Source organism: Chryseobacterium defluvii (genome assembly GCF_003634775.1).
Taxonomy (GTDB): domain Bacteria; phylum Bacteroidota; class Bacteroidia; order Flavobacteriales; family Weeksellaceae; genus Chryseobacterium; species Chryseobacterium defluvii.
Map to the genome: position 1 here is coordinate 1,384,115 of NZ_RBXB01000001.1, position 57,671 is coordinate 1,441,785.

At 36.2% G+C, this 57,671-nt stretch carries 55 protein-coding genes, 1 other RNA gene and 1 pseudogene (2 of these 57 running past the window's edge); 48 read left to right on the forward strand and 9 right to left on the reverse strand.

Annotation, left to right across the window (positions count from 1 at the left end; all coding sequences use genetic code 11):
* The 16 genes and pseudogenes from BCF58_RS06475 to BCF58_RS06550 form a co-directional block, all read left to right on the forward strand.
* Window positions 1–74, forward strand: the end of a protein-coding gene (locus BCF58_RS06475; RefSeq protein ID WP_121460939.1) for a T9SS-dependent choice-of-anchor J family protein. It extends 1,471 nt beyond the left edge of the window; 74 of the gene's 1,545 nt are visible here — the last part of the coding sequence; the start codon falls outside the window, past its left edge; the stop codon is at window positions 72–74.
* Window positions 75–155: 81 nt separating this feature from the next.
* Window positions 156–860: an SDR family oxidoreductase gene (locus BCF58_RS06480; protein ID WP_121460940.1), complete on the forward strand. Its 705-nt coding sequence runs from the start codon at window positions 156–158 to the stop codon at window positions 858–860.
* Between the two features lie 263 nt (window positions 861–1,123).
* Window positions 1,124–2,143, forward strand: a complete 1,020-nt coding sequence (locus BCF58_RS06485) for a T9SS type A sorting domain-containing protein (RefSeq protein ID WP_170148977.1) — start codon at window positions 1,124–1,126, stop codon at window positions 2,141–2,143.
* A 204-nt stretch (window positions 2,144–2,347) separates the two neighbouring features.
* Window positions 2,348–3,094, forward strand: a complete 747-nt coding sequence (locus BCF58_RS06490) for an electron transfer flavoprotein subunit beta/FixA family protein (RefSeq protein ID WP_121460942.1) — start codon at window positions 2,348–2,350, stop codon at window positions 3,092–3,094.
* Between the two features lie 40 nt (window positions 3,095–3,134).
* On the forward strand, window positions 3,135–4,082 hold the full coding sequence (locus tag BCF58_RS06495; RefSeq protein WP_121460943.1) for an electron transfer flavoprotein subunit alpha/FixB family protein: 948 nt from the start codon (window positions 3,135–3,137) through the stop codon (window positions 4,080–4,082).
* 169 nt (window positions 4,083–4,251) lie between these two features.
* A complete protein-coding gene (locus tag BCF58_RS06500) occupies window positions 4,252–4,851 on the forward strand; it encodes a bifunctional nuclease family protein (RefSeq protein ID WP_121460944.1) in 600 nt (199 codons plus the stop codon).
* Between the two features lie 21 nt (window positions 4,852–4,872).
* Window positions 4,873–6,132, forward strand: coding sequence for a nucleoside permease (locus BCF58_RS06505; RefSeq protein ID WP_121460945.1), 1,260 nt, complete (start codon window positions 4,873–4,875; stop codon window positions 6,130–6,132).
* 116 nt (window positions 6,133–6,248) lie between these two features.
* On the forward strand, window positions 6,249–6,803 hold the full coding sequence (locus tag BCF58_RS06510; RefSeq protein ID WP_121460946.1) for an RNA polymerase sigma factor: 555 nt from the start codon (window positions 6,249–6,251) through the stop codon (window positions 6,801–6,803).
* Window positions 6,769–7,515, forward strand: coding sequence for a hypothetical protein (locus BCF58_RS06515; RefSeq protein ID WP_121460947.1), 747 nt, complete (start codon window positions 6,769–6,771; stop codon window positions 7,513–7,515). The genes BCF58_RS06510 and BCF58_RS06515 overlap by 35 nt, the downstream gene beginning before the upstream one ends.
* 82 nt (window positions 7,516–7,597) lie before the next feature.
* Entirely contained in the window at window positions 7,598–8,650 is a 1,053-nt protein-coding gene (locus tag BCF58_RS06520; RefSeq protein WP_147462039.1) for a porin family protein, read from the forward strand.
* A gap of 76 nt (window positions 8,651–8,726) precedes the next feature.
* Window positions 8,727–9,119, forward strand: a complete 393-nt coding sequence (locus BCF58_RS06525) for a hypothetical protein (protein ID WP_121460949.1) — start codon at window positions 8,727–8,729, stop codon at window positions 9,117–9,119.
* A gap of 92 nt (window positions 9,120–9,211) precedes the next feature.
* On the forward strand, window positions 9,212–10,390 hold the full coding sequence (locus tag BCF58_RS06530; protein WP_121460950.1) for an acetyl-CoA C-acyltransferase: 1,179 nt from the start codon (window positions 9,212–9,214) through the stop codon (window positions 10,388–10,390).
* 228 nt (window positions 10,391–10,618) lie between these two features.
* Window positions 10,619–12,110: pseudogene (locus BCF58_RS06535) on the forward strand (MFS transporter).
* Window positions 12,111–12,236: 126 nt separating this feature from the next.
* The gene (locus BCF58_RS06540; RefSeq protein ID WP_121460951.1) at window positions 12,237–13,163 is read left to right on the forward strand and encodes a mevalonate kinase family protein; all 927 of its coding nucleotides are present in this window, start codon (window positions 12,237–12,239) and stop codon (window positions 13,161–13,163) included.
* Between the two features lie 11 nt (window positions 13,164–13,174).
* Window positions 13,175–14,104 carry a UbiA family prenyltransferase gene (locus tag BCF58_RS06545; RefSeq protein WP_121460952.1) on the forward strand — a complete coding sequence of 310 codons (930 nt, stop codon included), beginning with the start codon at window positions 13,175–13,177 and terminating at the stop codon, window positions 14,102–14,104.
* A 63-nt stretch (window positions 14,105–14,167) separates the two neighbouring features.
* A complete protein-coding gene (locus BCF58_RS06550; RefSeq protein WP_121460953.1) occupies window positions 14,168–15,337 on the forward strand; it encodes a proline dehydrogenase family protein in 1,170 nt (389 codons plus the stop codon).
* A gap of 389 nt (window positions 15,338–15,726) precedes the next feature.
* Here BCF58_RS06550 and BCF58_RS06555 read toward each other — a convergent pair whose 3' ends face one another.
* Complete coding sequence (locus BCF58_RS06555) at window positions 15,727–16,254, reverse strand: helix-turn-helix transcriptional regulator (RefSeq protein ID WP_121460954.1); 528 nt, start codon at window positions 16,252–16,254, stop codon at window positions 15,727–15,729.
* Between the two features lie 835 nt (window positions 16,255–17,089).
* Between BCF58_RS06555 and BCF58_RS06560 the strand changes: the two genes are divergently transcribed.
* Window positions 17,090–18,199 carry a M14 family zinc carboxypeptidase gene (locus BCF58_RS06560; protein ID WP_121460955.1) on the forward strand — a complete coding sequence of 370 codons (1,110 nt, stop codon included), beginning with the start codon at window positions 17,090–17,092 and terminating at the stop codon, window positions 18,197–18,199.
* A gap of 64 nt (window positions 18,200–18,263) precedes the next feature.
* Here BCF58_RS06560 and BCF58_RS06565 read toward each other — a convergent pair whose 3' ends face one another.
* Window positions 18,264–18,770, reverse strand: a complete 507-nt coding sequence (locus tag BCF58_RS06565; RefSeq protein ID WP_121460956.1) for a DUF4920 domain-containing protein — start codon at window positions 18,768–18,770, stop codon at window positions 18,264–18,266.
* Between the two features lie 143 nt (window positions 18,771–18,913).
* On the opposite strand from BCF58_RS06565, the gene BCF58_RS06570 reads away from it, so the two are divergent.
* The 3 genes from BCF58_RS06570 to BCF58_RS06580 all read left to right on the forward strand — a co-directional run bounded on the left by BCF58_RS06570 (window position 18,914) and on the right by BCF58_RS06580 (window position 22,827).
* The gene (locus BCF58_RS06570; RefSeq protein ID WP_121460957.1) at window positions 18,914–20,329 is read left to right on the forward strand and encodes an APC family permease; all 1,416 of its coding nucleotides are present in this window, start codon (window positions 18,914–18,916) and stop codon (window positions 20,327–20,329) included.
* 150 nt (window positions 20,330–20,479) lie between these two features.
* Window positions 20,480–20,920 carry a GPW/gp25 family protein gene (locus BCF58_RS06575; protein WP_121460958.1) on the forward strand — a complete coding sequence of 147 codons (441 nt, stop codon included), beginning with the start codon at window positions 20,480–20,482 and terminating at the stop codon, window positions 20,918–20,920.
* A 23-nt stretch (window positions 20,921–20,943) separates the two neighbouring features.
* Complete coding sequence (locus BCF58_RS06580) at window positions 20,944–22,827, forward strand: type VI secretion system baseplate subunit TssF (protein ID WP_121460959.1); 1,884 nt, start codon at window positions 20,944–20,946, stop codon at window positions 22,825–22,827.
* On the opposite strand, the gene BCF58_RS06585 is transcribed toward BCF58_RS06580, so the two are convergent.
* Both BCF58_RS06585 and BCF58_RS06590 read right to left on the reverse strand, forming a co-directional pair.
* On the reverse strand, window positions 22,824–23,615 hold the full coding sequence (locus tag BCF58_RS06585; RefSeq protein WP_121460960.1) for a helix-turn-helix domain-containing protein: 792 nt from the start codon (window positions 23,613–23,615) through the stop codon (window positions 22,824–22,826). The genes BCF58_RS06580 and BCF58_RS06585 overlap by 4 nt on opposite strands.
* Window positions 23,602–24,678, reverse strand: coding sequence for an SDR family oxidoreductase (locus BCF58_RS06590; RefSeq protein ID WP_121460961.1), 1,077 nt, complete (start codon window positions 24,676–24,678; stop codon window positions 23,602–23,604). The genes BCF58_RS06585 and BCF58_RS06590 overlap by 14 nt, the downstream gene beginning before the upstream one ends.
* Window positions 24,679–24,980: 302 nt before the next feature.
* On the opposite strand from BCF58_RS06590, the gene uvrA reads away from it, so the two are divergent.
* The 6 genes from uvrA to BCF58_RS06620 all read left to right on the forward strand — a co-directional run bounded on the left by uvrA (window position 24,981) and on the right by BCF58_RS06620 (window position 30,242).
* On the forward strand, window positions 24,981–27,812 hold the full coding sequence (uvrA, locus tag BCF58_RS06595) for an excinuclease ABC subunit UvrA (RefSeq protein ID WP_121460962.1): 2,832 nt from the start codon (window positions 24,981–24,983) through the stop codon (window positions 27,810–27,812).
* 264 nt (window positions 27,813–28,076) lie between these two features.
* Entirely contained in the window at window positions 28,077–28,466 is a 390-nt protein-coding gene (locus BCF58_RS06600) for a hypothetical protein (protein WP_121460963.1), read from the forward strand.
* Window positions 28,467–28,608: 142 nt separating this feature from the next.
* The gene (locus BCF58_RS06605) at window positions 28,609–28,743 is read left to right on the forward strand and encodes a bacteriocin-like protein (protein ID WP_121460964.1); all 135 of its coding nucleotides are present in this window, start codon (window positions 28,609–28,611) and stop codon (window positions 28,741–28,743) included.
* Window positions 28,744–28,886: 143 nt separating this feature from the next.
* Window positions 28,887–29,399: a DUF421 domain-containing protein gene (locus BCF58_RS06610; RefSeq protein ID WP_121460965.1), complete on the forward strand. Its 513-nt coding sequence runs from the start codon at window positions 28,887–28,889 to the stop codon at window positions 29,397–29,399.
* Between the two features lie 5 nt (window positions 29,400–29,404).
* The gene (locus BCF58_RS06615; protein WP_121460966.1) at window positions 29,405–29,902 is read left to right on the forward strand and encodes a GNAT family N-acetyltransferase; all 498 of its coding nucleotides are present in this window, start codon (window positions 29,405–29,407) and stop codon (window positions 29,900–29,902) included.
* Window positions 29,903–30,011: 109 nt separating this feature from the next.
* Window positions 30,012–30,242: a hypothetical protein gene (locus BCF58_RS06620; RefSeq protein ID WP_121460967.1), complete on the forward strand. Its 231-nt coding sequence runs from the start codon at window positions 30,012–30,014 to the stop codon at window positions 30,240–30,242.
* Between the two features lie 151 nt (window positions 30,243–30,393).
* Here BCF58_RS06620 and BCF58_RS06625 read toward each other — a convergent pair whose 3' ends face one another.
* Window positions 30,394–30,708, reverse strand: coding sequence for a DUF4286 family protein (locus tag BCF58_RS06625; RefSeq protein WP_121460968.1), 315 nt, complete (start codon window positions 30,706–30,708; stop codon window positions 30,394–30,396).
* A gap of 148 nt (window positions 30,709–30,856) precedes the next feature.
* On the opposite strand from BCF58_RS06625, the gene gyrA reads away from it, so the two are divergent.
* From gyrA to BCF58_RS06665, 8 genes are all read left to right on the forward strand, one after another.
* On the forward strand, window positions 30,857–33,442 hold the full coding sequence (gyrA, locus tag BCF58_RS06630) for a DNA gyrase subunit A (protein WP_121460969.1): 2,586 nt from the start codon (window positions 30,857–30,859) through the stop codon (window positions 33,440–33,442).
* Between the two features lie 27 nt (window positions 33,443–33,469).
* Complete coding sequence (locus BCF58_RS06635; RefSeq protein WP_121460970.1) at window positions 33,470–34,498, forward strand: tetratricopeptide repeat protein; 1,029 nt, start codon at window positions 33,470–33,472, stop codon at window positions 34,496–34,498.
* A 158-nt stretch (window positions 34,499–34,656) separates the two neighbouring features.
* A complete protein-coding gene (locus BCF58_RS06640) occupies window positions 34,657–35,493 on the forward strand; it encodes a 1,4-dihydroxy-2-naphthoyl-CoA synthase (protein WP_121460971.1) in 837 nt (278 codons plus the stop codon).
* Window positions 35,494–35,540: 47 nt separating this feature from the next.
* Window positions 35,541–36,086 carry a PH domain-containing protein gene (locus BCF58_RS06645; protein ID WP_121460972.1) on the forward strand — a complete coding sequence of 182 codons (546 nt, stop codon included), beginning with the start codon at window positions 35,541–35,543 and terminating at the stop codon, window positions 36,084–36,086.
* Window positions 36,061–37,566 (forward strand): PH domain-containing protein, encoded by a 1,506-nt coding sequence (locus BCF58_RS06650; protein WP_121460973.1) that lies wholly within the window; start codon window positions 36,061–36,063, stop codon window positions 37,564–37,566. Before BCF58_RS06645 ends, BCF58_RS06650 begins: the two co-directional genes overlap by 26 nt.
* On the forward strand, window positions 37,566–38,495 hold the full coding sequence (gene menA / locus BCF58_RS06655) for a 1,4-dihydroxy-2-naphthoate octaprenyltransferase (protein WP_121460974.1): 930 nt from the start codon (window positions 37,566–37,568) through the stop codon (window positions 38,493–38,495). Before BCF58_RS06650 ends, menA begins: the two co-directional genes overlap by 1 nt.
* Before the next feature lie 12 nt (window positions 38,496–38,507).
* Window positions 38,508–38,954, forward strand: coding sequence for an SRPBCC family protein (locus BCF58_RS06660; protein ID WP_121460975.1), 447 nt, complete (start codon window positions 38,508–38,510; stop codon window positions 38,952–38,954).
* A 100-nt stretch (window positions 38,955–39,054) separates the two neighbouring features.
* Complete coding sequence (locus BCF58_RS06665; protein WP_121460976.1) at window positions 39,055–39,741, forward strand: metal-dependent hydrolase; 687 nt, start codon at window positions 39,055–39,057, stop codon at window positions 39,739–39,741.
* A 107-nt stretch (window positions 39,742–39,848) separates the two neighbouring features.
* On the opposite strand, the gene ffs is transcribed toward BCF58_RS06665, so the two are convergent.
* Window positions 39,849–39,946, reverse strand: an RNA gene (ffs, locus tag BCF58_RS06670) — signal recognition particle sRNA small type.
* Between the two features lie 131 nt (window positions 39,947–40,077).
* Between ffs and BCF58_RS06675 the strand changes: the two genes are divergently transcribed.
* The 9 genes from BCF58_RS06675 (at window position 40,078) to BCF58_RS06715 (ending at window position 48,299) form a co-directional block, all read left to right on the forward strand.
* Entirely contained in the window at window positions 40,078–40,677 is a 600-nt protein-coding gene (locus tag BCF58_RS06675; protein ID WP_121460977.1) for a DUF4199 domain-containing protein, read from the forward strand.
* 17 nt (window positions 40,678–40,694) lie between these two features.
* Window positions 40,695–41,645 carry a glycosyltransferase family 2 protein gene (locus BCF58_RS06680; protein WP_121460978.1) on the forward strand — a complete coding sequence of 317 codons (951 nt, stop codon included), beginning with the start codon at window positions 40,695–40,697 and terminating at the stop codon, window positions 41,643–41,645.
* A gap of 1 nt (window position 41,646) precedes the next feature.
* On the forward strand, window positions 41,647–42,348 hold the full coding sequence (locus BCF58_RS06685; RefSeq protein ID WP_121460979.1) for a GIN domain-containing protein: 702 nt from the start codon (window positions 41,647–41,649) through the stop codon (window positions 42,346–42,348).
* Between the two features lie 241 nt (window positions 42,349–42,589).
* On the forward strand, window positions 42,590–44,305 hold the full coding sequence (locus BCF58_RS06690) for a phospho-sugar mutase (RefSeq protein WP_121460980.1): 1,716 nt from the start codon (window positions 42,590–42,592) through the stop codon (window positions 44,303–44,305).
* Window positions 44,306–44,477: 172 nt separating this feature from the next.
* Complete coding sequence (locus BCF58_RS06695; protein ID WP_121460981.1) at window positions 44,478–45,731, forward strand: pyridoxal phosphate-dependent aminotransferase; 1,254 nt, start codon at window positions 44,478–44,480, stop codon at window positions 45,729–45,731.
* A 174-nt stretch (window positions 45,732–45,905) separates the two neighbouring features.
* On the forward strand, window positions 45,906–46,121 hold the full coding sequence (locus BCF58_RS17575; protein ID WP_228434749.1) for a four helix bundle protein: 216 nt from the start codon (window positions 45,906–45,908) through the stop codon (window positions 46,119–46,121).
* A gap of 33 nt (window positions 46,122–46,154) precedes the next feature.
* Complete coding sequence (gene kdsB / locus BCF58_RS06705) at window positions 46,155–46,877, forward strand: 3-deoxy-manno-octulosonate cytidylyltransferase (protein ID WP_121460982.1); 723 nt, start codon at window positions 46,155–46,157, stop codon at window positions 46,875–46,877.
* Between the two features lie 168 nt (window positions 46,878–47,045).
* A complete protein-coding gene (locus BCF58_RS06710) occupies window positions 47,046–47,708 on the forward strand; it encodes a histidine kinase (protein WP_121460983.1) in 663 nt (220 codons plus the stop codon).
* Window positions 47,709–47,723: 15 nt separating this feature from the next.
* Window positions 47,724–48,299 (forward strand): glutathione peroxidase, encoded by a 576-nt coding sequence (locus tag BCF58_RS06715; protein ID WP_121460984.1) that lies wholly within the window; start codon window positions 47,724–47,726, stop codon window positions 48,297–48,299.
* A 71-nt stretch (window positions 48,300–48,370) separates the two neighbouring features.
* Here the strand turns inward: BCF58_RS06715 and BCF58_RS06720 are convergent, their stop codons facing one another.
* Complete coding sequence (locus BCF58_RS06720; RefSeq protein WP_121460985.1) at window positions 48,371–49,027, reverse strand: NAD(P)H-binding protein; 657 nt, start codon at window positions 49,025–49,027, stop codon at window positions 48,371–48,373.
* A gap of 102 nt (window positions 49,028–49,129) precedes the next feature.
* On the opposite strand from BCF58_RS06720, the gene BCF58_RS06725 reads away from it, so the two are divergent.
* Entirely contained in the window at window positions 49,130–49,483 is a 354-nt protein-coding gene (locus BCF58_RS06725) for an MmcQ/YjbR family DNA-binding protein (RefSeq protein WP_121460986.1), read from the forward strand.
* 9 nt (window positions 49,484–49,492) lie between these two features.
* Window positions 49,493–53,230, forward strand: a complete 3,738-nt coding sequence (locus BCF58_RS06730) for a DUF3857 domain-containing protein (protein ID WP_121460987.1) — start codon at window positions 49,493–49,495, stop codon at window positions 53,228–53,230.
* A gap of 43 nt (window positions 53,231–53,273) precedes the next feature.
* Here BCF58_RS06730 and BCF58_RS06735 read toward each other — a convergent pair whose 3' ends face one another.
* Window positions 53,274–54,194, reverse strand: a complete 921-nt coding sequence (locus tag BCF58_RS06735) for a bifunctional riboflavin kinase/FAD synthetase (RefSeq protein WP_121460988.1) — start codon at window positions 54,192–54,194, stop codon at window positions 53,274–53,276.
* 281 nt (window positions 54,195–54,475) lie between these two features.
* Here BCF58_RS06735 and atpD point away from each other — a divergent pair, with 281 nt between their 5' ends.
* The 3 genes from atpD to BCF58_RS06750 all read left to right on the forward strand — a co-directional run bounded on the left by atpD (window position 54,476) and on the right by BCF58_RS06750 (window position 57,263).
* Complete coding sequence (atpD, locus tag BCF58_RS06740) at window positions 54,476–55,984, forward strand: F0F1 ATP synthase subunit beta (RefSeq protein ID WP_121460989.1); 1,509 nt, start codon at window positions 54,476–54,478, stop codon at window positions 55,982–55,984.
* A 97-nt stretch (window positions 55,985–56,081) separates the two neighbouring features.
* On the forward strand, window positions 56,082–56,363 hold the full coding sequence (locus BCF58_RS06745; RefSeq protein WP_121460990.1) for a FoF1 ATP synthase subunit delta/epsilon: 282 nt from the start codon (window positions 56,082–56,084) through the stop codon (window positions 56,361–56,363).
* Between the two features lie 78 nt (window positions 56,364–56,441).
* Window positions 56,442–57,263, forward strand: a complete 822-nt coding sequence (locus BCF58_RS06750) for a hypothetical protein (protein WP_121460991.1) — start codon at window positions 56,442–56,444, stop codon at window positions 57,261–57,263.
* A 21-nt stretch (window positions 57,264–57,284) separates the two neighbouring features.
* On the opposite strand, the gene BCF58_RS06755 is transcribed toward BCF58_RS06750, so the two are convergent.
* Window positions 57,285–57,671 carry the end of a B12-binding domain-containing radical SAM protein gene (locus tag BCF58_RS06755; protein WP_121460992.1) on the reverse strand. 1,809 nt of this gene lie beyond the right edge of the window, so the window shows 387 of its 2,196 coding nt (coding positions 1,810–2,196); its start codon lies off the right edge, out of view; the stop codon is at window positions 57,285–57,287.

Here is a 57,671-nt window from a genome sequence, read left to right on the forward strand (position 1 = left end):
TGGCTCCAGGAAACTACATTATCAATGTTGAAACAAATAAAGGAAAAGTATCTGAAAAGCTTATCAAAAAATAATCAGATCAATATTACCTCAATATAACGCTCCGGAATGGAGCGTTTTTTTTATTTTTAAGAATTAATTTAAATTAAGATACTATGTCAGAAAATAAAGTAGCTTATATAACAGGTGGAACCAAAGGTATTGGTTTTGGAATCGCAAAAATATTATTGGAAAATGGAATTTCAGTTGCTTTTTCAGGAAGGAAAGGGGAAGATGTAATGAAAGCTGAAAAAGAACTGCAGCAATATTCTGATAAAGTATTGGGTGTTGTTTCGGATGTAAGAAACCTGCAAAGTGAAGAAGAAGCCATAAAATCTGTTATAAATACCTTTGGAAGACTGGACTTTGTGATAGCCAATGCGGGATTGGGTATTTTTAAACCTGTAGACGAATTATCTGCTGAAGAGTGGAATGACATGATAGAAACCAACTTAACGGGTGTTTTTTATACTTTAAAAGCTTCTGTGGAAGAATTGAAGAAAACAGAAGGATATTATATTACCATTTCAAGTCTGGCCGGAGCCAATTTCTTCGAAAACGGAACGGGATACAATGCTTCAAAATTCGGAGTCGTTGGATTTACGCAAGCTGCTATGATAGATCTGAGAAAATATAATATTAAAGCAACGGTAATCATGCCGGGTTCGGTAGCAACTCATTTTAATGGTAATGTTCCGTCTGAAAAAGACAGTTGGAAAATCCAACCCGAAGATATGGGAAATCTGGTATTGGATATACTGAAAATGAATCCCAGAGTTTTGCCTAGCAAGATTGAATTTAGGGCATCGAAGCCTTCATAGTCAAAGGATTTAACCAAGAACGGAAATACTCCAATTGTAAATTTTTATTGCATGAATATTCATTGTTAAAAAAACAGAGACATATTTTTTATTTCACAGGCAACCTTTTTATTTTCATGTTGTCTTATCAGTGAAAGCTGATCAGGCATGATTATTAAACTCAAGAGTCGGTATACTATTTTAGAATTAAATCTCCCTAATAATAGGTATTGATTCCATGTTTAAATTGAAATAAGTTTGATATCCAATTAAAAAATATGTTTATGAAAATTTTTTTACTAATTAATGCATTCTCATTTGCCTTATTCCAGACATTGAATGCTCAGTCTTTAGAAAGCGATAATTTTAATTCCTATACGATAGGAAATGTAGGAACGGATATTACTGCAACGACTCCCGGTCAAGGAGGATTTTATACGGATTTTGCAGGTGGGGCCAATTCAGATGCGCAGATTGTAAGTATAGATGCTTCTCACGACAAATCATTACAGCTTACCGGCAGTGCCACTGCAACAGGAACAAAGTATATGTGGAAAAGCGGATTAGGGGCAGCCTGGGCCACAAGAACGGCAGGAAACGATATCCTTAAATTGGATTTTAATTTATATACAGGAAGCGTGACAGGAGGTGCTGGTAGAGGAACCGTATTAATTTATGATGGAACCACTCATAAAACTCTGCTTGGAGCCGGATTTGAGTATGGCACACAAAGGCCTGTGGGAATAGCATATTATACAAATACTACGACAGGTGTAACGGGCAACTATCTTTTTTATCTGGAACCCAATACCTATACATATCCTCCCAATACATGGATTACACTAAGCTGTACATTTAATAAAACCACAGGGGTTGTTACATGGAAAAGCCCGGGAGGTATGACGCATACCCCTTCCGCAACATATACTCCGGCTGCTGCAGGTGTGGATCCTTTTGAACTTGATTTTGTTTCAGTAGTCAGCTCAGGTAATACGGTGGCACATGTCACTTCCTTTGACAACTATGTGGTAACGGCCACCAATGCTGCGGCATTAGCAACAAAAGAAGTGGCTACTGTTGAAGAAAGTATTTTGGTTTACCCTAACCCCACAACTGATTTTCTCAATATAAAAGCTGATTCATCAATTACGAAGATTGAAATTCTTGACGCAACAGGGAAAAAAATAAAAGAAGTAAGGCCTGATCAGGATAAAATAGATGTAAAGAATCTTACCCAGGGAAATTATATCATTACTATTCAAACCATTGGAAAGCAATTTTCTAAAAAATTCATTAAAAAATAAACTTAATAATCATTTCAAATATTTACAAAAACGCTTTATTTTAAAGCGTTTTTATTATTTTTAATGCGCTGAATAACAAATCAATATATATTATGCATGCATAATATATTTTTTGCTTATATTTACAGAATTAACAAAAACAAAAATCTCTACACTCAACCCTTGGGGAGAATGTATTAAAAGGGAAAAAATAAAATAGTACACATGAAAATATTAGTTTGTATTAGTAGTGTTCCGGATACTACTTCTAAAATTAACTTTACAGCAGATAAATCTGCTTTCGACAAGAACGGAATCCAGTGGGTAATCAATCCTTTAGATGAATTTGCCCTCACAAAGGCAATTAAACTTCAGGAATCTCAGGGAGCTACTGTAACAGTAATCAACATAGGGGATGCTGCCACAGAGCCTGTAATCAGAAAAGCTTTGGCAATAGGAGCAAATGATGCAGTAAGAGTAAACCTTGATCCGAAAGACAGCTATTCTACAGCAAAAGAAATTGCTGCTGTAGCTCAAAACGGAGGATATGATCTTATTCTTTGTGGTAAAGAATCTATCGATTATAACGGGGGTTCTGTTCCGGGAATGGTGGCTCAGCTATTGAACCAGCCTTTCGTTAATGCCTCCGTAGGATTAGAGGTAAACGGAAGTGAAGCTACCGCTGTAAGAGAAATTGAAGGAGGTAAAGAAACTATTTCTGTAAAATTACCGGCTGTAATTGCTGGCCAGAAAGGATTAGTAGATGAAAAAGATTTGATTATTCCGAATATGAGAGGGATTATGTCTGCAAGAACAAAGCCTTTACAGGTAGCAGAACCAACTTCTTCCGAAGTAAAGGTTCAGGGAGTTTCTTATGACAGTGTACCACCAAGAGCAGCTGTGAAAATAGTTTCTCCGGATAATCTTGATGAATTGGTAAGACTACTTCACGAAGAAGCTAAAGTAATCTAATCTTTAATCATTCAATTTTTAATCATTTAATTTTAAAAAAATGGCAGTATTCGTATACGCAGAAAATATAAACGGAGTTTATAAAAAGGCAGCTTTTGAAGCAGTTTCTTATGCTAAAGCTGTTGCAGACCAGGCGGGAGATACCGTTACGGCAATCTCCGTAAACCCAACAGATTCTTCAGATTTGTTATATAAATATGGAGCATCAAACGTAATCAATATCAAAGACGAAGGTCTTAAAAATTTTTCAGCCAAAGCATTTGCACAGGCAATTAATGAGGTGGCTAACGGAAATATTATTGTTTTTCCGCACACTACAGATGCTTCTTCCATTGCTCCGATGTTGGCCGTAATGAATAATTATTCATTAATTACCAATGCACTGGCTGCTCCGGAGAGTCTTTCACCATTCCAGGTAAAAAGAAAAGCATTCTCAGGAAAAGGCTTCATGCATGCAAAAGCAGAAGGAAACGGAGTCATTGTTACGGTTTCTCAAAATGCTTTCGGAGTAAAAGAAAATGCAGTATCAGGTTCAGAAGAAGTGAAAAACTTATCTGTGGCTAATGAAGATACAAAAGTGATCTCTCACGAACAAAGTTCAGGAAAATTAGACCTTAAAGAAGCTGAAGTAGTAGTTTCTGCAGGAAGAGGAATGAAAGGCCCTGAAAACTGGGGAATGATTGAAGAATTGGCCAATGTACTTGGAGCTGCTACAGCTTGTTCTAAGCCGGTTTCTGATATTGGCTGGAGACCTCATACGGAGCACGTAGGACAAACAGGTAAAGCAATTTCACCGAATCTTTACATCGCCGTAGGTATTTCAGGAGCTATTCAGCATTTGGCAGGAGTAAACTCTTCAAAAACGATCGTAGTGATCAATAATGATGCTGAAGCACCATTCTTCAAATCAGCTGATTATGGAGTAGTGGGTGATGCATTCCAGATCATTCCGGCATTAACTGAGAAAATCAAAGCGCTAAAAGGATAAGAGTTGAATTGAATAGTCAATTCGCTTTACTTGTCAATATAAAATTCACTTGCGAAGCAAAATTGACCTCACAGTTAATTCGCAATTCACATATAAAAGCCCTTTTCGGGCTTTTATTTTTGTGCAAAAAGTAAAACCTACAATAAAAAATTAATTTATATTTGTAGTTATGGATTATAAGCAGTTAATTATTCGCGGAATATCGTATAGCCAAACCCAATCGGGAGCATACGCGTTGTTATTGGAGCATGAAGAATCACATATAAAGTTACCTGTTGTTATAGGAAATTTTGAGGCCCAATCCATTTCACTTGGCCTGGAGAAAGATATTCATCCGCCTCGTCCTCTTACCCACGACCTGTTTACAAAATTTATCATTTCTGCCAATTATGAGCTGGTTTCTGTGATCATTTATCAGATCGTAGACGGTGTTTTCTTTTCAAATATCAATTTCAAGAATAAAAGCAATGATGAAGAATTGATTCTGGATGCCAGAACTTCTGATGCCGTGGCAATGGCCGTAAGGTTTGATGCTCCTATTTTTACGACACAGCAGGTGTTGAACGAAGCAGGAATCCTTCTTGAACTGGAAGATGTCTCTAAAGAAGAACAATCGTTTTCTGAAACGGTACAAACGGAAGATAGTTTAAGATCCCTTTCCATGGAAGAGCTTCAGAAATTATTGGATGAAGCGGTTAAAGAAGAAGACTATGACACAGCACTTGAAATCCAGGAAGAGATTAAAAGAAGAAAAAAGAAAATTGATTAATAGAGATATTTAAAACCACATATGAATTTAAAATTACGACTTACCATCCTGAGCTTCCTTCAATTTTTTGTTTGGGGCGCATGGCTGATCACTATCGGAGTATATTGGTTCAGTACAAAACAATGGGGTGGTTCAGAATTTGGAGCTGTATTTTCCACACTTGGAATTTCATCGATCATCATGCCGGCTCTCACGGGAATTATTGCAGATCGTTGGATGAATGCAGAAAGACTTTACGGCATCCTTCATATTTTATATGGAATTACATTGTTTTTTCTTCCTCAGGTTTCTGATCCTAATCAGTTTTTCTGGGTAATGCTGATTGCCATGTTTTTCTATATGCCCACGATTTCCTTATCCAACTCTATTGCCTATTATGTTCTTAAGAACAATGATTATGATGTGGTAAAAGTTTTCCCGCCAATCAGGGTATGGGGAACCATAGGGTTTATTGTAGCCATGTGGATTACCAATCTTACGGATAATAAGGATTCTGGAAACCAGTTTTATATTGCGGCGTTATTTGCTATTCTTTTGGGAATTTATGCATTTACATTGCCCAAATGCCCGCCACAAAATACAATCCCTAAAAATGCCACAACATTAGAAAAATTAGGATTGAACGCCCTGTCATTATTCGGAAACGGGAAAATGGCTATGTTCTTCCTGTTTTCAATGTTTTTGGGAGCAGCCCTGCAATTAACCAATATGTACGGAGATGCATTTCTTTCGGATTTTGGTAAAATGCCACAATATGCAGACAGTTTGGTGGTGAAACGTTCAACATTGATTATGTCTATCTCCCAGGTTTCGGAGACATTGTTTATCCTGGCCATTCCATTCTTTTTGAAGAAATTCGGGATTAAAAAAGTAATGCTGATCTCTATGTTCGCCTGGGTATTGAGATTCGGATTCTTCGCGTATGGAGATCCGGAAGGATTTGGTCTGATTTTAATCATTCTTTCATGTATTGTATATGGAATGGCATTTGACTTTTTCAATATCTCAGGTTCTCTTTTCGTGGAAACGAATACAGATTTTAAGATCCGCTCTTCTGCACAAGGCTTATTCATGATGATGACCAACGGTTTTGGAGCCATGATAGGAAGTTTGGTAAGCGGTTGGGTCATTCAGAACAATTTTACTTTACCCAACGGAGACAAAATGTGGCATGAGATCTGGCTGTATTTTGCAGCATATGCATTGATTATTGCTGTTCTATTTGCCATTTTCTTCAAACATAAGCATGATCCTAAAGAAGTAGTAAACGTAAATCATTAATTTTTTTTAGCTGATTATCAGTATATTAAATTGCATTTTTTTTAAAAAGTGCAATTTTTTTTATTTTACGGGCAACGTTTTTCAATTTTTATTGTCTTATCTATAGAAACTGATTCATGGAACACTTAGAAAAGAATTTTTTACTGGCTAAAAAACAGGACCGGAGAGGGCAGAAAGCTCTTTACGATATGTTTTCGGGTAAAATGCTCGCCATTGCGAATTCTTACACTAATAATATCCACGATGCAGAAGACATTCTGATGAATGCTTTCATGAAATGCTTCACTAAGATCGATGAATGCAGGGAATGGAAAAGCTTTCCGTTCTGGTTGAGGAAAATTGTGGTAAACGATTCCATCAGTTTCATCCGGAAGAATAAAAATGTCCTCTACGTGGATATGGAAACCGTAGAAGAGGTATCCGATGATGATTTCGATGAACACTTTGGAGAAATTAATCTCGGAGAGATATTCTCTCAAATGCCCGTAGGATATAGACTGATCTTTAACTTGTATATTTTTGAAGAGAAAAAGCATCAGGAAATTGCAGAAATTTTGAATATTTCTGAAGGGACAAGCAAAAGCCAGTTGAGTAAAGCAAAAAAATGGCTTACCGATTATTTAAAGACCAAAAAAAATGAACAAAGAAATACTGAAACAGTTAAAATCTGACTACGAAAAGCTTGAAATAAAGCCTTCTGCGGATCTTTGGGACAGAATCGACTCAATGGATCAAAAAACAGAGAAAGGGTCTGATTGGAGTCCTAAAGCACATTTCCAATGGTGGCAATATGCTGCAGCAGTATTGCTTTTAATTTCTGTGGGGACAATTATTTATTACAATATAAATAAAACGGAGCAGCACAATATCTTAAGCAGAATTCAAACGAATCAGATAAAAGAAAATTTGAAAGGGACTCAGGAAAAACAAAATGATGAAAATGTATTGCCTGATTCTAAAATCGCTGTGGATCTAAAACCTGAAATTGATAATACAAGCCAAAATAAAACTGCTGATTATTCAATTCGTCCGGATAAAAAAATAGGATACACCCAAAATATCACAATAAAACAAAATGGTGACCTCGATATTACTCCTGTTCAGGTGGCTTCTGATGATCATCAGATTAAGCATCCAGATGTTGTTTTAGAACCGGAAGAGAACACAGCTCCGGATAATAAGCTGGCTGTTTCCAGTGAAAAACCGGAAATAAAGAATACAAAATATATAAAAGCATCCGAGCTTCTTACAGGAAGAGAATATGATAAAATACGTGGAAATCAGGAAACAACGTCGTACGGAAGAATAGATTTAAGAAGATTAAAACCTCATTTTTCACAAGTGGTGACCTTAGGAGTAACAGTACATTCAGACACAAAATAATACAATCTTATTAATCAAAATATCAATTATTATCTGGTTTCTGGTAACCGGACAGCCCAAATAATATTAAAAAAATAATACAATGAAAAATACAATTTTACTATCTGCTTTGATGCTGACAGCTTCAGTGATGGCTTTTTCACAGGACAATAAATCTATCCGGCAACAGCAGGAAAACTTAAACATGAGAGTCAATAGTTATACAGTAAAGATTGATAGTATCATATCCTCTGAAAAAAAGAAAATGAATGGGGAGCTGGATATCATAGACAAAGATTTTAAAGAGGGGAAAATATCCGTGGAAGAAAAGAAAAGCCATTCTAATGAAATTGCTTTGAAATATGAAGCAATCATTAATGAAAAAGTGGATGCTGAAAAAGAGAGTTTTGAGGAGATCACAAGGGAAAGAGTTCGAAAATCTGTGCTGGGGAAAAGCGCCGATGAGAAAAAAAGTGAAATGAAAAACCTTCTGAATAGCATGGATGTTGTGGTGAGCGGCGGATATTTAAACCTTGCTGAAAAATCCAAGCCTTTTGATTTCTTTAACAAGCCGGAAGAAATCCGTTCCGCTTCATCTTTATCTTATCAATTAAGGTTTCAAATGCAGGTAGGGGCATACACGAGTCCTGTATTTCTAAACTTTGGATTAGGAGTGCGTACGGATATGTATAGCGCTAAGAAATCAACGGTTTTTGCCCAGGGTAACGAGAAATTGTTTATTACAGGATTTACCCCAAAAAAGCTGAAATATACCCAATTAAAAGCCGAATATCTTGAAATTCCCTTAGAAATGCAGTTTGTTCTCAATCCTAAATATGTGGAATATGATGGTGAAAAATTCCTGGATGACAGCAAAAGGCAGTGGAGAATAGGAGCAGGGATTTATGGTGGGGTAAAAATTGGCAGCAGGATAAAATACAAATATGAAAATGAAGAATCAGGTAAGAATGTATTCAGGCAAAGAGTGGAAAACGGTATGAATCCGTTCCTGTTTGGGGCAAAGCTGAGTATTGGGTACGGAGGAATCAGTTTATATGTGAAAAAAGATTTAACTCCTATTTTTAATGATGATGCCTTGATGAATAACAAAAACGGATTACAGATAGGGCTGGAAGTATTTAATCTAACTTTCTGATTTTCATAGAGATAATTTTGTTTCAGACACACTTTTCGGAGTGTGTTTTTTTTCGTATTTTGGCACTTTAAGAAATATGAAAAATATTCAGTTATTAGGATTATTATTAGTGGCTGTAGGAAGCTTTCTGCCGCTGGTTCATGTTCCCATCATCGGAAATTGGAATTATTGGAAACTGGATCACTATTTAGCTATTACCTGTTGGATTCTTTCCGTTTGCGTATTATTTGGTATTGTAAATAATAGTGTGAAAATTGTCAGAACATTTGCCTTTCTGTTAATCGTTTTATTCATTTTTACTTTAGTGGCAGTTAAACTTCAATCTCTGGAATATTTCAGCTTTCTGCCTTTCAAATCCTGGAGAGAAGTCTTCGCAGGAGTGGTCAAGTTAAAATGGGGGTGGATTGTTGAATTCCTGGGAGCATTTTTAATGCTTATACCGAATAATAAAAATAAAGCACAAATCTGATCCAGCTTGGGCCAGACCTGAAAGTGATACAACAATAGAATATAAAAATGAAACCGCAAGGTTACATGTGACTTAAAATTAAATATATAAAAATGAAAGAAGTATTCATCGTTTCCGCAGTAAGAACTCCAATGGGAAGTTTTATGGGAAGTTTATCAACGGTTCCGGCTACAAAATTGGGAGCTGTTGCAGTAAAAGGCGCATTAGATAAAATTGGTCTTGATCCTAAAAATGTTCAGGAAATTTACATGGGGAACGTTTTACAGGCTGGAGAAGGACAGGCTCCTGCTCGTCAGGCTGCTTTAGGAGCGGGACTTTCTGTTGAAACTCCTTCTACTACAATCAATAAAGTTTGTGCTTCAGGAATGAAAGCGGTAATGATGGCTGCACAATCCATCAAAGCCGGAGATGCGGAAGTAATTGTAGCAGGAGGTATGGAAAATATGTCTATGGTTCCTCATTACTACAATGCAAGAGTAGCTACAAAGCTGGGGGATATCAAAATGCAGGACGGAATGGTTCTTGACGGATTGACAGACGTTTACAATAAAGTACATATGGGTGTTTGCGCAGAAAAATGTGCAACAGATTATAGCATTACAAGAGAAGATCAGGATAATTTCGCTATTGAATCTTACAAAAGATCCGCAAAAGCCTGGAGCGAAGGAAAATTCAGTAATGAAGTTGTTCCTGTTGAAATTCCTCAAAGAAAAGGAGAGCCTGTAATTTTTGCAGAAGATGAAGAATACAAAGCGGTAAACTTCGACAGGATTTCTACACTTCCGACAGTATTCAAGAAGGAAGAAGGTACAGTGACGGCTGCAAATGCATCTACCTTAAATGACGGTGCCTCTGCATTAATCCTTGTTTCTAAAGAAAAAATGGAAGAATTAGGACTTAAGCCTTTAGCAAGAATCGTTTCTTATGCTGATGCGGCTCAGGAACCTGAAAACTTTACAACAGCACCTGCAAAAGCTTTACCTATCGCTCTTAAAAAAGCAGGATTAGAGCTTTCTAATATCGATTTCTTTGAATTCAACGAAGCGTTCTCTGTAGTAGGATTGGCAAACAACAAAATCTTAGGATTGGATGCTTCTAAAGTAAATGTGAACGGAGGAGCTGTAGCATTAGGGCATCCACTGGGAAGTTCAGGTTCAAGGATTATTGTTACACTAATCAACGTATTGAAGCAAAACAATGCAAAATACGGTGCTGCTGCTATCTGTAACGGTGGTGGTGGAGCTTCTGCTATTGTGATTGAAAACTTATAAAAAGCAACTCTTATTATAAACAAAGGCCCGGAATACATTCCGGGCCTTTGTTTATAATTCATATACGAAGAAAAATCTAAACAGGCATTTTCCCTGCTTATTTAAAATGCTGATCACATTCTGTATGTTATGAAAAGTTTAATTAAACAATAAAATTGAGCAGAAAGAAAATAAAACCCCCGAATATTCAGCGGTTTTTTTATTTTTGTGCTACTAATATTATTTGAAATGTCTGAAATTGAGAATCAACAGCCTCAGAATATAAAGAATAATCCAAAGATTATGAAAGCCTGGGCTGTCTACGACTGGGCCAATTCAGTATACTCGCTGGTTATTACTTCTACTATTTTTCCTATTTATTACTCTATTCTTACCACAGCATATGAAAAGAAAGAATATGTGGCAGAAACCAAACAGTGGATTGATGTTCCGGTAAGACATATGATCAAGATATTTGGGGAAAAATATCAGCCGGATGCGGTATATGGATATTCTTTAACGATTTCTTTCTTCATCGTTGTTTTACTGTCTCCATTCCTTTCTTCTTTAGCAGATACCATTGGAAACAAAAAATCATTCCTGCAATTTTTCTGCTATCTGGGGGCAACTTCATGTATGGGATTGGCAATGTTTACAGGAATGCACAACGTATTTCTGGGGCTTCTGTTCAGTATCACAGCCAGTGTAGGGTTTTGGGGAAGCTTAGTGTTCTATAATTCCTTTTTACCGGATATTGCGACACGGGATAAACAGGATGCACTGTCGGCAAGAGGGTATGTTTACGGATATATTGGTTCGGTAGTATTGGTTGTCATTTGTCTACTGCTGATTCAGGTTTTTGCCAAAGGAGCAGCACAACAGCTGTTGTTTACGAGAATCAGTTTCTTATTGACCGGAGCCTGGTGGTTCGGTTTCTCACAATATACGTTCAAACATTTGCCACAATTTGGGGATGTTAAAGATAAGCTTCCAAAAGATCTGGTTCTTCTGAACTACAAAAACATCTTCAAAAAACATGAAGAGCAGGGAGGCTTTTTTGAAGTTTTAAAAGACAATTTGAGCTTCTATAAAGATATTGCTAAAGGAAAGCTTCCATGAATTATTTAAAGTAGGAAATGAGTTGTTTAAAGACAGAAACCTAAAATTCTTTTTATCCAGCTTTTTCTTCTACAGTGTAGGAATGCAGACCATCTTTTTAATGGCAACCTTATTTGGAAAAAGTGAAATCAACCTTGCTCAGGATAAGCTGATCGGCACTCTTTTGGTCATTCAGATCGAAGCAATTATCGGAGCGGTGATATTCTCAAGGTTATCAAGGAAAATAGGAAACAAAAACGTTATTTCTATAGCCATTGTATTATGGATTATTGCCTGTATCTGGGCCTATTTCCTGAATAAAGAAAATCCTACGGTTGAATATCAGTTTTACGGTGTTGCAGCAGTAGTAGGTTTAGTAATGGGAGGGCTTCAGGCCATGTCAAGATCTACCTATTCCAAATTGCTTCCTGAAGATTCTATGGAAAACACTACGTTCTTTAGTTTCTATGACGTACTGGAAAAGATTGCCATCATTATCGGGACGTTCATCTTTGCTACACTGATCGAGCATTTTAATAATATGCGTATTGCTGCGCTTTCCATGACACTGTTCTTCGGAACCGGATTAATACTTGTTCGATTCCTGAAAATCAATATGCTGAAAGACAGGGATACCCTATAAGCTTCAAGACGTTAGAAATAACGTCTTTTTTAGGGCGGCAATACGTAAAATATGTATATTTCGGTCTGAATTTTGCTAATATTCAGCTGAATAATTTTAACTTTGCAAAAAAGATTTATTAAGTCAATGACAAACCCTTTATTTTACGCCAAAATTCTTTTGTTCGGAGAATACGGAATCATCGAAGATTCCCAAGGTTTGACATTACCTTATAGTTTCTATAAAGGTACCCTCAAGTTTTCATCATTGGATTCCGAATTTGAAAAGAAATCTAATGAACATCTGATCAAATATGCAGATTATCTGACTGATCTTGAACTTCCTCAAGGTTTTGAACTGAATGTTTCCAGATTCAAGGAAGAAATTGCTGAAGGATTATTCTTCGACAGCAACATTCCACAGGGATATGGAGTAGGCAGCTCCGGAGCGTTAGTAGCTGCTATTTTCGAACGCTATTCAGTTACGAAGCGTCATCCTGAGAATATTTCCAAGGACGAGCTTAAAAGCCTTAGAAAAGTCTTCGGCTTAATGGAAAGCTATTTCCACGGAAGAAGCTCCGGAATAGATCCTCTTATCTGCTACATGAACCTGCCTATCCTTATCGAAAATAAAGAAAGCGTAGATAAAGTAGCCATTCCTAAAAGCGAAGAAGGAAAAGGAGCTATTTTCTTAATTGATTCAGGAATGACAGGGGAAACCGGACCTATGGTTCAGATTTTCTTTGAAAAAATGAAAACAGAAGGTTTCCGCAAAACATTGAAAGAAGAGTTTATCCGTTATAATAATGCTTGTATTGAGGCATTCCTTAAAAAAGATATGAATCCTTTCTTCAGAAACCTGAAAAAGCTTTCTCACTGGGCGTATGAACATTTCCGTCCGATGATCCCCGAAAGTCTTTTCAACGTTTGGAAAAAAGGTCTGGACTCCAATGCATATTACCTGAAGCTCTGCGGAAGCGGTGGAGGTGGTTATATCTTAGGATTCACCAAAGACTATGAAAAAGCTGAAAAAATGCTTGATGGTTTCCATAAAGAAGTGATTTACAGATTTTAATTGGGTTGGAAATGAATTCTGAAAAAGAAAATTTACAATCCCAGAATATTGCTTCCAAATCTCTATTTTACAGATTTTCACAATTCGTGGGCTTTCTCTTAGGCGCTCGTGTTTTTGTAGCGGTCTTACTTACTTTTGCCCTATATGTTTCTACTTTCTTTCTTTTTAATCAGGAAGAGAGCCTTAGAAATTTTGTTTTCGATTTTAAAGTCCACGGAATTATTTTCTGCACTGTTTTATGTATTCTGGCGGGTGGAATCATCAACCAGTTTTATGATTTTGAAAAAGACCACATCGTAAAACCATTCAGAACCAGAATTCAAAGCTTTATCAAGCAGAAATATTTCCTCTACGCCTATCTAACATTGAGTATAACCTCTCTCGGGGTAGCATGGATGATTTCCTATAGAGTATTTATTTTCTTTTTAATCTATCAGTTTTTCATGTGGTACTACAGCCATAAGCTGAGCCGGATTTTAATTGTGAATAATCTGACCTTTGTCAGCCTTACTCTATATCCTTTCTTCGGAATGATGGTATATTACGAAACCTTTTCAATGAAAGTTTTCTTAATGGCCATTTTTCTTTTTCTGATGCTTTTATGTATTGATATTGCCAAAGATACTCTTACTAAAAGCGTAGATAAAGCCTTTGGTTATACCACGATTCCCAATTATTTTAAAGGAAAAACTACCAAATTGATCCTTATTTCACTTCTCATGATTGCAATGGCTGTTTCTATGAAAATCATTGTCAGAACAAATGTTTGGGGATTTATGAGCGATTACTTTGCAGTAGGCTTGTTTGTGTTTATTTCCTGTATCTATTTTCTGCTGAATGATTCAAGGAGAAGCAAATTCATTACGCTGAATATTCTCAGATTATGGGTTTTTATCGGGATAATTGCCATGCTTTTGAACGGGATTGAAAGTAAATTATAGAAAATATTCTTTTAAAACAAAGAGGTTATTATTACCTTTGCACAACTAATTTAATAAAAAGGAATGCCCATTTTTAACGATACTAAAGTTGCATTTGCAGACAAATCCGATGCACAGCTAAGAAAAGCATACTGGATGTTCAAAATGATCGAACAGCCCGCTCTTACCAGTTTTGGAACATCTATCCTTAATTTCACGGTTCATAATAATTTCCCTTTCGTTACCGGAATTGTAAAGAATACTTTATTTGAACAATTCTGTGGCGGCGAAACCCGGGAAGAAAGCATGAAAGTGGTAAAACAGCTTTTCAAAAGAGGAGTGGGAAGTATTTTCGACTATTCCATTGAAGGAAAAGAAGATGAAGAGACTTTTGATGCGGTTTGCAAAGAAATCAAGGATATTGTAAGATTTTCCGTAGGAAACCCCGCCATTCCTTTTATCGTTTTCAAACCTACTGCTTTCGGGAGAATAGATCTTTATGAAGCTGTGGGTAAAGGCGCTGAACTTACCTCAAGCCAGAAAGAAGAATGGGAAAGAGTGGTAAGAAGATTTGATGAGGTCTGTAAACTATGTCATGAAAATGATAAAAAAGTAATGGTAGATGCGGAAGAAACCTGGATGCAGGATGCAGCAGATCAGCTTTGTGAAGAAATGATGGAGAAATATAACCAGGAAAAGCCCATCGTCTGGAATACAATCCAGATGTACAGAACAGGCAGGCTGGAATATATGGAAGAACATCTTCAGAGATCAAGAGAAAAGAACTATTTCATCGGGTATAAGATCGTGCGTGGAGCTTATATGGAAAAGGAAAGAGCAAGAGCAGCTGAAAAAGGATATCCTGATCCCATCCAGCCTAATAAAGACGCTTCAGATAAAAACTATAATGCAGGAATCGATTTTGTGATGAATCACCTGGATAAAGTTTCCGCTTTCTTTGGAACACACAATGAAGTTTCTTCAGAGTTGGTAATGGATAAAATGAAGGCTAAAAACCTTGAAAACGATAATCCACACGTTTATTTCGGGCAGCTTTACGGGATGAGTGATAATATTACCTTCTATTTATCAGATAAAGGCTATAATGTGGCTAAATACCTTCCCTATGGCCCTGTGAAAGACGTAGTTCCCTATCTTACGAGAAGAGCCCAGGAAAATACCTCTGTGGCCGGGCAAACGGGTAGAGAATTAGGATTGATCCAAAAAGAACTGGAAAGAAGAAAAGGCAGATAATTCTACCTTTTTAAATATAAAGCTCCGCATTTGTGGAGCTTTTTTTATATCAAATATTGATAAAAATTATTTTAATTATTAACATTATTAATGATAATGTAAAATTTTAATAAATTCATTGTTGATTTAATTATATTTTGTATATTTGATTAAGACTAATAAAAACTAGATTCCATGAAAAAAAACCTCTTCGTTGCTACATTCAATATAGCCAATTTTCCCTATAATAAACTATTATAACAGAGAAATATTTAATTTCTGAAATGATTCGCATCTATAGAAGTGGAATGGGAAAAAGCAACGAATATAATCAACTTAAAAACTAAAGCAATAGTTTAGCTTTCTTCTTCAAATATTTTTTTACCTGGTCAGTACTTGATCAGGTATTTTTATGGTTCATAACTTTCAAATTTTCCGTTTTCAAAGAACAGAACAATCCTTTTTATTTTATGCTCCTGATTTCCAATTACTTGATTGATAATTTCGTCATTAGATTTTTCTAATCGCTGAGAATCGTTTATTTTTTCCCCGGCTATACTCGGATGAGGAATATCAGATTCTCGAAGGCTTTGTTTCAGGACCCTGTCTTCACTTTCCGTCACTCCAAAATTATCATCATCGATTAAAGTGAATAAATCAGGCAGTGAAGTAGGCTTTGTTTTTTCTTCAGTAATTTCTTCCTCTTCAACAGCCGGTTCATCAGACTTCAGCATTTCACCATCACCGTTAATCAGCCAGTCCCAAAGGATTTCCGGGAAACGGGATTTGATCTTAATGATGAATTCCAGAGACGGTTTATTCCTCCCGGAAGTGATGTGGGAGATAGAAGAACGTTGTACATCTATTTCATCCGCAAACTCAGAAGGAGTAAAGTTAGAATACTCTATAACTTTTGAAATTCGTTCATTTAAACTCATCAAAATAAGTTTTTAATTGTTTTACAAATGTAAAAATAAAGTTTACAAATGCAAAATACAAAAGTAAACAATTGGAACCTTTTGCAATATACAAAAGTAAATAGTAATAATATATTGATAATCAGTCATTTAATATATAATAGGCAAGTTATCAACATTTTCTTTTTGTAAATAGATCATTATACTACTTGCCCACCAATATTCTTAAAGTAAAAGATGAAGTAGATGCTATATTGATAGATGTAAAGTGAATTATTTTTTGGTAAATCCCTGTTAAAGCCTTATCCGGATAAGTTTATGATCATTAAACACCTTATAGAGTAGGAGACAGGCTAAACAACTGATTGTATAGCATTATACAGAATATAAACGTGAGAGGAGATACACTTTAGGCTCTTAAACTTCTTTATTATGGCCTATTTTCATGTATCGAACAGTTGTTGGTATTATGCCTTTTCCTGAAAAATTATGCTATTTATTTCAACCCGAATTCAACCTCTGAAAATTAGGATACAATCTAAAATATGAACAATTTACATTTGTATATCTAAATAAAATCAGTACTTTTTCCACATTAGGAATGTTTAACAAAATTACACTCATTTCGGGATAAACAGGCTTTTCAGTACTTAAAGTAAATTTAAAAATTAAATTTAGATAAATTTTATAACTAATTGATTTTAAAATAATTAATTAATATTAATTAAATTATTAGCAATCCACAATTTTACCAACAGACATTCTGTCAATTCACATTGTTTAATAATGTTACAAATGTTAATTTTATATTCTGCTTAAAAATGGCTAATTTTGACTCTTGTAAACCACTTCTCAAATGAACTTCGAACAGATTTACATACAAAACCCTGATTTCCCAAATCGCTATATTTCCCCCGGAAAATTATTTTCTTACCTACAGACGAATCTCGGCGATTATATTCATGAGATCGGAAGATCCTACTTAGATAAGCCTATTTATAAATTAAGCATAGGTACCGGAGCCATTCATGTACTGGCTTGGTCACAAATGCACGGTAATGAATCCAATGCTACGCATGCAATGCTTGACTTACTGTTAAGCCTGGATAATATGCCTCAAATGAAGGAAGATCTTTTCAGTAAAATTTCGTTGGATTTTATTTTTATGTTAAATCCGGATGGTTCGGAAAGATGGACAAGACTCAACGCAGTGGATATTGATCTGAACAGAGATTTTCATAATGAAGCAAGTAAAGAGATTAAGTTTCTCAAAAGCTTAGCTTCCTCCAAGAAGTATGATTATGCGCTGAATTTGCATGAGCAGAGAACTATATTTACGACAGACGGAGTGCATCCTGCAACACTTTCCTTTTTAGCTCCATCAGAAAATGTAGAACGCAGCATTACTGAAAACAGGAAAAAATGCATGGCCGTGATTGCTGCTGTATATAATCACCTGAAAGAATTAATTCCTAACCAGATCGGAAGGTATTCTGATGAGTTCTATCCCACTTCAACAGGCGATAATTTCATTAAAAGCGGAATGCCTACCATATTATTTGAAGGCGGGCATTTCATAGATGATTATACAAGAAAAGGAACAAGAAAATATTATACGATTGCTCTTTATTATGCGTTAAAGGCAATTAGTGAATTGAATGCCGGTGTTACAGGCTGGGAAACGTATCTTGAAATTCCGGAAAATCAGGAAACCCACTATGATATCGTCTACCGGAATGTAAAGCTGAATACGGATCATCACTGTATTTTGGATGTAGCTGTTCAGTACCGGGAAATTATGGAGGAAGGGAAAGATGAGATATCTTTTGTGCCTTTTGTAGTGGAAGTGGGAGAAGTAAAGAAACGGAAAGGCTGGCTGGAAATTGACTGTACGGGGAAAAAATTTGTTTCTGTAACCAAATACCCGAAACTCGATGCAGTAGTTGATTTTACCATAGAAGACTAAAAAAGCGGAACAGTTTGTTCCGCTTTTTTTATATTCTACTTTTCAGAGTAGCTTGGAAAATAAATTAGTTAACTACTTTAATCCCGTTAGCTACAAATCTGATTTCTTCTTTTGGCTTGGTGATAGCATCAATTTCAGACTGAGGCTTTTTAGCATCTTCAGCGTAGTGTTTTTGCTCATCCACAGAAATTACTTTTCTTTCAGCATTCCCTTCCAGTACTACATTCTTTCCTTTTAAAGCAGTAGGAACGAAGAAAGCATAATCCTTCATTTTTACGAAGAACTGAGAATTATCATCCGTTTTGATAGTTAACCAACATCCTTTTTTCTCACAAACATCCGTTACAGTACCTTTAATCGCAACATTCTCAACTTTTTTACTGTCTTTTTTCAGCTTTTTCGACAATTTATCTACGCTAATCGCTTTAGATTCTGATACTCCTGCTCCATAAGTATCTCCTACAAGAGCGTTTCCTGCAGGTGGAGCAACCGTCTTCTGTGACGTTTCCTGTGCAAATGCCAGTGTAGAAACACTTACTGCTGCTGCAAATAATATAGCTTTGAATTTCATTTTTAATATTTTTTTCAAAAATACTAATAAAATTTGAATTCAAAATCAGATTAAAGTTGATAAAAAGCATATTTATTTTGAATATGTAAACAATGTCTAAAAACAAGTGCAGATTTGTTTATATTTGACACCTATACATCTTTATGCAAAAAAAACTAAAACTTTGGGACGCCATTATGCTGGTAATGGGCTCCATGATCGGTAGTGGAATCTTTATAGTAAGCGCAGATATGATGCGGAATCTCGGTTCCGGGTATTGGGTAATTGTAGTATGGATTATTACCGGGATCATGACTGTTGCTGCCGCGATAAGCTACGGGGAACTTTCAGCGCTATTTCCGAAAGCAGGTGGACAATACACATATCTTACTGAAATTTTTGGTAAAAAAATGGGTTTCCTGTATGGGTGGGGTTTATTTACGGTGATTCAGACCGGAACTATTGCAGCGGTTGCGATGGCATTCGGAAAATTTACCGCCTATCTTGTTCCGTCTCTTAATAATGCAGCTCCGATCTTCCAGAGTGGAGAATTTCAGATTACCTGGATACAGATATTGGCAATCGCTATTATTCTTCTATTGACTTACATTAATACAAGAGGTGTAGAAAGTGGAAAATTATTACAGAATATATTTACGGGATCTAAGGTGATCGCTTTATTAGGACTGATTGCTGCCGGATTTATTTTTGTGGATGTTTCCCATCTGGCGGAAAATTTTAGCTTAGGAACAGATTCTTTCAATAATCTTAAAAAAGATATTACCGGGAATTTTCTTAAGGAAGGTTGGGAACCTATCGGTGGAATGACCTTATTAGGAGGAATTGCTGCCGCAATGGTAGGCTCAGTTTTTAGTTCCGTAGCCTGGGAAAGTGTAACCTTCGTTTCGGGAGAGATAGAAAATCCGAAGAAAAATATAGTAAAATCAATGATCTACGGAACTTCTGCCGTAATGATTTTATATATCGCAGTCAACTATGTTTACCTGAATTCCTTAGACAGGGATTCTATCGCTTTTGCGGCCAACGACAGGGTAGCGGTAGCCGCTTCACAAAACATTTTCGGAAGTGCAGGAACCATCATCATTGCTTTATTAGTAATGGTCTCTACATTTGGATGTAACAACGGCCTGATTCTAGCCGGAGCAAGAGTATTCCAGACGATGGCAAAAGACGGTTTATTTTTTAAATCTGCTGTGGAAAACAATAAAAATGAAGTTCCCGGAAATGCTTTATGGATGCAGGGAGTCTGGGCTTCTCTCCTATGTTTGAGCGGTCAGTACGGAAACCTTCTGGATATGATCTCCTTTGTCATTGTCCTTTTCTATATGATTACCGTTTTCGGAGTAATTTATCTGAGATTTAAACAACCTGATCTGGAAAGACCTTACAAAACATGGTTGTATCCGGTAACGCCGATCATTTACTTATTGATAGGATCCGGATTCTGTATCTTGCTTCTGATCTATAAGCAGCAATACACCTGGCCCGGTTTTTTAATGGTTTTATTGGGACTTCCGGTCTACTATTTTATCAATAGGAAGAAAAAAGAAAATAATTAATCTGGTTACGGCTTTCAAACTTGTTTGAAAGCCGTAAATTTTAAACAATATTTTTAAATTCTTATAACATTTTATTTCCTGAAAATGTTTAATTTGGTATTTCGTTTAGAGAAATTGAGACCATGATGTAAAAAATAAGAAGTTGATTTTATGGACACACCCAATTACAGAATGCCTTTTGTTCCGTCAACATTGATGACTGAAGGGGGAAGTATTGATACCTGCGATATGGGAGAAAGTATTGCCCACAATATTATGTTACTGATCACCACCAAAAAAGGCGAAAACAGATATGATGAAAATTACGGAAATGATGTCTGGAATTTAGAATTCGATAATGGAGTTACAAGTGCCATCTGGGAAAGTATTTTTATCAAAAGCCTTAAGAGGCAGATACAGGAATATGAACCCCGGATAGTTCAGCCGCAAATTCAGGCCCATGTAGAATTTGTGGAGCACAACTACGATACCAAAGAACATACGGAAATCAAGAAAAAAGTAAGAATAGCCATCAATGCCAAAATGGAGGCTACAGGAGAGCGTTTCAGCTTTTCCACAGAACTGTTTTTGAGCCCTATGTCGATAGATTAAGTATTTTATTGTAATTAGAAATTATGAACCTAGATCAGAATATATATTCCAAAGAATCGGTAAAAGCAAGAATGCTCCAGAATGCCACGAAAGTCTGGGGATTGAAAAGCCCGCAGTCATTAGACCCTTTTGTGAAATTATTGATTGATGCTTTCAGTACCGAGGTCTTTAAAGCCAATAATGAGATCCAGACGGTAAATGCGCGTATTTTAGAGAAACTTGCGAAACTGCTCACACCATCTATTTATACCCATCCGATTCCTGCCCATGCAGTGGCCTTTATTTCCCCCTATGAATCATCAGAAATTTTATTGGATCATACGGAGTTTTTCTTCAGAAAGCAGATGACCTCCACGATAAAATCAGAATCGGATAAGCAGGTTAATATTCCCTTTACACCCGTAGGAAATGTAAGGATCAATAAAATGCAGACTTCGATCATGTTCGTTGGAAACACCTGTTACAGTATTGATGACCGGCTGAATAAAATTCCTGTGGCAAGATTTCAGGGAAGACCGGAAGATTACAGAAAAATTACCATTGGAATCAATGTTACCAAATATACGAGTGAGAATTTTCCGAAACAGGTCAGCATATTTTGTTCAAATCCGGCTTATGAGCATCTGGATTTTGTGTATAAGCTTCTGCCTTATATCACTGTAAATAGCAACGGAAATCCTTTATTTGTGAAAGAAGGAATTACCTACCTTAAGACGAATCAGTCGGAAGGATATGAACAGATGTTCCGGGAACAATCTATCAAGACAAAGACCATAGAAGATATTAAAAGTATTTATCGTCATAAATTTATTGAGATTACCGGAATTTCAGACACCTTGATTTCCGAGCCTGGAAAACTACCGGAAAACCTGGACTTTCTGGATGGAAAAGATGAAATTACAAAAGCTATAGATGGTAAACGTTATTTATGGCTTACTTTTGAATTTCCGCCACAGTTTTCTGCAGAAATTTTAGATAACTTTTCATTTGTTCTGAATGCTTTCCCAATCTACAACAGAGGCTGGAAAAAAACGGAATACAGCCTTGATATAATGGGAAATAATATTCCTTTGGTAACGGATGAAGGCGAACACTTTCTGTATGTAGATGAGGTGCAGGATGGGGAAGGAAGAGTCTATACAGAAATTCCTTTTACCCCAAATGATGATCTTAAAAAAGGTCTGTACACTATAAGAAAAGGCGGAATGGAGCGTTTTACCAACAGAAATGCGGTGGATATGATAGCCAATGTGCTGGAACTTACCCGGGATGAGATTGCTGCGTTTTCTCTTCTGAACAGGGATAATGTAAAAAGCATCCTGAGCGAAATGGCTGATAAGATGAAGTCAATGGTACAAAAAGTAAATAATGCTAAAAGAAACATCAGGCAGGAGCTGAATTATGTGATTATGGAACCTGTTGAAAAGACAGACCACACCTATGCTTCTTTTTGGGTTACGCATTGTACTTTAGCCAACCATATGCGTCCCGGAACAGAGCTTTCTAACCAATTGAAATCTCAATCTTTAGTACTGCTTACCGAAACCATTGGTGGAGCAGAAGAGCAAAAAGGAACAGATAGCATTCAGGCATACAAATATGCACTGACGACAAGGGATAAGATCATTTCTCTGGAAGATGTTAAGAATTATTGCAGAATGGTTCTGAAAGATGAGCTCAAAGACGTAAGAGTGAAAAGAGGAACTATGATCAGTAACAAACCTAAAGAAGGATTTGTACGTACTGTAGAAGTTGAAATTATTCCTCAGAATTATTCTTTCTATGGAAGAGTGTATTGGGAAAACATAGCCAATATTCTCAGAAATCAGATCATTTCCAAAGCTATAGATGGAATAGAGTATCAGGTAAAGATCAGCAATGAGGATACAGATTTCTCTGATAACTAAATAGACTGTAAACTACTTGCAGAAATTCCGAATTGCTTTTTAAAGGCAAAAGAAAAATGAGATAAATTCTCAAAACCGAGATCAACATAAATATCTGTTGGTCTCTGTTTTTTTTCTTCAATGAGAAATCTGGCTTCCTGCAAACGACGTTTTATAAGCCATCGGTTCGGCGTCTCATTAAAAATAGTCTTAAAATCTCTTTTAAAAGCGGATAAGCTTCGGCCTGTAAGAAAAGCAAAGCGTTCCATGCTGACATTGAATTTATAATTCCGCTGCATGAATTCTTCAAGATCCAAACGTCCTGGAACACCAAAATCAAATAAAATATCCGATAATTCGGGATGCAGCTGTAATAAGATCAGCAATAATTCTTCCCTTTTCAGATTGGAAAACGTTTCATTCACATTGCCGGATCCATTATAATAAGGTTCTAATGAAAGTAAAAAACTATTGATCAGCTCATCTTTCTTTAATTTGATAAAAGCATCTTTTGAAGTATGGTTCTGAAAGTTAATGCGGTGTTTCTTCTGGAAATTTTTCAAAAATAATTCATCAAAAAAGAAGATCACTTTTTCAAATTCATTTTCATCTGTTCTTACTTTGTTGTACCGTGCGAGTCTATTTTTGCGAACAATACAGCTCTCACCGGGCTTTAATGTATAATGCTTATTGCAATCATAGCCGTTCATCGTACCTTTTGCCAGAAACAAAAAGAAATGCTCTGTAATAAACTGTTCCGGGGAAATGGCAGGACCTACAAAACAGGATTTTATTTCAGTGATCTTCATGATTTTTTGTGTATTTTAATGTCCTCTCTAAAATAAGTTTTACTTCACAATATTTAATTAAACTATTGGCAGTTGCCAGAATGGATTCTTCCATGGAACGGGGTTTCCAGTCTAACATTCTGATGGCTTTTTCACTACTTGCTCTTTTTACCATTCCTAAATAGGGAGTAACAACTCTTAATTTTGAATTGAATATAGCCAATAATTTTATAATCCAGCTCGGCAATTCTTTAGTGGGAACTTTAGCTGCTTTCTTTCCAAGGTTTTTTCTAAGTACATTGGATATGTCTAACAGAGAAAGACCTTCTCCTGCTACTGCAATAAAGCGTTGTCCGCTGGCTTCGGGTATTGTCATTGCTTTAAAATGCAAGTCTGCAACATCACGAACATCCACATATCCTGAAATAATTTTAGGGCAGGCTTTCATCTCACCATTTAGCATTTGCTTTATATTTTGGATAGAATGTGAAAAATCATCCGCTAAAACAGGCCCTAAAACCCCTGTAGGATTTACCACAGCAAGCTCCATTCCTTTTCCTTCATTCTGTATAAAATCCCATGCGGCTTTTTCAGAAATTGTCTTGGATTTTTGATAAGGAAATACGGTTTCATTTAAAATGGTCCAATCTTCCTCTGTATAAGGGGTAGTTTTTACAGTTCCAAAACCTACAGCTCCAAACGCTGAAGTAAGAACCACTCTTTTCACTCCTGCTTTTTTCGCAGCACGCATCACGAAAAGCACTCCGTTTTTAGCAGGAATTACAAAATCATCTTCCGTTTTGGCATTCGTATAAGGTGTTGGAGAGGCAACATGAATCACATACTGACAACCTTCAACGGCCTTTTCCCAACTGGATTCGTTCTGTAAATCAGCCTCCACAAAAGATAAGTCTCGGAAAGAATAGATTCCGCCTTCTTTGAGCATACTTTTTACCAAATCGGATTTTTTAAGGGAACGGAGGGTTGCTTTTACCTTATAACCATTGTTCAATAAAGCGATGATGCAATAAGATGCAATAAATCCTGAACCTCCCGTTACCAAAACTGTTTCTTTAGTATTCATTTTTTAAGTATTTTGATAAAGCAAATTTCAGGAACCTGTAATCAATTGAATGTGTTGAAAAGTCCAATTTATTTTGTTGAAAAGCTCAGATGCTTTTTTGAATATTTCCTGATATGGCAATATTCTCAATGTTAAGCTGAATGAAGCAATGAATCTGAAAGTTTCCGGGAAATCAAACCCTAAAAATTTTAATTCTTTTTTTAACTAAAATCTTAAACTTTTGTGTCTTTTGGAGTTAATAAAATTCCATAAAATTCCGTAATTTTGCACATCGTGATTTTCAGGCAGAATCACACCGAATTATGAGCAAATCAACAGAATATATAGAAGTTTACGGGGCTCGTGAACATAATCTTAAAAACATCAACGTCAAAATTCCGCGCAATGAGCTGGTGGTGATCACCGGACTTTCGGGAAGCGGGAAATCATCATTGGCTTTTGATACCATTTTTGCAGAAGGACAGCGTCGCTATATCGAAACATTTTCAGCGTATGCCCGCCAGTTTTTAGGAGGTTTGGAGCGTCCGGATGTGGATAAGATAGAAGGTCTTTCTCCCGTCATTGCTATTGAACAGAAGACAACCAATAAAAACCCGCGTTCAACAGTGGGTACTGTTACGGAACTGTATGATTTCCTTCGTTTGCTATATGCCAGAGTTTCCGATGCCTACTCACTTTCCACCGGGAAAAAACTCGTAAGCTATACGGAAGAACAAATCCTTGAAACCATTAAAGAAAACTATAAAGGCGAAAAAATAATGTTACTGGCTCCTGTAGTAAGATCAAGAAAGGGGCATTATCATGAGCTTTTTGTTCAGATGGCCAAAAAAGGTTATGGACAGGCAAGAATTGATGGTGAATTGCAGGATATTGAATATGATCTGAAACTGGACCGTTACAAAACCCACGACATTGATATTGTAATCGACCGTTGGATTATTGGCGAAAATGCCTCCGAAAGCAGAATGGAAAAATCGTTGAGAACAGCGATGGAAATGGGAGATGGAATTATCGGGATTCAAAAGCTGGGAGGTACGGATATTGAATATTTCTCTAAGAATTTAATGGATGCAGAAACGGGGCATTCATTGGCTTTACCGGAACCTAATACATTCTCATTCAACTCTCCGAAAGGAAGCTGCTCAAGCTGTAAAGGACTGGGAACCATCAAAAAAATCAATACAGATTATTTCGTTGATAATTCTAAACTGTCTATTAATCAGGGCGGATTATTGCCATTGGAAGATATTAAGTCTAATAAATGGATTCTTTCCCAGATCAAAAGCATTCTTGAAATCTTCGGTTTAGGCTTAACTACACCCATGAAAGATATTCCGGAAGAAGCATTGGATTATATCTACAACGGCTGTCATAAAGAATTCAATAAAGACCTTAAATATGCAGGGATTACCAAGAAAATAAAGATCAGTTTTGAGGGTCTGATCCCCTTTATGGAAGAGATTATTGATGAAAGAGAATCGTATGAAGCTATTTTACTGGAAAGACATTTTACAACGGAGGAAACCTGCCCGGAATGTAACGGGACCCGCCTTCAGTCATCCAGCTTAAGTTTTAAGATTGATGGAAAAAATATTGCGGAAGTTAATGCTTTGAGCTTAGCGGACCTGAAAGACTGGTTAGCAGACGTTAAAGATAAATTCTCTGAGAAAAATAAAATCATTGCTCATGAGATTTTAAAAGAAATAGAAACCCGCCTTCAATTTTTATTGGACGTTGGATTGGATTACCTGAGCCTGAGCAGAAGCTCCAAAACACTTTCCGGGGGAGAATCCCAGAGAATTCGTTTGGCGACTCAGATAGGATCTCAACTGGTAAATGTATTGTACATTCTGGATGAGCCAAGCATTGGGCTGCACCAGAGAGATAATGAAAGACTGATCAACTCTTTGAAAAATCTCAGGGATATAGGAAATTCCGTTTTGGTAGTAGAACATGACAAAGATATGATTCTGGAAGCCGATGAGGTACTGGATATCGGTCCGAGAGCAGGAAAGTTCGGCGGTGAAATTCTATGGCAGGGAAAGCCAAAAGATCTGTTGAAGGCCAATACAATTACTGCTCAGTACATCAATGGAGAAAGAAAAATTGAAATTCCTGCAGAAAGAAGAGCAGGAAACGGCAAAAATATACTGTTAAAAGGAGCTACGGGAAACAACCTTAAAAATGTAACTCTTGATGTTCCGTTAGGAAAACTAGTTGTAGTAACCGGAATTTCAGGAAGCGGGAAATCTTCCCTGATCAACGGAACTTTATACCCGATCCTTAATAAACATTTTTACAGAGCAGTTCAGGAACCGTTACCATACAAAAAAATCGAAGGCCTTGAAAACATTGATAAAATTGTAGATGTAGATCAAACCCCGATTGGTAGAACACCTCGTTCAAATCCTGCGACGTATACAGGAATGTTCACGGATATCAGGAACCTTTTCTCAGAATTACCGGAAAGCAAAATCCGGGGTTATAAGCCGGGGAGATTCTCTTTCAATGTAAAAGGCGGAAGATGTGAAACCTGTCAGGGAGGTGGTTTGAAAGTAATTGAAATGAATTTCTTACCCGATGTTTACGTCCACTGTGAAACCTGCAACGGAAAACGCTTCAACAGGGAAACTCTTGAAGTACGTTACAAAGGAAAATCTATTTCCCATGTATTGGATATGACCATTGATGAAGCCGTAGAATTCTTCCAGCCGATTCCTAAGATTTTTGCTAAAGTAAAAACCTTACATGATGTAGGATTAGGATATATTACATTGGGGCAACAGTCTACAACCCTTTCGGGTGGAGAAGCCCAACGTATCAAGCTGGCTACGGAATTATCAAAAAGACAGACAGGAAATACCCTTTATATTCTCGATGAGCCAACAACAGGGCTTCATTTCGAGGATGTAAAAATTTTGATGGAAGCTATTAACCAACTGGTAGAATTGGGGAACTCATTCATCATCATTGAACACAATATGGATGTGATCAAATTGGCAGACCATATCATTGATGTAGGGCCGGAAGGAGGAAAACATGGCGGACAGATTATCGCACAGGGGACTCCGGAAGAAATAGTGAAGTCTAAGAAAAGCTTAACTGGGAAGTTTTTGAAAAGAGAATTGGAATAAATACTGTTTTTATATTGCGTAAACTCATTAAAATTATACTTACATTAAGGTCAAATCAGTAAAGTTTGACCTTTTTTTGGCTCTAATATAGTCTTCCAATGTTAATTTTTTAATTATTTTTCAATATTATATATGTGATTATCAATTGATTATATTTTAATGTTAACTGAATGTTAACTGAATGTAAAATTAATGTGAATTAATTTAGTAACTTTGGGTAAGAGATAAGATAAAAAATAATATCTAATTTAAAACCAAATAGTTATGAAAAATAAAATTCAAATATTGATCGCTTCATTTTTTATTTGTGGATTGGTAACCATTGTTAATACGGCAAAAGCACAGCAGACTATTGAGGAAATACAAATTAACAAAAATGCTGCTCTTGATGAGATCAGAGAACTTTTAATATATAATTTTGACCCTACCAATCCTGATTTCAAAGAGGGAATTGTAGATTCGGAAGTAAAATTTGAGATTAATGAAAAAGGGAAAATTGTAAATGTGCATTCTAAGGGAGACTGTAAAAATGTAAGCAAAGAAATTGAAAGTATATTGAGCCACCTTCAATACAAAGTCAACAGCAAAAAACTAAGTAAGGATATGTTGGCTTCCATCTATGTAATGCCTGTAAGGGTACATATTACCGAATAATATTGTTGTATACAGTTGTTTAAAGCCGTACCGCATTGTATGGCTTTTATTTTGTAAATATAATAATGAAAATTTTTAACATCAAATTGTAATAATTGATGCCGATTTTCGTTTTATTTTTAATACACAAAATTAAAACGATATGAAAAATCTGAAAAAACTTACTAAAGAAGATTTAAAAAAGGTAAGCGGAGGCGCACCTAAAAGGTATTGCGTATACTGCGAATGGATGAATGCTGTGGTATGCAGCGAAGTTCCGATCTCCCAATGTCCTTAAAAATTAAAGCCGCTTTTTAAAGCGGTTTTTTTTATGATAAAAAATTGATTCAAGTCCTGTTTATAGTACTAACTTCTAATTTCTGTTTCTAACTTCTTTAATACATCAAAAAATTTATACATTTGATATAAATAACTTTTAGGGTGGATCCTATTCTTAATGTCGTTCTGCGTTCCCTCTGTGTTTACCTTTTCATGGTAATCGCGATCCGTTTATTTGGTAAGAATCAGCTTTCCCAGCTCAATGCGGGAGATGTTGTTTTATTGCTGTTAATATCCAACGCCGTGCAGAATGCAATGGTAGGCCCCGATACTTCACTGGAAGGCGGCCTGATTGCGGCATTGGTCTTATTTGTGGCCAATTTTATTCTAAAGCGACTGATGTTTTCCAACCGTTCCTTTGAAACCTTTATGGAAGATGATCCGGTGACACTGATAAAAGATGGTGTTATAGATCAAAAAGCCTTAAACAGGGTAAAAATAACCATGGATGAATTAGAGGAAGCCATAAGAGAACATGGGATTGAAAGTATAGATAAAGTAAAATTGTCCAATCTCGAAGTTGATGGAAACATCAGTGTAATTTCCTGGGATGAGAAGAATACCCAAACCCGTTATTCCAGGATAAAAAGAAAAAACAAAAGAAAATATCATTAAATACAATGAATTACGAATTAAGAGAAATGTTTCCTGGAGACATGCCTAAAGTTTTAGAAATATTCCGGCAGGGAATTAATGGCGGAATGGCCACTTTCGAAACCGAAGTTCCCAACAGTGAAGCCTGGGATATGGAATTCTTTAATGAATGCAGGTGGGTGCTGGAAAACGAAAACAATGAAGTCATCGGTTGGTGCGCTTTAAAACCCGTAAGCAAAAGACAGTGCTTTAAAGGCGTTGCCGAAGTAAGTATTTATTTCGATAATAATTATCAGGGAAAAGGGTTGGGTACGGTTCTGCTTAAAAAGTTGATTCTGGATAGTGAAGAGCACGGATTTTGGACCCTGCAGTCCAATATTTTTCCGGATAATCAGGCTTCCGTGAAGTTTCATCAGAAAAATGGTTTTCGAATGGTAGGGACACGCCAGAAGCTGGGACAGCTCAATGGAGAATGGAAAGATGTGGTGATGCTGGAAAGAAGAAGTGGAATAGTAGGTGTTTAAAAAGAAACTATTATAAAAATAAGTGATATTTATTAAATAAATTCATATTTATAAACTTTTTGGTATTATAATTGTTTATTTCCGTTCTAGAAATTGAAATAATGTAAATATGAAAGGTTTGATTAAAATTGTAGGAGTGGTAGTAGTGTTGTTTATGCTTTCCTCATGCATAGTACACGAATACCACGGAAGGAGAGGTCTTCCACCGGGACAGGCTAAAAAATATTATGGTGGAAGCGCAAGGTATTATGCTCCTGGTCATGTAAAAAAGAGAGTATATTACTATAATGATTACAGAGGAGGCCATAAGCATGGCCATAAAAAACACCATAGAGATTAAAATTTGAATAGATAAAGCCCTGAATTTTCAGGGCTTTTATTTTTATGGTAAATGGCTAATGATGTCTTTTGGCATTAACATTGATCATTTTCCATTAATTCCAAAATCAAAAGCTCTGAATTTTCAGAGCTTTTGTGTGTATTCATCAGTCTTATAATCTGGATTTCTTAGGATTCAGGAACGTGTTGAAGATCATTACTTCCTGTCCGAATTTTTTCTCGACCCTTTCTGCAATGTTCAGGAGTTCACTCTTGATAAAATCATCCCGCAGTTCGTCATTATCAAATATCAAAAGAAGGTTATAATTCTTACCCTCTTCAATATAATCACTGTGTACTTCGGATAGAATATACTTGCTTACGTCCATAAGATTTTCGGTCATTAAAATCAATGACTCATCCATATAATTTTCCCATTCTTCGATATTATTTTTCGTACTGTGGAAAGTTATACTTAATACGCTCATATTTTATGAATTTTTAAGATTTTGTGGATAAATTCTAAGGCAAAAATCGGCAAATTTTTCGTAAATTAGCCCGTTAATAAAAATTGAAGATAGATAATTTTCAGACACACAGCTAAAAGTCTGATAATCATTATAATAAAATTTGTTTATGCAAAAAGAAGGAGAAAGATTGATTCCTATCAACATTGTTGATGAAATGAAGTCGTCTTATATCGATTATTCGATGTCCGTGATCGTTTCCAGAGCGTTACCGGATGTAAGAGACGGCTTAAAACCCGTTCATAGAAGAGTACTTTATGGTATGTATGGATTAGGGGTTTTTTCTAATAGAAAATATTTAAAATCTGCAAGAATTGTTGGGGATGTTTTAGGTAAATATCACCCGCACGGAGACTCCTCTGTATATGATGCGATGGTAAGAATGGCACAGGAATGGAGCTTGCGTTATCCTCAGGTAGACGGCCAGGGTAACTTTGGTTCCATGGATGGTGACCCTCCAGCGGCAATGCGTTATACCGAAGCCAGATTGAAAAAGATTTCCGATGAGATCCTTTCAGACTTAGATAAAGAAACAGTTGACTTCCAGAATAACTTTGACGACAGCTTACAGGAACCGACGGTAATGCCTACAAAAATTCCAAACCTTCTGGTTAACGGAACTTCAGGTATTGCGGTAGGGATGGCAACCAATATGGCGCCACACAATTTATCGGAAGCCGTAGATGCAATCTGTGCTTATATCGACAATAGGGAAATTACTATTGATGAATTAATGCAGCATATCATTGCTCCGGATTTCCCGACAGGTGGGATCATTTATGGATACGATGGAGTAAGGGATGCATTCCATACAGGAAGAGGCAGGGTAGTCTTAAGAGCTAAAGTGAGCTTCGAAGAAATAGGAAACAGAAATGCAATCATCGTTACTGAAATTCCTTACCAGGTAAACAAAGCAGAAATGATTGCCAGAACAGCCGAGCTGGTGAAAGATGAGAAAATCCCTGGAATTTATGAAATAAGGGATGAGTCCGACAGAAAAGGTCTTCGTGTGGTTTATGAATTGAAAAACGATGCGATACCTAATGTAGTACTGAACTTACTATATAAATATACGGCACTTCAGACTTCTTTCAGTGTTAACAATATTGCATTGGTACACGGAAGACCGGAACAGCTGAATTTAAAAGATATTATTCATCACTTTGTTGATCACAGACATGAGGTAATTGTAAGGAGAACTGAGTACGAGCTTAGAAAGGCTAAAGAAAGGGCTCATATCTTAGAAGGTTTCATGAAAGTGATCGGAACACAGGATGCCTTAGATAAAGCCATCTCCATTATCCGTCACAGTGCCAATCCGCAAGCTGCGAAAGAAGGATTGATCGAGGAATTCGACCTTTCCGACATCCAGGCTCAGGCAATTCTGGACTTACGTCTTGCACGTTTGACAGGAATGGAGCTGGACAAGATCCGTGATGAATATGATGCAATCATGAAAGAAATTGCTGATTTAGAAGATATTTTGGCTAATGAAGTCAGAAGATTCCAGATCATCAAAGATGAATTGCTTGAAATTAAAGAAAAATACGGTGACGAAAGAAGAACCGAAATAGATTATTCGGGAGGGGAAATGTCCATTGAAGACATCATTCCGAATGAAGCTGTGGTTCTTACGATTTCCCATGCCGGTTATATTAAAAGAACTTCACTTTCAGAATATAAAGTTCAGAGCAGAGGCGGCGTTGGAAACAAGGCGGCAACCACAAGAGATTCGGACTTTCTGGAGTATATCGTTTCCGCAACCAACCACCAGTATATGCTGTTCTTTACGGAAAAAGGAAGGTGTTATTGGTTAAGGGTATTCGAAATTCCTGAAGGATCTAAGACCGCAAAAGGCAGAGCTGTTCAAAATCTTATTAACATCGAACCGGATGATAAGATCAAAGCGTACATCAGAACCAATAACCTGAAGGATACTGAATATGTAAATCAAATGAGTGTAGTGATGGTTACAAAGAACGGAACGATCAAGAAAACATCATTGGAAGCGTATTCAAGACCGAGAGTGAATGGGGTAAATGCTATTGAAATCAGAGATAATGACCAGCTGTTAGGTGCATATTTAACAAACGGAACTTCTCAGATCATGATCGCTACCAAAAACGGTAAATGTATCCGTTTCCCTGAAGAAAAAGTAAGAGAAGTAGGTAGAGGTTCCATTGGAGTACGTGGTATTACCCTTGAAGACAATGATGAGGTTATTGGTATGATTGTTGTGAATGATGTGGAGAACGAAACTGTTCTTGTGGTTTCTGAGAAAGGATACGGAAAAAGAACTGCCGTGGAAGACTACAGAATTACCAATAGAGGAGGAAAAGGAGTTATTACCCTGAATATTACCGAAAAAACCGGAAACCTGATTGCCATTCAGAATGTAACTGATGAGGATGGATTGATGATCATCAATAAATCCGGAGTGGCTATCAGAATGGGAATGGATGAAATGAGGGTAATGGGTAGAAATACCCAGGGAGTACGAATGATTAATCTTAAGAAGAACGATGAAATTGCTGCTATTGCAAAAGTAGCTATGGATAAAGACGTAGAAGAAGATGCTGAAGAAAATGAAGAAGGCTCTGAAACTGTAGCTGATAACCAGGAAAACAATACCATTCCTCAGGCTGGAAATGAAACCCCGACAGAGGAAAATGAAAACTCTGAGTCTGAAGAATAAATTGTACAATAATATAAAATAGTGATTATGAAAAAGCTAATTTTAGGAATAGCGATCGTTTCATCAGCTTTTCTTTTCGGACAGAAAGAAGATGTAAACGCCAAGTTACAAAGCGCTAATAAAGCAGCTATGGATGCATATAACGCAAAAAATTATACAGCTGCAGCTCCTAAGTTTTTAGAAGTTTACAACTTATTGAAAACAAACGGACAGGAAGATAAAATATACATGTATTACGCTGGAATCAGTTATGCTTTAGCTAATAATAGTGATGAAGCTATTAAAATCTACACGGATCTGATCAATTCAGGATACACAGGTGTTCAGACCAATTATACTGCGAAAGAAAAAAAATCCGGGCAGGTTTCCACGTTTGACAAAAATACTTGGGAAGTATTGAAAAAATCTTCAGATTATACGGATTTCAAAACAGAACAGACTCCAAGTGTTGAGCCTGAACTGTATGAAACTTTAACAACCCTGCTTCTGAATGCTAAAAAGAATGATGAAGCTGCGGCAATCATTGAAAAAGGACTGGCTAAATTCCCTAATAATGCTAAGCTGAAAGATGCTCAGGGAACAGCCTATTACCAATCAGGTAATACAGATAAGTTTGTGGCTACCTTGAAAGAACAATTGGCTAAAAATCCTAATGATGCTACCAATTGGTATAATTTGGGAGTAATGCAGTCTAAAAACCCGGCAACATCCGCCGATGCAGAAGTATCTTTCAAAAAAGCAATTGAACTTAAGCCGGATATGGCCAATGCTCATCAGAATTTAGTGTATACTATTATTGGTGACGACAGCAAAATTGTAGAAGAAATCAATGCGCTTAGAAAAACCAATTCGGATGAAGCAACTAAAAAAATTCAGATCAGAAAAGACAGATTTGCGAAAGCATTGCCTTATGCAGAAAAATGGTATCAGGTAGACTCTAATAATATTGATGCTGTTTCTACACTGAAAGAAATTTATGCAGTTACAAAAAATACTGCGAAAATGGCTGAAATGAAAGCTAAGGAAGCTGAACTTCAGGCAAAACAACCTAAATAATACAATTATTTTACATCAATAAAAAACCGGAGCAATGTGTTCCGGTTTTTTTATGGTAAACCATCACTCAATTTGTATATTTTCTGGAAGATTTATCATCAATTTTCAATGTTAAAATTCTATGTAATTCCGTATCTTTGAGAAAAATTTTTACAAAAATGATCGAGTGGAAAACCGCCAGGGAATACGAAGATATTACCTATAAAAAAAGTAACGGTGTAGCAAGAATTGCTTTTAACAGACCCGAGATTCGTAATGCTTTCAGACCTAAGACTACTTCAGAACTATATGACGCTTTCTATGACGCTTATGAAGATCCTTCCATAGGGGTTGTTTTGCTTTCAGGAGAAGGACCGAGCCCGAAAGACGGAGGATGGGCCTTCTGCAGTGGAGGCGATCAAAAAGCAAGAGGACACCAAGGGTATGTAGGCGAAGACGGAAGACATCGTTTGAACATTTTAGAAGTTCAGCGTTTGATCCGTTTCATGCCTAAAGTAGTTATTGCCGTTGTTCCGGGTTGGGCAGTTGGTGGCGGTCATTCACTTCACGTCGTTTGCGATCTTACGTTAGCCAGTGAAGAACATGCTATTTTTAAGCAAACCGATGCCGATGTTACAAGTTTCGATGGTGGTTATGGTTCTGCCTACCTTGCTAAAATGGTAGGTCAGAAAAAAGCCCGTGAAATATTCTTTTTAGGAAGAAATTATTCAGCACAGGAAGCTTTCGAAATGGGAATGGTTAATAAAGTAGTGCCTCATGCCGAATTAGAGGACACAGCGTATGAATGGGCCCAGGAAATTTTAGCAAAATCTCCTACATCCATCAGAATGCTGAAGTTTGCTATGAATCTGACAGATGACGGAATGGTAGGGCAACAGGTTTTTGCAGGGGAAGCAACCCGTCTGGCTTATATGACGGATGAGGCAAAAGAAGGAAGAAATGCATTCCTGGAAAAGAGAAAGCCAAATTTCGGAGAAGATCAGTGGATATCATAAAAGAATCAAACCAGAAAACTGAGTTTTTTGGTTTTTTTATAGATTAAATGGAACAAAAATTTGATAATAAACAGCTTTTCGACTTAGAAATTCCGGATTTTGAAGATTTGGAGCTTATTCCCGTTTCTTCAAAATATTTTAACATCATAGTATTAAACAATATTTTATTTTCATTGTTTGTACTTGCCGGATTTTCAGTTGCTTATTTTTTCTTTCGTCATATATTTTCTTTGCCTCAGATCTGGATAAGTTTTACCGTGCTTGTTTTACTGATTGCTTATTTCTTTTTAAATGCCGTTATTGGCTTTAAATACCGGAAATATGCCGTTCGTGAAAACGATCTGGTTTACCAGCAGGGTTGGCTGAAAAGAACGTTGATCATTGTTCCTTTCAATAGAATTCAGCACATTAAAGTGGAACAGGGATGGCTTTCAAAAATCCTGAAGCTGAAATCAATTTCTGTATTTACGTCAGGAGTAGATAGCGGAGATCTATCCATTAAAGGACTTCCTGAAGAAACTGCAGAAGGGATCAATGATTTAATCCTTAAAAACATCAAGGCAGAAAATGATGATGATGGAGCAGGAGCATAATTCTTTTTTTGAGCCTCAGAGACAGTCTAAAACAGGAATCGCATTACTTTTTCTGTATTCTTTAGGACAAGTAGTCAGGAATTCATGGGCATTACTTTTTCTATTCCTTTTTAAAAAAAAGGATATAAGCCTGTCTATTATCATTCTTTCAATCCTTGTGGTTCTTGTTTTATTAATTGTTTCAGCGGTTCTAAAATATTATAACTTCAAATATTATATAGATCCGGAAAATGAGGAGTTTGTCATTCATCAGGGAATTATTAATAAATCAACCATTAAAATCAAAAAAGACAATATCCAGGAAGTTAATATCTCCCAGCCTTTTATTCACCGTATTTTCAATATCTATAAATTAGAAATTGATACTCCCGGAAGTTCGGAAAAAGAAATTTCCATCTCCGCGCTTTCTCATCAGAATGCTGTAGATTTAAAGAAATATCTTCTCGCTGAAAACAATGAAAAAGTTGAAACTAAAGTTGATTTTAATGAAGAGAAAATAAAAAACAAAACAATTAGTATTTCCACCCTTAGTTTGATAAAGTATGGATTTACTGCTAATTATGTTCAAAGTTTCTTTGCCTTAATAAGTTTGGGGCTTTACGGAATTTACCAGCTCAATGATTTGCTGGATAAAGCAGAATTTGAAACAAGAGTTGACTATGAAGAATTGAGTTCAAAGCTCATGACTTTTTCAATTCCCGTTATTGGCGGACTGGTCCTTTTTGTTATTGTTTTAGGAGTGTTGATTAATGTGATACGAACGCTGATCCGTTACTATAACTTTAAAATTGTTGAAAACGAACATCGTTTCTCATTGGAATATGGTTTATTCAACACCAAAAATTCAATTGTTACCAAAAACAAAGTACAGGTTGTTACCGAAACCCAAAACTGGATTCAGAAAAAGCTGAACGTTTCTTTTATTAAGTTTCTCCAGATCGGTAAAAAAGATGAAGATGAGAAAAATGTTTCGGCAATTCCGGGAATTCATACAACTGAAAAGGAAAAGCTTATTTTTTCCATCTGGCAACAGGAACCTGATTTCAAAGAGGCTCTTCAGCCGAACTTCAGGTGGCTTATCCTCAACAACATCAAGTGGGTGATCTTTCCATTGGTTTTAGTCTTTATTTTTTATAAACCCCTGTTTGTAGAGTATGGCTGGATTGTCGTGCTGTATGGTAGTATAGCGGAATTGTTTTTAATCATTTCATTCTTACATCTCAGACTTTATTACAACGAAAGATTCATCAGGCTGAAATCCGGAATCTGGGATATACATTACAGGACTTTTGAGATAGAAAAACTTCAGACTGTGAAAATTTCTCAGTATTTTTGGCAAAGAAAAACCAACCTCGGAACGATCACCTTATATACATCTGCAGGTAAGTTTGGATTTTCAGGAGTAGACTTTTCAAAAGCTAAAAAGCTTTTTAATTATATCATTTATAAAATAGAAATATCTAAAAATTATTCAAAATAATGTCGGATTGGATAAAAGCCGCGAGGCTGAGAACATTGCCGCTTTCCTTAAGCGGAATTATTATGGGAGCCTTTATTGCCAAATGGAGACTGTATGGTGAAGGCGGAACATGGGACTGGAAAATATTTGCATTAGCACTTTTGGTTACCTTATTGTACCAGATTTTATCAAATTATGCCAATGATTATGGAGACGGAGTGAAAGGTACCGATGCCAAGAGAATCAATGAAGCGGAATCCAGAGCAGTAGCTTCAGGAAGAATTACGGCAAAGCAAATGAAAAATGCAGTCATTCTTTTTTCCATATTATCTTTTGTAGCAACCGTTGCTTTATTGTACGTGGCTTTCATTCCGAAATATATGAATGAATTCTATATTTTCATAGGATTAGGAGTCGCAAGTATTTTAGCGGCAATTGGATATACGGTAGGAAAAAAACCTTACGGTTATATGGGATTGGGAGACATTTTCGTATTTATTTTTTTCGGGTTGGTTTCGGTTTGCGGAAGCTATTTTCTGTTTACCAAAACATTCAGCTGGGATATGCTGCTTCCGGGAACAGCAATAGGAATGATGAGTATGGCGGTTCTCAACCTTAATAACATGAGAGATATTGAAAGCGACAGGTTATCAGGAAAGAATAGCCTGGCTTTAAGACTAGGCTTTAAAAATGCCATGATTTATGAAATCATCTTATTGCAGCTTCCTTTGATCCTGATTCTTATCTTTTTTGGAGTGAATGGCTTCTTCCAGTCTCAGCAATATTATGTCTTCATTGTGATGATCTTATTGCTCCCTCTTATGAAGCTGAGAAGAAAAATAATGTCTGTAAAAGAACCCAAAGAGTTGGACCCGTTTTTAAAGCAAGTGGGAATCATGACCTTCATGATGGCGGTTCTTACTGCTTTCGGCCTTAATTATTTTAATTAAAAAATTACAATTATGAGTACTACAGCTTACGTGGAAGCTCAGATGCTTATCAGAAAACCGGTTGAAGAAGTCTTCGAGGCATTCATCAATCCTGAAGTAACTACCAATTTCTGGTTTACCAAATCTACCGGAAAATTAGAAGAAGGAAAAATAATTACCTGGGAATGGGAAATGTATGGAGCGAAATCAGATGTAAAGGTTAATCAGATTATTCCAAACCAATTGATCAAAACAGAGTGGGGAGAGCCTTCAACCCAAGTAGATTATGAGTTTAAAGAAATGGAGAGAGGAACTCTTGTCGTCATTAAAAGCTACGGATTTACGCAAACCGGTGATGATCTTGCAAAGATCATTAATGATAATACCGGAGGTTTCACGACTGTTCTGGATGGCTGTAAAGCTTATCTTGAACACAGAATCAAACTGAATTTAATAGAAGATAAATTTCCATCAAAATAATCATTCAAGCTTAGCTGAGTGAAACGCCTTTGCGAACTCAAGAACATACAGCTTGTAAAATCTTAGCGAGCTTTGCGTCTAAAAATAAAAGAAATTAAAAATGAAAATACAATTCTTAGGACAAAACTGCTTTTTGTTTACCTATAAAGACAAAACCATTTTAAGCGACCCTTTCTACAATTATCAGAAAGATCAGTCTGGTTTTGACATTACCGCTCAGAAAATAGATTATATCTTATTAACACATGCTCATGGAGATCATATTGCCGATGTGGAAGAAGTGTTACAGCATCATCCTGAAGCAACCCTTATTGCGGTTCCTGAAATCTGCGGATATTTCAAAAATGCTAAAAACACCGATGATGTGAACTTAGGAGGATCGGCAAAAATCGACGATCTTAAAATTTCCATGGTTCCGGCTCACCATACAAGTTCTTTTCCGGATGGAAGCTACGGAGGCGTTCCTGTAGGATATATTTTCAGACTTCCTGAAGGTAAAAACATTTATTTAGCGGGAGATACCGGTGTAATGGCGGATATGGAACTGTTCCCGAGATTATTCGGAAACATCGATTTATCTATTTTACCTATTGGAAGCCATTATACAATGTGTCCGAGAAAAGCCGCTTTTGCAGCAGCAGAATTATTGAAAACTCCAAAAGTGATCGGATGCCATTTTGATACATTTCCTCCTATAGAGATCAATCATGAAAGTGCATTACAGCATTTCAATGATAAAAATGTAGAGCTTGTTTTACCGAAATTGGGTGAGGAGTTTGAATTTTAATTGAGATAAGGGTAATTTGATCATGAGAAAGTTTGGGAATAGTAAAATATCTAACTTATGGAAACAAAAAAAGATAATTATCAAATTATCTCATTTCATCAAATTAAAAATGGCAAGCGATCTACATCACACCGCTACAACCGATTACCTTTGCTGCGTTCCCACCCTGGAGGATTCTCAGGAGCTGGTTGTGTAGGACTTGCCGGTGCAAAGATAGGAATTAATTATAAACTTGAAAATAATATAGAGAAAAAATAACCTGAAAAACGCTTTAACACTGCTAAAATACTGACATTTAGAGCAATAATTTTTCAGAAATTTTTCTAAAATAACATTATGACGAAGAGTCCATCCACATTAGGAATTATACTTTTTATAGCTACTATGATCGTTTTTTTCATAGTATATTACTTTTTTTCCGGAATCAACTATTTTGATACATCGCTCAAAATCAACGCATTCCTTTTGCCTGTTTTATATGCAGGTACGGCTTTCTGGTCTGTAAAATCTTACTGGAATAATCATAAGGTCGTTAGTTTCAGGGAAGCTTTCAAAAGAGCATTCGTGCCGATGTTTATCGGGGGAATTCTTTCTATTTTCAGCATATATGCTTTTTTTAATTTTGTTGATACGGATGCTAAGAAACTGTTGAACTATCAGTATGTAGAGAGACAAAAAGCCGAGTTGGACAAAGAATATACTTCAGCCAGAAAAATATTGAAACACCAGAAAGATATTGATGAGCTGGACCAAAAATATAAAGAAAGAAGCCAGAGTTTCACTCCCGAAGCCGTTAAAGGAAAAGATATGCTTACAGCCAGTCATTTTTCCGGATATTTTGCGGCAATTCTTATATTTTATGTAGTTTTGTCATTGTTTTTCGGAGCGTTTTTCAGAACAAAAACAATCTATCAGGAAACAATCACCCAAGAATAAATTTTTACCAGAATTAAATGAAAGTATCTATAGTTATTCCGCTATTGAATGAGGAAGCCTCTTTGGAAGAGCTTTTTTCAAGAATCGATGATGTTTGTAGGACCAACAGCTTATCCTATGAAATATGGTTCGTAGACGACGGAAGTACAGACTTATCATGGAATATCATCGAGAACCTGAAAATACAGCATCCTCAGATTCATGCGATTAAGTTTTCCAGAAATTATGGAAAATCGCAGGCACTACACGCTGCTTTTGAAAGGGCAAACGGGGATGTGGTCATCACTATGGATGCCGATCTTCAGGATTTTCCGGAAGAAATTCCTGAATTATATAACATGGTAATAGAGGATAATTATGATATTGTTTCCGGATGGAAAAAGAAACGTTTCGATAATGTAATGACGAAAAATGTTCCCTCCAAACTATTCAACGCTGCTGCCAGAAAAGTATCCGGAGTGTATCTGCATGATTTCAACTGTGGTTTGAAAGCCTATAAAAAACAAGTGGTAAAATCGATTGATGTATATGGAGATATGCATAGATATATCCCGGTTTTGGCTGCTAATGCAGGCTTCAGAAGAATTACGGAAAAAGAAGTACAGCATCAGGCAAGGCCTTACGGAACCTCAAAATTCGGAACGGAAAGATTCATTCGTGGATTTTTAGACCTCATAACCCTTTGGTTTGTAAGTCGTTTCGGAGGAAGACCCATGCATTTTTTCGGAGCGGTGGGAACCTTGATGTTTATTGTAGGGTTTCTTTCTGCTCTTTGGTTGGGAATCTCCAAATTAATTGACGTTTCCAAAGGAATTTACGGACATCTGATTACCAGTAACCCTTGGTTTTACATTGCCTTGACTATGATGATCATGGGGACACTGCTTTTTATAGCAGGATTTTTAGGAGAAATGATTATCAGAACCAACAGAGAACATAAGAATTACAATATTGATGAAGTGATTTAATATGAAGAATCTTTTATACGGAATAGCCGTTTTTGCATTAGTCTCCTGTGGAAAAATTTCTCCAAAAGGAAATATTGAAAATAAAACAGTGGATGTTTCAGAGTTTGTAAATCTTGATATGGATGGAAAATTCCGTGTATTCTATGCAAGAGGAATGAAGAATTTTGTGGAAATAGAAACCTATCCGAATGTTACCAATAACTTAGATATTGATGTGAAAGATAAAACACTTTTCATTAAAGAAAAAAGAGGAACAAAAGGGGTAGATTTTTATAACATAACCATTTATTCAAAATATAATCTTGAAAAAGTTTCTATTTCGGATTCCGTGGAAATGAATATTTCAAGTGAAATAAAAACCGATAATTTTAGGCTCAATTTGAAAAATAACGCTACTTTTATGGGTTCGGTAAACACCAGAAGGGCAGAAATAGAAATGCAGAACAGAAGCAGGGCCAACTTTCGTGGGTTTACTAAACAGGCGGTGATCAAGATTTCAGATACAGCAAGTTTAATTGCTCCTTACTGGAAAATCGACAACCTGGATATTGATTCCAAAAACGGGAATTATGCAGAAGTGAATGTAAAAGATTCTCTAAAAGGACATATCCAGAATACCGCGAAATTTTTGTATTATAACGACCCGATTCGAGCGTTTAAGATAGATAAAACAACAAAGGTTGAGAATAAAAAACTGGAATAAGCAAAGGCTGGAAGTCTGAAGCAGGATGAAGGAAGATTTCCAGCTGCCAACTTCAATCTTCCAACCCAAAAAGAAAGAACAATGAGTTTATATAATGAAAGTTATAACCTGATGAATCAAATTATAGCTTTCAGAAACCAAATAAAGGAATAATGAATAATAAGCTGAAACTTTGAAACAGGATAATGGAAAACTTCCAGCTCCCAGCTTCAATCTTCCAGCCCAAAAACGAAATACAAATATGACAACATTAGAAAAAGCAAAACTTTGGTTAAGCGATACCTTTGATCAGGAAACAAGAGATGCTGTTCAATTACTGATTGATAGTAATTCTCCCGATCTGGAAGACTCTTTCTACAGAGAATTGGAGTTCGGAACAGGAGGTATGCGTGGAATTATGGGTGTTGGAACCAATCGTTTAAATAAGTATACATTAGGTCAAGCTACACAGGGGCTTGCGAACTATATGCTGAAGCAGTTTCCTAATGAAGAAATTAAAGTAGCTATTGCCTACGACGTTAGAAATAATTCAAAAGAATTTGGAAAACTGGTTGCTGATGTTTTAACGGCAAACGGAATCAAGGTGCTTCTTTTTAAAGATCACAGACCAACGCCTGAATTGTCATTTACCGTTCGTGATAAAAATTGTAACGGAGGAATCGTATTGACCGCCTCTCACAATCCACCGGAATATAACGGCTACAAAGTATATTGGAATGACGGGGCACAAATTGTTCCTCCGCATGATGAAGCCATTATCAACGAAGTATATTCCGTAAAATTTGATGAAATCAAGTTCAATGGAAATGATGACCTGATCGAATGGATAGGAGAAGAACAGGATGATGTGTATATTGATGCGTGTATTGAAAACTCTACCTATCAGAACGTAGGAAAAGAAAATTTAAATATCGTTTTCACCTCTATTCATGGAACAACGTATACAACAGTTCCTAAAGCTTTAGAAAAAGCAGGTTTCAAGAAAATTGACCTGGTAAGGGAACAAATGATCCCGAGCGGAAATTTCCCAACGGTAGATTCTCCAAACCCGGAAGAACCCGCAGCGTTGGAAATGGCAATGGATCTGGCAAAAATTACCAACGCAGACATCGTTATCGGAACAGATCCGGATGGAGACAGATTGGGGATTGCCGTAAGAAACCTTGACGGTGAAATGCAGTTACTGAACGGAAATCAAACCAACACTATTCTTACTTATTATATTCTGAATGAATGGAGAAAACAGGATAGAATAACAGGAAGCGAATTCATTGGTTCTACTATCGTAACTTCAGATATTTTCTTCGATATCGCTCAGAAATTCGGAGTTCAGTGTAAAGCGGGACTTACAGGATTCAAATGGATCGGTAAAATGATCCGTGAAGCCGAAGGAAAAGAAAAATTTGTCTGTGGTGGGGAAGAAAGCTTCGGATTTATGACCGGAGATTTTGTTCGCGATAAAGATTCTTGCGGAAGTATCGTTCTGGCCTGTGAAATTGCAGCATGGTGTAAAGCCAACGGAAGAACAATGTACCAGTACATGATCGAGGTTTACGAAAATGTGGGAATGTACTATGAAGGATTGGTCAACCTTGTCAGAAAAGGAAAAGACGGAGCAGAAGAAATCCAGAATATGATGAAGAATTTCCGTGAAAACCCACCTAAGCAATTAGCAGGTTCTTTAGTGGAAGAAGTGAAAGATTTTAAAGAGCAGACCAATTTCATCGTATCTCAAAACGAGAAGAAAGTGATGAATGACATTCCAAAATCGAATGTACTGATTTATTACACTCAGGATGGAACTAAAGTTTGTGTGAGACCTTCAGGGACAGAACCGAAAATTAAATTTTATATCTCAGTAAAAGATTCCATCACTTCTGAAGCAGATTTCAGAGAGAAATTGCAGATTTTGGAAGCGAAAATAGAGCAGGTAAAAAACGACTTGCAGTTAACATAAGCATGAGTTAGAAGTTATGAGCTATGAATTATGAGTGAAAGCATTATCCGGAAAATCCGGCAATGGAAATTTTAAAAATGATACGGAGCATAATCATCACTACAAAAATAAAACTCATAACTCATAATTAATAACTTATAACAGTAATAAGATAACATAAATAAAAATAAAAGTGAAAGTTTCAAAATTAGCGGCGAACCTGATTGGTTCTGAAATTGTAAAAATTGGTAATGAAGTAAATGAATTAAAGGCGAAAGGAGCAGAAATAGCCAATCTTACTATTGGTGATCTGAATTCCAATATCTATCCGATACCGGCAAAGTTGAAGGAAGAGATTCAGAAAGCTTATCAGAATAATCTGACAAATTATCCGCCTGCTAATGGACTTTTATCTTTAAGAAAAGAAGTTTCCAAAGACTTAAAAAACAGATGGAATTTGGAATATTCCCCGAATGATATTTTGATCACAGCAGGTTCAAGACCTTTGATCTATGCTGTCTACAAAACCATCGTTGATGAAGGGGATAAAGTAGTGTATCCAACTCCATCCTGGAATAACAATCACTACGCATATCTTACTTCAGCGAACGGAGTGGAAGTAAAAACAACTCCTGAAAATAATTTCCTGCCTACAGCAGATGACTTAAGACCTCATTTGGAAGGAGCTGTTTTACTGGCATTGTGTTCTCCATTAAACCCAACGGGAACAATGTTCACCAAAGACCAGCTTTCAGAAATCTGCGAATTGGTCTTAGCTGAGAACAAAAAAAGAGGTGAGAATGAAAAGCCGTTGTACTTAATGTATGACCAGATTTATTCAAACCTTACATTCGGGGCAAAACACTTCGATCCTGTTTCCCTTTTCCCTGAAATGAAAGAATATACTGTTTACATCGATGGAATTTCCAAATGCCTTGCTGCGACAGGAGTTCGTGTAGGGTGGGGATTCGGTCCTGCTCATATCATTGATAAAATGAAAGCCCTTCTTACACACGTTGGAGCCTGGGCACCAAAACCGGAACAGGAAGCTACTGCAAAATTCTATGAAGAGCCTGAAAATGTGGATACTTTTGTAGAAGACTTTAAAGCAAAGCTTGAGGCAAGTTTAAAAATTCTTCACAATGGAATTCAGGACTTAAAAGGAAAAGGATTAGCTGTAGAAAGCATTGAACCGATGGGAGCATTGTACCTTACCATCAAATTAGATTACATCGGAAAAACAAAACCGGATGGATCTGTTATTGAAAATTCATCAGATTTAGTATTCTATCTGATCAACGAAGCGGGTGTGGCTTTAGTTCCGTTCTCAGCATTTGGAGAAGATAAATCCGAGCCTTGGTTCCGTGCTTCAGTAGGAGGATTAGACATCCATGAAATTGAAGTGATGATGCCAAAATTGGAAAACGCATTAAACAATTTGAAATAAAACCCATAGAGTTATAAGTTGTGAGTTATGAATTATGAGTGAGAGCATTGTTGGGAAAAAGAGTTTTGAATTTGCGGTAGATATTGTTAACTTTTATAAAAAAATTACTACTGAAAAAGAGAATTTGTTTTATCCAAACAATTACTTCGTTCAGGAACTTCTGTTGGAGCTAATATTAGAGAAGCCTTAAATGCACAAAGCAAAATGGATTTCATCCATAAGCTGTCTATTTCTCAAAAAGAATGTGACGAAACAGTTTACTGGCTTGAGCTACTATTTGCTACAGATTACATTTCTAAAGAAGAGTTTGAAAATTTAAAAAATAAGGCTTTAGAGATATTGAAAATGATACGAAGTATTATAATAACTACAAAAAGTAAAAACTCATAATTCACAACTCATAACTCATAACTCATAACTTTTATGAAAATAATCGCAGTCATTCCCGCTCGTTATGAGGCAAGCCGTTTTCCCGGAAAATTGATGCAGATTTTAGGAGAAAAAACGGTCATTACAACGACGTATCGAAATGTTGTTGAAACTGGCTTATTCGATGAAGTTTTTGTTGCCACAGACTCTGAAATTATTTTTGATGAAATTGTGAATAATGGCGGAAAAGCTGTTATGACGGGACAGCATGAAACGGGAAGTGACCGTATTGCAGAAGCGGTACAGAATATAGATTGTGATATTGTGATCAATGTTCAGGGAGATGAGCCTTTCCTGAAATTAGAACCTTTGAAGCAATTGATTGAAGTATTTAAAGAAGATCATAATCAGGAAATCTCTTTAGCCTCTTTAAAAATAAAGCTTTCCGAAAAAGAAGAAATAGAAAATCCGAATAACGTAAAAGTGATTACGGATAATAATGGTTTTGCCTTATATTTCAGCCGTTCTGTAATTCCTTTCCACAGGGAAATTTCTTATGATGTAAGCTATTTTAAGCATATTGGTGTGTATGCATTCAGAAAGCATGCTTTGCTCCAGTTTTCAAAGCTGGAAATGAAACCTTTGGAAATATCTGAAAAAATTGAATGTATCCGATATCTGGAATATGGTATGAAAATCAAAATGATAGAAACCAATTTCATCGGAGTAGGAATAGATACACCGGAAGACCTGGAAAAAGCAAGAAAACTACTCTGAAAGTCGTAAAATTGCTTTTTTGTGAATAGGTTTTTAACAAATAGCATAGACTTTTTGCAAATTCACCTTTGCTATTCTGTAAATCTATTTTTCAGTCATTACTTTAGCATATTATTAACAAAAGAATTCACCACAAAGCCTTATATTTGAATTGATAAAATTGAATTAATGAAGAAATTAGTTTTAGTATTGATCCTGATATTCTCTCAATTATCCTTTGCGCAAACGGCGAAGGAAATTATAGATAAAAATATTGAATTATCCGGAGGATTAACGAATTGGAAGCTGTTGAATTCAGTATTACTTCAAGGAAAAGTAATCCTGGGAATTAAGGATGAATATCCGATCAAGATTTACCAGCAACGTCCCAATCTTACTAAAACACTTATTACCATAGGCAACAAGGAAACACCTATTGAAGGATATGATGGTAATAAAGGGTATGCAATGAATTATGCAGCCAACAAACTTCAGGAATATAAAGATTATGTGGCAGAAAATTTCGACAATGATTTCATCGACTGGGAAAGTAAAGGTTTTGAAGCCAAATATCTCGGAAAAGAAAAGATAGGCAATATCTACTGCCATAAAGTAGAGCTTACTAAAAATGTCAATAAAAACATATACTATTTCGATGCAAAGACGTACATGCTTTTAAGGGAAGTAAAGAAAGATGAAACGTTGAATTATTCTGAGTATAAAAAAGTTGGAAATCTTACAATGCCTTTCAGAATTGAATCTTTAAGCCCTAAAAAAGATGGAGATTATGTAATGCTCATCAATAAAATTGATATCAACAAAGTATTCCCTGCCAATACTTTTAAGTTTTAAACAACAATAATAAATATGAAAAAGATTTTTTTAGTACTGCTTTCTTTTGTTGCATTTTTACAAAGCTGCACCAATCAGAAAAGTGAAATCTCTAAAGCTAAAACCAACGAACTTATGGGAAAAACGATATACGACTTCAAAGTGGAAAGCCTTGATGGCAAAGAAATCAACTTTGCAGATTTTAAAGGAAAGAAAATCCTTATTGTTAATACAGCTTCCGAATGCGGTTTTACCCCACAATATGCCGATTTGGAAAAAGTATATGAAGATTATAAAGATAAATTGGTAGTTGTAGGTTTCCCGGCCAATAATTTTGGTGGGCAGGAACCCGGAACGAATACTGAGATCGGAGCTTTTTGCCAGAAAAATTATGGAGTAACATTCCCTATGGCTGCAAAAGTTTCCGTAAAAGGTGACGACACAGCTCCGATATTCAAATATTTAACGGAAAAAGACTTAAACGGAGTGAAAAACACAACCATCCTTTGGAACTTCACCAAATTTTTAGTGGACGAAAACGGAAAACTGGTTGATTCCTTCGTAAGTACTACGAAACCTACGGATGAAGCGATTACGAAGTATTTGAAATAAATATTAAATATAAAAAAGGTTCTGGCGGTGTGAAACACCGCCAGAACCTTTTTTATTACTTATTGATCCAGTTATTCATTACTCTTCTCCGCAAAACAAAATATATTCCCCAATTTTATACTGGAGTAACCATAGCTTTTTATCTTGGATGAATTAATCATTGCTTTGGCCAAGACATCCGTAGGTAAAGGGGTCTGGCTTTCTAAAAGACCTAGTTTGTTAGCAAATTTAATAATCCGGCTGCCTAAAACTTCTCCCGCTCTCTCGGAATCTTTTCTTTCCAGCATTCCAGGTTTAAAGATCGTGATCTTATTAAAATGCAGTTCTTTCACCGCTTCTTCGAGTTCCCCCTTCATTTTTGAATAGAATATTTTAGATTTAGGATTGGCGCCGTACGCAGAAACCAGGATATAATCTTCCACTTCATTTTCTTTGGCTGCTTTGGCGAAATCATATTGATAATTGAAATCCACTTTTCTCTGAGCTTCTTTGCTCCCTGCATCTTTAAGAGTTGTTCCCAAGCATGAAAAGGCAACATCTCCTTTGACCAGATCTTTCCATTCTTCCGGATTTTCGAAATTCACTACATGAACTTTCAGCTTATCGTCCTGAATAGTTACAGGTTTTCTTACAAAAATATCGACTTCTTCGAAATCTTTATCGTTGAGCAGTTGGCTCACCAAATCTTTACCTGTAGCACCTGTTGCGCCAATGACCAGAGCTTTCATAACAAATTCAAGGTTTTGATTAAATAAAATTCAAGTTTCTCTTTTAAATTTACAAAAATTTAATAATATTGAGTATTTAAATTTGAAGTATATTCAATAACCATGGACACAAATGAAATATTAGACTATTGCCTGGCTAAAAAGGGCGTTACAGAAACCTTTCCTTTTGATAGCGAGACATTGGTAATGAAGGTAGGAACTAAAATGTTTCTATTAATACCTTTAGAAAAACAACCCTTTTCCATCAACGTAAAAACCGATCCTGAATGGAGTGCGGAGCTTCGTGAAAGATATCCGCAGATTACAGGGGCTTATCACATGAATAAAACCCATTGGAACTCCGTTTTGGTAGATGGGTTAAAAAGAGAACTTATTCTACAGCTGATTGACCAGTCTTATGATTTAGTATTTAAATCATTAACCAAGAAAATTCAAAACACAATTTTAAATTCATAACCATTAAATATGAGGAAAATATTAATTTCCGCTGTCTACTTCCTGTCGGTAAGTGCATTTGCGCAATCCAAAGAACAAATGAAAACCTGGGATCTTTTGTTGAATAACAAAAGATTAGAAGCAAGGAACTATTTTGATAAAAATTTAAAAGACCATAAATTAAAAGACTTCGAATCTCTTTTTCTGGATGCATTGATTGAGGAAGAAAGCGGAGAGCTGATCTTTGATGAAACGTTTGTTAAGAATTTTATTGCCCTTAAACCGGAAGAAACCTATTTATATCCCATTTTCAAAAAGAAATTTGTATTTGGAGATAGTGAAGACAGCGGATTGGATGATTACTCTTATAAAAAAATCGATCTTCTTGCACAGGATGGAGTGTATGGAAATTCACCTACCGTTCTTGAAGTCAAGGCGATATTGGACAGACGACGAAACAATTCTCAGGAAGCCGATAAAGCAATTGATAAGATTAAAAGAATTGATAAATGGCAGTTTGCAGGAGTCTTTGAAAACCTTAACGGAAGTGGCTTATATAATGAGTATGAACCGGAAACGTATGCTAACAATGATAAACTATTCAATGCTAACAGTTTTGGAAATGTAGGGTGGTACAACAGAAAATATCCTTCTAATGACGGCTTCGAATTTTTTGTCAATGAACTGGAGTACGGAAGGGGAATCGTGTATGCCCAATCTTTCGTTGAAAATCCTACTGAGAAGAAAATTCTCCTGGAAGTGGATACCAATGCAGAATTCAGGTTATTTTTAAATGATACGGAAATCCTGTCGAGCACCAGCGATGGATATACCAATCTCGGAGCTCATTTGGTGGAAGTTACCTTGCCTAAAGGGATGAACAGGCTGCTTTTAAAGTTTGATGCAAAAAGCGTCAGAAATGCTTTTATGGTCATTCCTTTTGATACCAGTTACCAGAGAATTACTGATCTGAAATACTCGGACACCTATCAAACCTATCAGAAAAGCACATGGGCTCAGCTACAGCCTAAGGAAATACCATTGCAATACGAAACATTCTTTAAAGAAAAAATTAAGCAGAATCCAGACAGCTTTTTCTATAAATATCTTTTAACATCTGCCTATTTAAGCAATTTCCAGAATGAACAGGCTAAAGAATTCATCGATGAATTCCTGAAAGTATATCCGAAATCTTCTCTTGTACAGGGATTACTTACCAATTACTATAACAATATAGAAGATGCAGAGAAGGTTTCAGAAGTATTCAAGAATATTGAACTCAATGATGCTGAATACTTCCTGGTTCCTATCATGAAAATGGGAGATTGGGATAAGTTTGAAAATGCACCGATCAAGGATATTGAGAAATACAGGGATGTATTGGCAAAAACAAAGGCTAAGAATATGTCTGAATTCTTTGATGTTATTATAGCCATGAGAAACAGGGATATGGATAAAGTGAAATCCCATATTACCAATCTGAAGAAAAACTATGGGGTGAATGAAAAATTCTTTGCCGTATTTACTCCTTTGGAAGACTTTGATAAAAAAGACCAGAGTGTGACCATCAAAAAATTTGAAGAGGCTTACGAGAAAAGAGTGAACCCGGATGTTATGGAAATGCTATACAGTTATTATCAGAAAGCCAATCGAGTAGAGGACCAGAAAAAAATCCTGAAAAAATATATAGAATTATACCCTTCCATCAATTCTTTCAGAAGCCAGTATATAAGTCTTTTGGATGATCATGCCCAGAATCAGGAAATTATGAAGGAAGTGGAAGATGCATTGGGTAATTTTCCATACTCTTACACATTACTTGCCGAGAAAGCTGAAAACCTGGCCAAACAAAATAAAAAGGCCGAAGCCGTGAAATTTGCCAAACTTGCCCTTTCGCATAATACTGAAAATGAGGGTATGCATAAGCTGGTGAGAGATTTGGACCAAACGGAAGACGAGATCGATCAGACCGCAATAAAAGATTTGTATAAATTAATTGCAGAAAGAAGAAGCAAAGGAATAAAAGGTAAAAAGGGAGTCACCGTACTTTTGGACGAATATATTGCTAATATATATCCGGAAGGAGGATTGAAAAAAAGAAGTACCTATGCCTATGAAATTACCTCGGATAAAGGAATTGAGGAAATGAAGGAATATTACATCAACTACAATGATGATGTCCTGAAATCTGAAATCGTAAAGCCGGATGGAACTATTATTCCGGGTGAAGAATCCGATGATCAGATTGTATTCACCAATCTGGCTATCGGGGACGTCATTCTTATCCAAAAAGAAAACCTGGAAAGAAGTGGCGGCAGGTTTTATAAAGATTTTAATTTAAGCTCTTATTTCAACTCGGAATATCCGGTTGTAGAATCCATATTTACAGTTATCACCCCTGAAAGTATGAATTATCAGGTTAAAAATAACAATAAAGAGATCAGTTCTACCAAAAAGAAATCAGGAAACAAATTATTCCAGACCTGGAAGCTGAATGATCTTCCTGAATTAGACTTAGAAGAATATTATGGTCCTGGTTTTTATGATGCTACCATTTCAGTGACGGCCAACTCAATCAAAACATGGCAGGAAATTGCCAACTGGTATGCTGACGTTACCAAAAAAAGCATGGTTTCCGATAAAGTAGTGGAAAAGGCATTTAAGGAAATATTCCCACAGGGAGTTTCGGGAATGTCAGATACAGAGAAAGCAGAAAAAATTTATAACTATATTGAAAAAAATGTTACGTATAGTTCTGTAGACTTCCGTCAGAGCGGCTACATTCCGCAAAAACCATCCAAAACGTTAGTTACCAAACTCGGAGACTGTAAAGACCTTTCCACATTATTTGTAATTTTAGGCAATCAGGCTGGGTTAAAATCCAACCTTGTCCTGGTTCAGACCAATAACAATTCTCCACAATTGCTATTATTACCGAACCTGAACTTCAACCATTGTATCGTTAAAGTTAATCTCGATGGCAAAGAAACTTATCTTGAAATGACTGATAAATATCTTCCCTTCAATGCAACGGTAAAATCCAATTATAAGGCAAAAGCATTGGTAATTAATGGCGGGCCTGCCAATTTAATAGACATTTCGGCAGATAACAATACAAGATCCGTATACAGAACGGTGAGTGATGTAACCGTAGACGGAGATAATCAGAACTTTCTTACCAAACAATATGTGATGGGAGAAACAAAAAGCTATTTCAATGATTTCTTCCAGCCGGAGCAAACGGATGAATTCCGGAAGAAAGCTATGGAAGAGCAATATGGTTCCGTGCTGGATAAAGTAATCAGTGTGAAAGGGATCAAGCTGTTGGAGAGTAAAGATCTTACGGCAAAACCATTAGCTTATGAAATCCAGTTTAATGTGAATGATAAGCCACAATCCGTCGGAAGCCTTAAGATTATGAAAATACCTTTTGTAACCAAGCCCTTTACCAAAGAAATTATTGCTACGGAACACAGGAATACGGATATTCAGTACACCAAATACGAAAGACAGAACGAATATATGGAAGAAGTATACCTGAATATTCCTGAAACTATGAAATTTATTGAGATTCCGGAGAATAAAACTTTAGCTTACAACAACTTCAAATATGCTGTCAGTTACGAATTGCAGAAAAACAACAGGCTGAAAATTACAAGGACGGCCATTACACCGTGGGATAATATCAAAAAAGAACAATATCCTGAGTTTAAAAAATTCGTGGAAGAAGCCATCAATTCTGAAAACCAGATTTTAGGATATAAATAACAAAGGAAAATGCTTACCGATCTGGTAAGCATTTTTTTTATTTTTAAAAATTAAATTCTTCTGTTAATCTCTTATCTTCATCAAGCCTTTCAATCAGCTTTTCAAGATTTTCAAACTTGATCTCTTCATGAAGAAAATCCCTGAATTTCACCATAATCTTTTCCTCATAAATGTCTTCATTAAAATCAAGGATATACACTTCAACCGTTAATTTTTCACCATTAACAGTAGGGTTGGTTCCCACACTCAACATTCCTTTATACTGTTGTCCTTTTACATATACTTCAACAATATAAGCCCCTTTTTGAGGTAAAAGCTTAATTGAATCGGTTTCAATGTTAGCGGTAGGATACCCAATTGTTCTTCCGATCTTCTTTCCGTGAGCTACTTTCCCGGATACAGAGTAAGAGTACCCCAACATTTCATTAGCTTCTTTAATCTTACCTGTCAATAACGCATTTCTTATTTTGGTGGAGCTTATGTTGTTTTCATGAATGTTGATGGCTTCCATTTGTTCAACCTCAAAGTCCAGTTCTTTGGATAATTTCTGAAGTAATTCAAAATTCCCGCTTTTGTTTTTCCCGAAAGAATGGTCATATCCTATAATCAGATACTTCACATTCAGTTGATCAACAAGGATTTGTCGTACAAATTCTTCTCCCGTAAGGTTCCTGAACTCTTTATCAAACTCTTTCAGGAATAAATTATTGATGCCGTATTTTTCCATCAGCAGTGTCTTTTCATCCAGTGTATTCAGAAGTTTCAGATCTTCATTAGGATTAAAAACAAAACGAGGATGAGGCCAAAAAGTAAGAACGGAAGTTTCCAGATTGTTTTCTGAACCTACTTTTATCAATTCATCAATAATACATTTATGCCCGAGATGTACTCCGTCGAACATGCCTAAAGACAATGCCAAAGGCTTTTGAGAGGAATAATCATTAAAATTCTTGAAAACTTTCAAAACGGAAAAAAATTTTGAGTGCAAATATAAAGCCTTTAGAATAATCTATAATAATCTATTCTAAGTTATTTTATGTTAAGCTGTTTTATATCATCTATAATTGCCGGGACTTTATGTAATCCCTTTAAATAATTATAAGCCTGCATCATTTGATAATATCCGGGTAAAATGATCTTATCATTCGATTTCAAAATTCCCCAAAAAGCATGATAAAAATCTTTTTTTTATCAATTGTGGGTTTGTGAAGTTTCATTATATTTGCACCAAGAAAAAATTTAGCAATGGCAAACCAAATTAAAGGAAAAATTTCTCAAATTATTGGTCCGGTAATCGACGTAGTTTTTAGAGATGTGGAGACACTTCCAAACATTTATGACGCGTTAGAAATTCCAAAAGGAAACGGTGAAAAATTAGTCTTAGAAGTAGAACAACATATCGGTGAAGATACAGTAAGATGTATCGCAATGGATGCAACTGATGGTCTTCAGAGAGGTCAGGAAGTAATCGGGTACGGAAAACCTATTACAATGCCAATCGGTGATGAGGTAAACGGAAGACTTTTCAACGTTGTTGGTGATGCTATTGACGGACTTCAAAATGTTTCTAAAGAAGGAGGTCTTCCTATTCACAGAGAAGCTCCGAAATTCGATCAACTTTCAACTTCTGCTGAAGTTTTATATACAGGTATTAAAGTAATCGACCTAATCGAGCCTTACGCAAAAGGAGGTAAAATTGGTTTGTTCGGTGGTGCGGGTGTAGGTAAAACCGTATTGATCCAGGAGTTGATCAACAATATTGCAAAAGGACACGGAGGTCTTTCTGTATTTGCCGGAGTAGGGGAAAGAACGAGAGAAGGAAATGACCTTTTGAGAGAGATGTTGGAATCAGGAATTATCAAATATGGTGACGATTTCATGCACTCTATGGAAAACGGAGGTTGGGATCTTTCTAAAGTAGATTTAGAAGTGATGAAAGATTCTAAAGCGGCATTCGTTTTCGGACAGATGAATGAGCCACCAGGTGCAAGAGCTAGAGTTGCCCTTTCAGGACTTACATTAGCCGAGTACTACAGAGACGGTGGAGAAGCAGGACAAGGTAGAGACGTACTTTTCTTCGTAGACAATATCTTCCGTTTTACACAGGCTGGTTCTGAGGTATCTGCACTACTTGGCCGTATGCCATCTGCGGTAGGTTACCAACCGACACTTGCTTCTGAAATGGGTGCGATGCAGGAAAGAATTACTTCCACTAAAAACGGATCCATTACTTCAGTACAAGCAGTATATGTACCTGCAGATGACTTAACTGACCCGGCTCCTGCAACAACGTTTGCTCACTTGGATGCCACTACGGTACTTTCAAGAAAAATTGCTTCTTTAGGTATCTATCCTGCGGTAGATCCACTGGATTCAACTTCAAGAATCCTTGCTCCTGAAATCATCGGAAATGAGCATTATGACTGTGCTCAGAGAGTAAAAGAAATTCTTCAAAGATATAAAGCGTTACAGGATATCATCGCGATCTTAGGTATGGAAGAACTTTCTGAAGAAGATAAATTAGTAGTTTATCGTGCAAGAAAAGTTCAGAGATTCTTATCTCAACCATTCCACGTAGCGGAACAGTTTACAGGTATTCCTGGAGCTTTGGTAGATATTAAAGATACCATCAAAGGATTCAACATGATTATCAATGGTGAATTAGACCACTTACCGGAAGCTGCTTTCAACTTGAAAGGAACTATCGAGGAAGCTATTGAAGCCGGACAAAAAATGTTGGCTGAAAACGCTTAATAATTAGAAATAAGATTTTTAGACATGAGATGAGAGACATATAATGTTTATCAAATCTTTTAATCTTCAATCTTTTAATCTTTTAATCTAAATTAAAATGAATATAAAAATTTTAACACCAGAATACGTAGTTTTTGAAGGCGAAGTAGATTCTGTATTGCTGCCGGGAAAAAATGGTGAATTCCACATCATGCAGAACCACGCAGGAATTGTATCTTCTTTAATGGGTGGTAAAGTAAAATTATATGCAAAATCTATCAATGAAGCATATGCCAAATATTTTACCAAAGAAAATGAGAAAGATTCTGTTTTTTCTTACCCAATCAAAAGCGGTGTTGTAGAATTTAATCATAATAAAGGAATTATCCTTTGTGAATAATTAAACGAAAAGCTAAATATATTTTCAAGAAAGTGTAACTTTGTTACACTTTTTTTATTTGCGTAAGAATCTGATTTTATGAAGAGAAGTTTAATCATTTTATTTGCAATTTTGGGAGTCGTATTCAATGCTCAGGACATTAAAACCAAAAGAGGAATCGTAAGTCTTGACGGAATTCATGTTGCAAAAATTTCTAATAAGTCAAGTGTTTATACTTTTATGGACTTAAAAGAAACTCCGATTTATACCATTGAGTTTGTTGACAAAAGCATAGTGGATTCTGTAAGGGACAGCTATATAAAAATCAACAGGGTCTATAACAGAGAAAAAACCATTGATCTGGATTATATTTCTCCCTCTGCATTTTCAGGTGAAGAAAAGTCTGCGGTCTATACTTCTGTCAAAGGCCTGAAAATTATTGATAACAGGGGAATCAATATCAAGAATCTGGACGATCTGTTTTCCAATGCTCCTAAAAGAAAACTGGATAATAAAACCAAAGAAGCATATTCAGTAAGGAGTAAAATTGATAAATTGAATATTACGGTTAATAATGTAGGAGAGATATTGAGTAATGGTAAACCTGTTGGATATTTTACCAATTTGCCGGTAAGCTTCGGTTCTGAAGATACCATCACCGATAAAACTTTTGTAGATATTGAAATTTATGATGCCAACAGCAAATATATCGGCAGATATATTACCACCACCAAACAATTGAAAACCGCAGGTGGAAAAGTATTTACCATTTATAAAGATATATCAGGAAGGGCATCCATCCTGAAATTTCCGACTTATAAGGCTATCGCAGAAAGAATGGCAATCATGGATCCGAATTTTATTAAAGTTCAGGGTAAGTTGACGGCAGGCCCTGTTATAAATGAAGGCACCGAAAAATAAAAAGGCTCGTTGCAGTTGCGTTTACAAACTTAAGATTACTCCATTATCTTTCAGTTGCTGCATCGGCTTGGAAAACCAGAACAATTCAAAATCTTCAAAATGTTCTTCAAATTGAGACTTCAATTGTTGCAGCGTAACTTTTCTTTCATTTTCTATAGAATTTTCAGCAAGTACTTTTACCAGCCATTCAGCTTTTTCCTGCTCCAGATCCACCTTCACAATGTTGGTTTTTAAATGGAACGTAAGTTGCGTATACGGCCAGGAGTTTTTCTTTTTTGTTTTTACGTAATTCTCAGCGATTACGTTTTTATCCGGAAAAATAATTTTTGAATTTCCTTTGAAACTGAACTGGTCTTCTTCCAAAAGACAATCGTGAATATAATCCGGATGAACAGTTGTTCTCGGAAT

Coding starts and splice junctions, on each gene's coding strand:
- BCF58_RS06480 (WP_121460940.1), top strand. CDS start 156: ATGTCAGAAAATAAAGTAGCTTATATAACAGGTGGAACCAAAGGTATT.
- BCF58_RS06485 (WP_170148977.1), top strand. CDS start 1,124: ATGAAAATTTTTTTACTAATTAATGCATTCTCATTTGCCTTATTCCAG.
- BCF58_RS06490 (WP_121460942.1), top strand. CDS start 2,348: ATGAAAATATTAGTTTGTATTAGTAGTGTTCCGGATACTACTTCTAAA.
- BCF58_RS06495 (WP_121460943.1), top strand. CDS start 3,135: ATGGCAGTATTCGTATACGCAGAAAATATAAACGGAGTTTATAAAAAG.
- BCF58_RS06500 (WP_121460944.1), top strand. CDS start 4,252: ATGGATTATAAGCAGTTAATTATTCGCGGAATATCGTATAGCCAAACC.
- BCF58_RS06505 (WP_121460945.1), top strand. CDS start 4,873: ATGAATTTAAAATTACGACTTACCATCCTGAGCTTCCTTCAATTTTTT.
- BCF58_RS06510 (WP_121460946.1), top strand. CDS start 6,249: ATGGAACACTTAGAAAAGAATTTTTTACTGGCTAAAAAACAGGACCGG.
- BCF58_RS06515 (WP_121460947.1), top strand. CDS start 6,769: ATGAACAAAGAAATACTGAAACAGTTAAAATCTGACTACGAAAAGCTT.
- BCF58_RS06520 (WP_147462039.1), top strand. CDS start 7,598: ATGAAAAATACAATTTTACTATCTGCTTTGATGCTGACAGCTTCAGTG.
- BCF58_RS06525 (WP_121460949.1), top strand. CDS start 8,727: ATGAAAAATATTCAGTTATTAGGATTATTATTAGTGGCTGTAGGAAGC.
- BCF58_RS06530 (WP_121460950.1), top strand. CDS start 9,212: ATGAAAGAAGTATTCATCGTTTCCGCAGTAAGAACTCCAATGGGAAGT.
- BCF58_RS06540 (WP_121460951.1), top strand. CDS start 12,237: ATGACAAACCCTTTATTTTACGCCAAAATTCTTTTGTTCGGAGAATAC.
- BCF58_RS06545 (WP_121460952.1), top strand. CDS start 13,175: ATGAATTCTGAAAAAGAAAATTTACAATCCCAGAATATTGCTTCCAAA.
- BCF58_RS06550 (WP_121460953.1), top strand. CDS start 14,168: ATGCCCATTTTTAACGATACTAAAGTTGCATTTGCAGACAAATCCGAT.
- BCF58_RS06555 (WP_121460954.1), bottom strand. CDS start 16,254: ATGAGTTTAAATGAACGAATTTCAAAAGTTATAGAGTATTCTAACTTT.
- BCF58_RS06560 (WP_121460955.1), top strand. CDS start 17,090: ATGAACTTCGAACAGATTTACATACAAAACCCTGATTTCCCAAATCGC.
- BCF58_RS06565 (WP_121460956.1), bottom strand. CDS start 18,770: ATGAAATTCAAAGCTATATTATTTGCAGCAGCAGTAAGTGTTTCTACA.
- BCF58_RS06570 (WP_121460957.1), top strand. CDS start 18,914: ATGCAAAAAAAACTAAAACTTTGGGACGCCATTATGCTGGTAATGGGC.
- BCF58_RS06575 (WP_121460958.1), top strand. CDS start 20,480: ATGGACACACCCAATTACAGAATGCCTTTTGTTCCGTCAACATTGATG.
- BCF58_RS06580 (WP_121460959.1), top strand. CDS start 20,944: ATGAACCTAGATCAGAATATATATTCCAAAGAATCGGTAAAAGCAAGA.
- BCF58_RS06585 (WP_121460960.1), bottom strand. CDS start 23,615: ATGAAGATCACTGAAATAAAATCCTGTTTTGTAGGTCCTGCCATTTCC.
- BCF58_RS06590 (WP_121460961.1), bottom strand. CDS start 24,678: ATGAATACTAAAGAAACAGTTTTGGTAACGGGAGGTTCAGGATTTATT.
- uvrA (WP_121460962.1), top strand. CDS start 24,981: ATGAGCAAATCAACAGAATATATAGAAGTTTACGGGGCTCGTGAACAT.
- BCF58_RS06600 (WP_121460963.1), top strand. CDS start 28,077: ATGAAAAATAAAATTCAAATATTGATCGCTTCATTTTTTATTTGTGGA.
- BCF58_RS06605 (WP_121460964.1), top strand. CDS start 28,609: ATGAAAAATCTGAAAAAACTTACTAAAGAAGATTTAAAAAAGGTAAGC.
- BCF58_RS06615 (WP_121460966.1), top strand. CDS start 29,405: ATGAATTACGAATTAAGAGAAATGTTTCCTGGAGACATGCCTAAAGTT.
- BCF58_RS06620 (WP_121460967.1), top strand. CDS start 30,012: ATGAAAGGTTTGATTAAAATTGTAGGAGTGGTAGTAGTGTTGTTTATG.
- BCF58_RS06625 (WP_121460968.1), bottom strand. CDS start 30,708: ATGAGCGTATTAAGTATAACTTTCCACAGTACGAAAAATAATATCGAA.
- gyrA (WP_121460969.1), top strand. CDS start 30,857: ATGCAAAAAGAAGGAGAAAGATTGATTCCTATCAACATTGTTGATGAA.
- BCF58_RS06635 (WP_121460970.1), top strand. CDS start 33,470: ATGAAAAAGCTAATTTTAGGAATAGCGATCGTTTCATCAGCTTTTCTT.
- BCF58_RS06640 (WP_121460971.1), top strand. CDS start 34,657: ATGATCGAGTGGAAAACCGCCAGGGAATACGAAGATATTACCTATAAA.
- BCF58_RS06645 (WP_121460972.1), top strand. CDS start 35,541: ATGGAACAAAAATTTGATAATAAACAGCTTTTCGACTTAGAAATTCCG.
- BCF58_RS06650 (WP_121460973.1), top strand. CDS start 36,061: ATGATGATGATGGAGCAGGAGCATAATTCTTTTTTTGAGCCTCAGAGA.
- menA (WP_121460974.1), top strand. CDS start 37,566: ATGTCGGATTGGATAAAAGCCGCGAGGCTGAGAACATTGCCGCTTTCC.
- BCF58_RS06660 (WP_121460975.1), top strand. CDS start 38,508: ATGAGTACTACAGCTTACGTGGAAGCTCAGATGCTTATCAGAAAACCG.
- BCF58_RS06665 (WP_121460976.1), top strand. CDS start 39,055: ATGAAAATACAATTCTTAGGACAAAACTGCTTTTTGTTTACCTATAAA.
- BCF58_RS06675 (WP_121460977.1), top strand. CDS start 40,078: ATGACGAAGAGTCCATCCACATTAGGAATTATACTTTTTATAGCTACT.
- BCF58_RS06680 (WP_121460978.1), top strand. CDS start 40,695: ATGAAAGTATCTATAGTTATTCCGCTATTGAATGAGGAAGCCTCTTTG.
- BCF58_RS06685 (WP_121460979.1), top strand. CDS start 41,647: ATGAAGAATCTTTTATACGGAATAGCCGTTTTTGCATTAGTCTCCTGT.
- BCF58_RS06690 (WP_121460980.1), top strand. CDS start 42,590: ATGACAACATTAGAAAAAGCAAAACTTTGGTTAAGCGATACCTTTGAT.
- kdsB (WP_121460982.1), top strand. CDS start 46,155: ATGAAAATAATCGCAGTCATTCCCGCTCGTTATGAGGCAAGCCGTTTT.
- BCF58_RS06710 (WP_121460983.1), top strand. CDS start 47,046: ATGAAGAAATTAGTTTTAGTATTGATCCTGATATTCTCTCAATTATCC.
- BCF58_RS06715 (WP_121460984.1), top strand. CDS start 47,724: ATGAAAAAGATTTTTTTAGTACTGCTTTCTTTTGTTGCATTTTTACAA.
- BCF58_RS06720 (WP_121460985.1), bottom strand. CDS start 49,027: ATGAAAGCTCTGGTCATTGGCGCAACAGGTGCTACAGGTAAAGATTTG.
- BCF58_RS06725 (WP_121460986.1), top strand. CDS start 49,130: ATGGACACAAATGAAATATTAGACTATTGCCTGGCTAAAAAGGGCGTT.
- BCF58_RS06730 (WP_121460987.1), top strand. CDS start 49,493: ATGAGGAAAATATTAATTTCCGCTGTCTACTTCCTGTCGGTAAGTGCA.
- atpD (WP_121460989.1), top strand. CDS start 54,476: ATGGCAAACCAAATTAAAGGAAAAATTTCTCAAATTATTGGTCCGGTA.
- BCF58_RS06745 (WP_121460990.1), top strand. CDS start 56,082: ATGAATATAAAAATTTTAACACCAGAATACGTAGTTTTTGAAGGCGAA.
- BCF58_RS06750 (WP_121460991.1), top strand. CDS start 56,442: ATGAAGAGAAGTTTAATCATTTTATTTGCAATTTTGGGAGTCGTATTC.